Annotated in this window: 48 protein-coding genes (2 of these 48 running past the window's edge); 24 read left to right on the top strand and 24 right to left on the bottom strand. The window is 57.1% G+C overall.

The window, feature by feature from the left end; translation table 11 throughout:
- Positions 1–355 carry the 3' portion of a DUF3461 family protein gene (locus tag HP564_RS17605; protein WP_371245125.1) on the top strand. 38 nt of this gene lie to the left of the window's left edge, so 355 of the gene's 393 nt are visible here — the last part of the coding sequence; its start codon lies off the left edge, out of view; it ends in the stop codon at positions 353–355.
- Positions 356–430: 75 nt separating this feature from the next.
- Here HP564_RS17605 and HP564_RS17600 read toward each other — a convergent pair whose 3' ends face one another.
- The 3 genes from HP564_RS17600 to dgt all read right to left on the bottom strand — a co-directional run bounded on the left by HP564_RS17600 (position 431) and on the right by dgt (position 4,810).
- A complete protein-coding gene (locus HP564_RS17600; protein ID WP_371245124.1) occupies positions 431–1,588 on the bottom strand; it encodes a CdaR family transcriptional regulator in 1,158 nt (385 codons plus the stop codon).
- A 171-nt stretch (positions 1,589–1,759) separates the two neighbouring features.
- Complete coding sequence (gene degP, locus HP564_RS17595; RefSeq protein WP_371245123.1) at positions 1,760–3,184, bottom strand: serine endoprotease DegP; 1,425 nt, start codon at positions 3,182–3,184, stop codon at positions 1,760–1,762.
- 135 nt (positions 3,185–3,319) lie between these two features.
- Complete coding sequence (gene dgt / locus HP564_RS17590) at positions 3,320–4,810, bottom strand: dGTPase (protein WP_371245122.1); 1,491 nt, start codon at positions 4,808–4,810, stop codon at positions 3,320–3,322.
- Positions 4,811–4,909: 99 nt separating this feature from the next.
- Between dgt and mtnN the strand changes: the two genes are divergently transcribed.
- From mtnN to HP564_RS17575, 3 genes are all read left to right on the top strand, one after another.
- Complete coding sequence (gene mtnN / locus HP564_RS17585) at positions 4,910–5,608, top strand: 5'-methylthioadenosine/S-adenosylhomocysteine nucleosidase (RefSeq protein WP_371245121.1); 699 nt, start codon at positions 4,910–4,912, stop codon at positions 5,606–5,608.
- Positions 5,601–6,395, top strand: coding sequence for a vitamin B12 ABC transporter substrate-binding protein BtuF (gene btuF / locus HP564_RS17580; protein WP_371245120.1), 795 nt, complete (start codon positions 5,601–5,603; stop codon positions 6,393–6,395). Before mtnN ends, btuF begins: the two co-directional genes overlap by 8 nt.
- Before the next feature lie 125 nt (positions 6,396–6,520).
- On the top strand, positions 6,521–6,772 hold the full coding sequence (locus HP564_RS17575; RefSeq protein ID WP_371245119.1) for a hypothetical protein: 252 nt from the start codon (positions 6,521–6,523) through the stop codon (positions 6,770–6,772).
- A gap of 32 nt (positions 6,773–6,804) precedes the next feature.
- Here the strand turns inward: HP564_RS17575 and erpA are convergent, their stop codons facing one another.
- Positions 6,805–7,152, bottom strand: a complete 348-nt coding sequence (gene erpA / locus HP564_RS17570; protein ID WP_033749565.1) for an iron-sulfur cluster insertion protein ErpA — start codon at positions 7,150–7,152, stop codon at positions 6,805–6,807.
- Positions 7,153–7,363: 211 nt separating this feature from the next.
- Here erpA and hemL point away from each other — a divergent pair, with 211 nt between their 5' ends.
- Positions 7,364–8,662, top strand: a complete 1,299-nt coding sequence (gene hemL, locus HP564_RS17565) for a glutamate-1-semialdehyde 2,1-aminomutase (protein ID WP_371245118.1) — start codon at positions 7,364–7,366, stop codon at positions 8,660–8,662.
- Positions 8,663–8,730: 68 nt separating this feature from the next.
- Here the strand turns inward: hemL and fhuB are convergent, their stop codons facing one another.
- From fhuB to hrpB, 6 genes are all read right to left on the bottom strand, one after another.
- On the bottom strand, positions 8,731–10,710 hold the full coding sequence (fhuB, locus tag HP564_RS17560) for a Fe(3+)-hydroxamate ABC transporter permease FhuB (protein WP_371245117.1): 1,980 nt from the start codon (positions 10,708–10,710) through the stop codon (positions 8,731–8,733).
- Positions 10,710–11,585, bottom strand: a complete 876-nt coding sequence (gene fhuD, locus HP564_RS17555; protein ID WP_371245116.1) for a Fe(3+)-hydroxamate ABC transporter substrate-binding protein FhuD — start codon at positions 11,583–11,585, stop codon at positions 10,710–10,712. Before fhuD ends, fhuB begins: the two co-directional genes overlap by 1 nt.
- A 10-nt stretch (positions 11,586–11,595) precedes the next feature.
- The gene (gene fhuC / locus HP564_RS17550) at positions 11,596–12,387 is read right to left on the bottom strand and encodes a Fe3+-hydroxamate ABC transporter ATP-binding protein FhuC (protein WP_371245115.1); all 792 of its coding nucleotides are present in this window, start codon (positions 12,385–12,387) and stop codon (positions 11,596–11,598) included.
- Positions 12,388–12,428: 41 nt separating this feature from the next.
- Positions 12,429–14,636: a ferrichrome porin FhuA gene (gene fhuA, locus HP564_RS17545; RefSeq protein WP_371245114.1), complete on the bottom strand. Its 2,208-nt coding sequence runs from the start codon at positions 14,634–14,636 to the stop codon at positions 12,429–12,431.
- A gap of 195 nt (positions 14,637–14,831) precedes the next feature.
- Positions 14,832–17,378 carry a bifunctional glycosyl transferase/transpeptidase gene (gene mrcB, locus HP564_RS17540; protein WP_371245113.1) on the bottom strand — a complete coding sequence of 849 codons (2,547 nt, stop codon included), beginning with the start codon at positions 17,376–17,378 and terminating at the stop codon, positions 14,832–14,834.
- A 103-nt stretch (positions 17,379–17,481) separates the two neighbouring features.
- Positions 17,482–19,959, bottom strand: coding sequence for an ATP-dependent helicase HrpB (gene hrpB / locus HP564_RS17535; protein ID WP_371245112.1), 2,478 nt, complete (start codon positions 19,957–19,959; stop codon positions 17,482–17,484).
- 36 nt (positions 19,960–19,995) lie between these two features.
- Between hrpB and thpR the strand changes: the two genes are divergently transcribed.
- The 9 genes from thpR (at position 19,996) to panD (ending at position 27,097) form a co-directional block, all read left to right on the top strand.
- Positions 19,996–20,520 (top strand): RNA 2',3'-cyclic phosphodiesterase, encoded by a 525-nt coding sequence (gene thpR, locus HP564_RS17530; protein ID WP_371245111.1) that lies wholly within the window; start codon positions 19,996–19,998, stop codon positions 20,518–20,520.
- Positions 20,521–20,532: 12 nt separating this feature from the next.
- Positions 20,533–21,237, top strand: a complete 705-nt coding sequence (sfsA, locus tag HP564_RS17525) for a DNA/RNA nuclease SfsA (RefSeq protein WP_371245110.1) — start codon at positions 20,533–20,535, stop codon at positions 21,235–21,237.
- A gap of 290 nt (positions 21,238–21,527) precedes the next feature.
- Positions 21,528–21,983: an RNA polymerase-binding protein DksA gene (gene dksA, locus HP564_RS17520; protein WP_371245109.1), complete on the top strand. Its 456-nt coding sequence runs from the start codon at positions 21,528–21,530 to the stop codon at positions 21,981–21,983.
- A gap of 70 nt (positions 21,984–22,053) precedes the next feature.
- A complete protein-coding gene (gene gluQRS / locus HP564_RS17515; RefSeq protein ID WP_371245158.1) occupies positions 22,054–22,983 on the top strand; it encodes a tRNA glutamyl-Q(34) synthetase GluQRS in 930 nt (309 codons plus the stop codon).
- A 39-nt stretch (positions 22,984–23,022) separates the two neighbouring features.
- Entirely contained in the window at positions 23,023–24,444 is a 1,422-nt protein-coding gene (gene pcnB, locus HP564_RS17510) for a polynucleotide adenylyltransferase PcnB (protein ID WP_371245157.1), read from the top strand.
- On the top strand, positions 24,441–24,926 hold the full coding sequence (folK, locus tag HP564_RS17505; protein ID WP_371245108.1) for a 2-amino-4-hydroxy-6-hydroxymethyldihydropteridine diphosphokinase: 486 nt from the start codon (positions 24,441–24,443) through the stop codon (positions 24,924–24,926). Before pcnB ends, folK begins: the two co-directional genes overlap by 4 nt.
- Positions 24,927–25,014: 88 nt before the next feature.
- Complete coding sequence (gene panB / locus HP564_RS17500) at positions 25,015–25,809, top strand: 3-methyl-2-oxobutanoate hydroxymethyltransferase (protein WP_371245107.1); 795 nt, start codon at positions 25,015–25,017, stop codon at positions 25,807–25,809.
- 15 nt (positions 25,810–25,824) lie between these two features.
- The gene (panC, locus tag HP564_RS17495; RefSeq protein ID WP_371245106.1) at positions 25,825–26,679 is read left to right on the top strand and encodes a pantoate--beta-alanine ligase; all 855 of its coding nucleotides are present in this window, start codon (positions 25,825–25,827) and stop codon (positions 26,677–26,679) included.
- Positions 26,680–26,716: 37 nt separating this feature from the next.
- Positions 26,717–27,097, top strand: a complete 381-nt coding sequence (gene panD / locus HP564_RS17490; protein ID WP_371245105.1) for an aspartate 1-decarboxylase — start codon at positions 26,717–26,719, stop codon at positions 27,095–27,097.
- An 89-nt stretch (positions 27,098–27,186) separates the two neighbouring features.
- Here panD and HP564_RS17485 read toward each other — a convergent pair whose 3' ends face one another.
- From HP564_RS17485 to hpt, 3 genes are all read right to left on the bottom strand, one after another.
- Positions 27,187–27,957: an ABC transporter permease gene (locus HP564_RS17485; protein WP_371245104.1), complete on the bottom strand. Its 771-nt coding sequence runs from the start codon at positions 27,955–27,957 to the stop codon at positions 27,187–27,189.
- A complete protein-coding gene (locus HP564_RS17480) occupies positions 27,954–28,877 on the bottom strand; it encodes an ABC transporter ATP-binding protein (RefSeq protein ID WP_371245103.1) in 924 nt (307 codons plus the stop codon). Before HP564_RS17480 ends, HP564_RS17485 begins: the two co-directional genes overlap by 4 nt.
- A 223-nt stretch (positions 28,878–29,100) precedes the next feature.
- Positions 29,101–29,637 carry a hypoxanthine phosphoribosyltransferase gene (gene hpt / locus HP564_RS17475; RefSeq protein WP_371245102.1) on the bottom strand — a complete coding sequence of 179 codons (537 nt, stop codon included), beginning with the start codon at positions 29,635–29,637 and terminating at the stop codon, positions 29,101–29,103.
- Positions 29,638–29,896: 259 nt separating this feature from the next.
- Between hpt and HP564_RS17470 the strand changes: the two genes are divergently transcribed.
- The gene (locus HP564_RS17470) at positions 29,897–31,180 is read left to right on the top strand and encodes a cystathionine gamma-synthase family protein (RefSeq protein ID WP_371245101.1); all 1,284 of its coding nucleotides are present in this window, start codon (positions 29,897–29,899) and stop codon (positions 31,178–31,180) included.
- On the opposite strand, the gene cueO is transcribed toward HP564_RS17470, so the two are convergent.
- Positions 31,181–32,794, bottom strand: a complete 1,614-nt coding sequence (gene cueO / locus HP564_RS17465) for a multicopper oxidase CueO (RefSeq protein ID WP_371245100.1) — start codon at positions 32,792–32,794, stop codon at positions 31,181–31,183.
- Between the two features lie 180 nt (positions 32,795–32,974).
- On the opposite strand from cueO, the gene HP564_RS17460 reads away from it, so the two are divergent.
- The 4 genes from HP564_RS17460 to HP564_RS17445 all read left to right on the top strand — a co-directional run bounded on the left by HP564_RS17460 (position 32,975) and on the right by HP564_RS17445 (position 36,560).
- Positions 32,975–33,322 (top strand): YacC family pilotin-like protein, encoded by a 348-nt coding sequence (locus tag HP564_RS17460; protein WP_123797958.1) that lies wholly within the window; start codon positions 32,975–32,977, stop codon positions 33,320–33,322.
- Positions 33,323–33,428: 106 nt separating this feature from the next.
- Positions 33,429–34,310 carry a polyamine aminopropyltransferase gene (gene speE / locus HP564_RS17455; protein WP_371245099.1) on the top strand — a complete coding sequence of 294 codons (882 nt, stop codon included), beginning with the start codon at positions 33,429–33,431 and terminating at the stop codon, positions 34,308–34,310.
- The gene (gene speD / locus HP564_RS17450; RefSeq protein WP_371245098.1) at positions 34,297–35,106 is read left to right on the top strand and encodes an adenosylmethionine decarboxylase; all 810 of its coding nucleotides are present in this window, start codon (positions 34,297–34,299) and stop codon (positions 35,104–35,106) included. The genes speE and speD overlap by 14 nt, the downstream gene beginning before the upstream one ends.
- 161 nt (positions 35,107–35,267) lie before the next feature.
- The gene (locus tag HP564_RS17445; protein ID WP_371245097.1) at positions 35,268–36,560 is read left to right on the top strand and encodes a glycoside hydrolase family 28 protein; all 1,293 of its coding nucleotides are present in this window, start codon (positions 35,268–35,270) and stop codon (positions 36,558–36,560) included.
- Positions 36,561–37,097: 537 nt separating this feature from the next.
- Here HP564_RS17445 and HP564_RS17440 read toward each other — a convergent pair.
- Genes HP564_RS17440 through HP564_RS17430 form a run of 3 tightly spaced genes read right to left on the bottom strand, consistent with a single transcriptional unit; the run spans position 37,098 to position 40,158 of the window.
- Complete coding sequence (locus HP564_RS17440; RefSeq protein WP_371245096.1) at positions 37,098–37,859, bottom strand: DeoR/GlpR family DNA-binding transcription regulator; 762 nt, start codon at positions 37,857–37,859, stop codon at positions 37,098–37,100.
- 6 nt (positions 37,860–37,865) lie between these two features.
- Positions 37,866–38,846, bottom strand: coding sequence for a D-threonate 4-phosphate dehydrogenase (locus tag HP564_RS17435; RefSeq protein WP_371245095.1), 981 nt, complete (start codon positions 38,844–38,846; stop codon positions 37,866–37,868).
- Entirely contained in the window at positions 38,839–40,158 is a 1,320-nt protein-coding gene (locus HP564_RS17430; RefSeq protein WP_371245094.1) for a four-carbon acid sugar kinase family protein, read from the bottom strand. Before HP564_RS17430 ends, HP564_RS17435 begins: the two co-directional genes overlap by 8 nt.
- A 189-nt stretch (positions 40,159–40,347) precedes the next feature.
- Between HP564_RS17430 and HP564_RS17425 the strand changes: the two genes are divergently transcribed.
- Complete coding sequence (locus HP564_RS17425) at positions 40,348–41,496, top strand: iron-containing alcohol dehydrogenase (RefSeq protein ID WP_371245093.1); 1,149 nt, start codon at positions 40,348–40,350, stop codon at positions 41,494–41,496.
- Positions 41,497–41,506: 10 nt separating this feature from the next.
- Positions 41,507–42,391 (top strand): dihydrodipicolinate synthase family protein, encoded by an 885-nt coding sequence (locus tag HP564_RS17420; protein ID WP_371245092.1) that lies wholly within the window; start codon positions 41,507–41,509, stop codon positions 42,389–42,391.
- 459 nt (positions 42,392–42,850) lie between these two features.
- Here HP564_RS17420 and yacL read toward each other — a convergent pair whose 3' ends face one another.
- The 7 genes from yacL to pdhR form a co-directional block, all read right to left on the bottom strand.
- Positions 42,851–43,213, bottom strand: coding sequence for a protein YacL (gene yacL, locus HP564_RS17415; protein ID WP_371245091.1), 363 nt, complete (start codon positions 43,211–43,213; stop codon positions 42,851–42,853).
- 154 nt (positions 43,214–43,367) lie between these two features.
- Positions 43,368–45,965 (bottom strand): bifunctional aconitate hydratase 2/2-methylisocitrate dehydratase, encoded by a 2,598-nt coding sequence (gene acnB, locus HP564_RS17410; RefSeq protein WP_371245090.1) that lies wholly within the window; start codon positions 45,963–45,965, stop codon positions 43,368–43,370.
- Between the two features lie 436 nt (positions 45,966–46,401).
- A complete protein-coding gene (locus tag HP564_RS17405) occupies positions 46,402–46,674 on the bottom strand; it encodes a hypothetical protein (RefSeq protein WP_371245089.1) in 273 nt (90 codons plus the stop codon).
- Between the two features lie 649 nt (positions 46,675–47,323).
- Positions 47,324–48,748 carry a dihydrolipoyl dehydrogenase gene (gene lpdA, locus HP564_RS17400; RefSeq protein ID WP_371245088.1) on the bottom strand — a complete coding sequence of 475 codons (1,425 nt, stop codon included), beginning with the start codon at positions 48,746–48,748 and terminating at the stop codon, positions 47,324–47,326.
- A 298-nt stretch (positions 48,749–49,046) separates the two neighbouring features.
- Positions 49,047–50,939, bottom strand: a complete 1,893-nt coding sequence (aceF, locus tag HP564_RS17395; RefSeq protein ID WP_371245087.1) for a pyruvate dehydrogenase complex dihydrolipoyllysine-residue acetyltransferase — start codon at positions 50,937–50,939, stop codon at positions 49,047–49,049.
- A gap of 14 nt (positions 50,940–50,953) precedes the next feature.
- Positions 50,954–53,620, bottom strand: coding sequence for a pyruvate dehydrogenase (acetyl-transferring), homodimeric type (gene aceE / locus HP564_RS17390; RefSeq protein ID WP_371245086.1), 2,667 nt, complete (start codon positions 53,618–53,620; stop codon positions 50,954–50,956).
- A 122-nt stretch (positions 53,621–53,742) separates the two neighbouring features.
- Positions 53,743–54,507, bottom strand: coding sequence for a pyruvate dehydrogenase complex transcriptional repressor PdhR (gene pdhR / locus HP564_RS17385; protein WP_371245085.1), 765 nt, complete (start codon positions 54,505–54,507; stop codon positions 53,743–53,745).
- A 511-nt stretch (positions 54,508–55,018) separates the two neighbouring features.
- Between pdhR and aroP the strand changes: the two genes are divergently transcribed.
- From aroP to HP564_RS17370, 3 genes are all read left to right on the top strand, one after another.
- Positions 55,019–56,383 (top strand): aromatic amino acid transporter AroP, encoded by a 1,365-nt coding sequence (gene aroP, locus HP564_RS17380; protein WP_371245084.1) that lies wholly within the window; start codon positions 55,019–55,021, stop codon positions 56,381–56,383.
- A gap of 115 nt (positions 56,384–56,498) precedes the next feature.
- Positions 56,499–56,750 (top strand): hypothetical protein, encoded by a 252-nt coding sequence (locus HP564_RS17375; protein WP_371245083.1) that lies wholly within the window; start codon positions 56,499–56,501, stop codon positions 56,748–56,750.
- Positions 56,751–56,902: 152 nt separating this feature from the next.
- Positions 56,903–57,671, top strand: partial view of a glycoside-pentoside-hexuronide (GPH):cation symporter gene (locus HP564_RS17370; protein ID WP_371245082.1) — the 5' portion only. 644 nt of this gene lie beyond the right edge of the window; only the first 769 of its 1,413 coding nucleotides appear in the window; its start codon is at positions 56,903–56,905; its stop codon lies beyond the right edge, outside the window.

The raw sequence follows: 57,671 nt of genomic DNA, 5'->3' as shown, positions 1-57,671 counted from the left end.
GGACGATATCGATCGCTACAGCCTGCGTCAGGAAGCTAACAACGACATCCTGAAAATTTACTTCCGTAAAGACAAAGGCGAATTTTTCGCCAAAAGCGTTAAATTTAAATATCCGCGCCAGCGTAAAACGGTCGTAGCGGATAACATCAATCAGGGCTACAAAGAAGTGCAGGAGATCAGCCCGAACCTGCGCTACGTGATTGATGAGCTCGATCAAATTTGCCAGCGCGATCAGGTGGAAGTGGATCTGAAACGCAAGATCCTGGCGGATCTGCGTCATCTTGAAAGCGTGGTGACCAATAAGATTGCTGAAATTGAAAGCGATCTGGACAAGCTGACACGCAACAACCGCTAACGCACCGGCTGTTGGCTGCACCCGCCTTCAGGCTCATTGATAAAAGGCCAGCTTATTGCTGGCCTTTTTACTCTTTCAGCTCTGCTCATCCAGCTGCAGCGCCACATAGAGCAGCAGCCGATCGTCAAACTGGCTGAGGTTAAGCCCGGTCAGCTCTGATATTCGGTTAAGCCGATATTCCAGCGTGTTACGGTGGATAAAGAGTGCGCGTGCCGTAGCGCCTGGCTGTACGTTATGGGTAAACCAGGCGATCAGGGTGCGCCGCAGCAGCCCGTTATTATCCATACTTTTCAGCTTCGCCAGCGGGCGCGCCAGCTCATTGGCCTGCCAGCCGCCGCGCAGGCTGTCGAGCAGTACAGGCAGAACCAAATTCTGATAAAAATAGCTGCGCAGTTCCGGCATCCGCTGTTTGCCGACCATCATGGTGGTGCGCGCGGTACGGTAGGATCGGGCAATGCTCCCTGGCCCGGAAAAATAGTTGCCAAGCGCGATGCGCATTCTCACCTGACCACTCTCTTTCATGCGCTGCAACAGCTGTTCAACCCGTTTACGGTGATCGTCCTGATCGTAGCGTCCGTGTGCATTAAGCGCAGGCTTCAGCACCACCATTTCCGTCAGCGACACAATAGCAATCAGGTTGTCGCGCTCCGGCGTTGTCAGCAGGGTTTGCAGCTGCTGCAGTTCTGACATCGCACTGTCCACGCCCAGCTGCCCGCTGTCGACCTCTACCACGGCCACCACGCGCGGCTGGTTAAGATCGATACCCAGCCGCTGCGCCCATTCGGTCAGCTGTGGCGTCAGGGTTTCGCTGCGAATCAGGTTCAGTACCAGTTCCTCACGCAAGCGGCTATCCTGCGCCAGCATATGCAGCAGCCTCGCCTGCTCCAGCATCATCTCAGCGGTCATGCATACCAGCTCACCGTAGTGTCGCAGCGCCAGCGGATCGCCAGTGAGGCCAATAACGCCAACGATATTGCCGTCTATCCGCAGCGGCAGGTTAATGCCAGGCCTTACCCCGTGCAGATGCTTTGCCACCGCCTCGTCAATATCTACTATGCGTCCCTGTGACAGCACCAGCAGCGCGCCTTCGTGCAATTCGCCAATGCGCTCGCGGTCGCCGCTGCCGATAATACGACCACGCGCATCCATCACGTTGACATTACTGTCAATAATCTTCATGGTGCGCGCCACGATGTCCTGCGCCAGCCGCGCATCAAGATGATAAGTTGCCATCTGTTAATCCTGACAGAGAGGGGAAGGTACAGCATACGCATGGCAGGGAGAGCAGGCATTGTGCATTTGCACAGAGCCAGCGTGCGATTTGCAGCTTTGCGGCAGCGGTCACACTCTGTACACAGGCAATGAAAAAGGCGGACCGAAGTCCGCCTGACAGGATAAAGTCCCTTACTGCATCAACAGGTAGAGCGTGTTATCGCCGCGCTTAACGTTAAGCGCCAGTACAGCAGGTTTGGTGTCGAGGATTTTGCGCAGCTCGCCCAGGTTAGCGACCCTCTGCTGGTTAACGCCCAGGATCACATCGCCCTTTTTCAGGCCGATACGCGCTGCGGCGCTGTTCGGCTTCACATTGTCCACGCGAACACCTTTATCGCTGCCGCTGTCATTGCTGAGATCGGCGCCTTCAATACCAGTATAGATAGTCGCTGACTGCACTTTGTCCTGTGAACTTTGCAGCAGTTCAACGGTGACGGTGAGCGGCTTGCCATCACGCAGCAGGCCAAGCTGCAGCTTCGTGCCTACCGGCAGTGAGCCAACTTCAGCACGCAGCGCAGCAAAGCTGCTCAGCGGTTTACCGTTCATGGAAACCACGACATCCCCTGCTTTGATACCCGCTTTTGCGGCCGCAGAGTTTGGCAAGACCTGGCTGACGAAGCCGCCGCGCTGCGCATCAACCTTCATCGCTTTCGCCAGCTCGGAATTGAGCTCGGTACCAAGAATACCCAGCTCACCGCGTTTCACCTGGCCAAACTCCACCATCTGGCCGGTGAGGTTTTTCACCATATTGCTTGGGATCGCGAAGCCGATACCGATATTGCCGCCGTCCGGTGCAAGAATAGCGGTGTTGATACCGATCAGCTCACCATTAAGATTGACCAGCGCACCGCCAGAGTTACCACGGTTAATCGCCGCATCGGTCTGGATAAAGTTTTCGTAGTTTTCCACATTCAGCCCGCTGCGGCCCAGGGCGGAGACAATACCGGATGTCACCGTTTCACCCAGGCCGTATGGGTTACCGATAGCGACGGTATAGTCACCAACACGCAGCGTATCAGAATCGGCAATTTTAATTGCCGTCAGATTTTTGGCGTCAATCAACTGCACCAGCGCAATATCGGAACGCGGGTCTTTACCAATCACCTTACCGTCGTAGCGGCGACCGTCGCTGAGCTGTACCTGAATTTTAGTCGCGTTATCCACAACGTGGTTATTGGTCACGACATAGCCTTTTTCAGCGTTAATCACCACGCCCGATCCCAGCGCGCGGAAGGTCTCTTTCTGGGCGTTTCCGCCGTCAGGCCCGCCCTGCTGACACATTGGCGAGCTCTGGAAAGGCGAACCGTCCTGGCAGAAAGGAGAATTGTCGCCAAAGAACTGCTGGAACTGCTGTGGCAGGCGCGGCGTTTTTACCGTGGTGCTGCCTTCTACGCTGATACTGACCACTGAGGGCATCACTTTTTCCAGCATCGGTGCCAGGCTCGGCAATTGCTGACTGGTAGACGATGCAGTTTCAGCGGCGAAAACGGCGGCAGGGCTTAACGCCAGGCCGAGACTGAGCGCCAGCGCGCTTAACATTAAGGTGCTTTTTTTCATTTGTGTTTGTCTCATCTAAAAATTAAGTCAGACCCTTGCTGTGGTCAGCTATCAGATTAATGTTTTAGCGCGAAGTTCCGGCAAAAGTTTAAGGTAAAAGTAAAAATTTATGCACGCTCTTTACAAAAGCCTCCTTTATTCCACGGCCATTAGCCGGCGATACTCATCCCACGCATAGAGATCGGTCATTCCGCTAATATAGTCCTGTATCAGGCGAAAGCGATAATAACGTTCCCATAACAGCCGTTGATATTTGTGCTCGACTGTTAATGTCCGCATCTTTTGCTGATAGGCTTTGCGATGCTTGCCGGAAAGCTTATGAAACAAGCGGGTTTCAATTGGGTGATGGCGCAGAAAATCGTCTTTAATCAGCAGTGTAAAAGATTCATAAGTCAGATCCATCAGGGACTGATAGATTTCTAACAATCCTCTAATCACCCGATAACCCTGTAATTCCAGCTGTTCTACTTCTGCATGATTAAATACGTGTCGCCGCGCTACCGTCTTAAACATCTGCAATAAACGCCCCTCTTCACCATCATCTTCTAATAGCGCATGGTTAAAGTCGCCATTGAAAATAGCGGGCAAATTGTCGACAAAACGCTTTACTGCATGGCTTACCAGCACGCTCTGAACATTCACCCGCAATGACATAAAGAACTGATCGCTTCGGCTGCGACGTTTTTTGTTACAGGCTTCTCGCCATGCTTCGCCAACGGTTCGACTAAAGGCATCATTGTTTTTAACTGGCCCCCAGTTTTTACACAAATAGTCATACAGAGAATCAATGTTAAATATATCTTTTTCGACGGCATCATCAAGGTCGGCAATACAATAGGAGATATCGTCTGCGGCCTCCATAATATAGGTCAATGGAAAGCGATGATGCTCGGCCATATTGGTCGCCTCACGCAGCGCCGCAATATACTCCTGTTCAGAGAGGTAAAAACCGGGTTTTTTCATCAGCGTGCTAAACTGCTCGGGCTTTTCGCCCTGCCACCATGCTGGCGCGGTATACTTCAGGATGCAGGCAACCTGAGAGTAGCTGAGGTTCAGCTGCAACAGCGTATGTACCATGCGGATTGCCTGCGCGTTGCCTTCAAAATGGCACAGGTCCTGGCGGATCATGGCGTTCAGGCGGTCAAAATCTGTGCGCTGTTCATCGCCTTCAACGCCAGCCACCAGCGGATCAACCAGCTCGAGCGGCAGATACTCTCGAAACCAGTCATTAATCGCGGCCTCGCCAAAATGACCGAAAGGCGGATTGCCCACGTCGTGCAGCAGGCAGGCCATTTCGATCAGGCTTTCAAACGCGCCCTCCATCTCGTCGAGGCCATACTGGGCCAGTCCTCCCTGATTTTTCAGGGTTTGCAGGATCTCCTTGGCGATATAGCGCCCCGTCTGCTGCACTTCCAGCGAGTGCGTCAGGCGCGAGCGCACCGCTGCATTGCGCTCCAGCGGAAAGACCTGGGTTTTTTGCTGCAGCCGTCGGATTGCCGCCGAATTAATAATACGGCCGCGATCGCTCTCAAAATGGCGGGTAATATAGTATTCCCCTTCCGGCTCTTTGCGCGTGTTATAAGGGCGGGTAAAACTTATCTTCTTCCTGAAATTGACCGTCGCCATCGTTACCCCTTATTACTTCATGAATCAATCCCCTGCCAGCCATGCTAGACTATGCCTCACTTTTTACGACCACTTCCACCATATTAGTGAGACTCTTTTATGAAAGCAGGCATTATTGGCGCGATGGAGCAGGAAGTTACGCTGCTGCGTGACAAAATCGAAAACCGTCAAACCCTGACGCTGGCCGGATGCGAAATTTACACCGGCACGCTCAACGGCGTTGAGGTTGCCCTGCTGAAATCGGGTATCGGTAAAACGTCCGCGGCGCTGGGTACCACGCTGCTGCTTGAGCTGTGCAAGCCCGATCTGGTGATCAATACCGGTTCAGCGGGCGGCCTGGCCGCAACGCTCTCCGTGGGCGATATCGTGGTTTCTGACGAAGTACGCTATCACGACGCTGACGTAACGGCTTTTGGCTATGAGCCAGGGCAGATGGCGGGCTGTCCGGCAGCCTTTAGCGCTGATGCAAAGCTGATTGCGGCGGCAGAAGCCTGCATCAGTGAGCTGAACCTGAACGCCGTGCGTGGTCTGGTGGTCAGCGGCGACGCCTTTATTAACGGCGCAGAGCCGCTGGCGCGTATTCGCTCCACCTTTCCTCAGGCAATTGCCGTTGAGATGGAAGCGACCGCAATCGGCCACGTCTGCCATCAGTTCAACGTGCCCTTTGTTGTGGTGCGCGCCATTTCTGACGTCGCGGATAAAGCCTCACACCTGAGCTTTGAAGAGTTCCTGACCGTGGCAGCGCAGCAGTCGTCCCTGCTGGTAGAGAAGCTGCTGGCACGTCTGGCGCGTGACTAAACCGTTCTGGTTGATCGGGCTGCTGCTCTGTTGCAGCAGCCTGTTTGCCGCCGCCCCGCGGGTGATTACCCTCGCGCCTCACCTGACTGAAATGGCGTTTGCCGCAGGCATTACTCCCGTGGCCGTCAGCGCCTGGTCCGACTATCCGCCCGCGGCTGCGGCGCTGGAGCAGGTTGCCAACTGGCAAGGGATAAACGTTGAGCGCATTCTGGCGTTAAAACCCGATGTGGTGCTGGCATGGCGCGGCGGCAACCCGCAGCGCCAGATTGATCAACTGCAACAGCTTGGCGTACAGGTTGCGTGGATCGATCCCGCCTCACTGGATGAGATGGCCGACGCCGTCGCCTCGTTACAGCGCTGGAGCCCACAGCCGCAGCAGGCGCTCAAGGCCGCGCAGCGGCTGAAGCAGCAGGAACAGGCGCTTCGCCTGCGCTACGCCGCGCTGCCAGCCATACCCGTTTTCCTGCAGTTTGGTCAGCAACCGCTGTTTACCGCCGCGCACGCAACTTTACAAAACGATATCATCAGGCTCTGTGCAGGCAGGAATATTTTTTCCGACAGCCGGGTCAGCTGGCCGCAGGTGAGTCGGGAGCAGGTATTGATGCGCCACCCTCAGGCTATCATTATCGGCGGCAGCACAACGCAGGCTCAGAACGTCATGCGCTTCTGGCAACCCCAGCTAAAGGTGCCGGTGATTGCCATTAACGACGACTGGCTTAGCCGTCCCGGACCTCGTATGCTGCTGGCAGCAGAGCAGCTCTGTGCCGCACTGCACCCGGCGCAATAAATCAGCAACAAACGATTAAAGATCCAGCTGAATTTGCCGTTAATCAATAAACAAGACGCCGATGCCACGTAAGCTCAGCGTCCTTTTATGCGCCCCGCGCATTTTGACTACACCAGGAATTAAACATGACCAGAGCTTTGCTGCTGGCCTTCGCTCTCGTGACCGTCGCACCTCTGACGGCCGCCTCGACCACGGGGACGATTGGCGTTCAGCTCACCCTCTATTCGCGCTGTGAAATTAACAGCCCGTCGCAGCAGGCACTGCCGCAGATAGATTGCGGCCGCCGCGTTAGCGCGCAGCCGCGCGTAACAGAAAGCGTGTTAAAAAAGGATGGGATACGCAGGGAAACGGCGAAGCTGGTAACGATAGAGTGGTAAAACGAAGGCCGTCGCAGGACGGCCTTTTTTATTCAGATGCTGAAAGAGGAACCACAGCCGCAGGTGGTTTTGGCATTTGGGTTCGTGACGATAAAACGTGACCCCTCCAGTCCTTCGGTGTAATCCACCGATCCCCCGACCAGATATTGCAGGCTCATCGGGTCGACAACCAGCGCCACGCCCTGTTTCTCAATGGTCATATCGCCGTCATTCATTTTGTCGTCGAAAGTAAAGCCATACTGGAAGCCGCTGCAACCACCACCGGTGATATAGACGCGCAGTTTCAGATCGGGATTTTCTTCGTCAGCAATCAGGTTTTTTACCTTGCTGGCCGCCGCATCGGTAAACTGTAACGGCAGTGCTGCAACATCATCACTCATCTTATACTCCGGTAAACGCCCAGGTCAGAAAACGACCTCAATCGCTGTATTATCTGCCAGTGCGATAGCGCAATCAAGTTTTGCCCTTCGCACTGCGTGCCGCCAGCCTTCAGCTAAGGTAAGTATAGTGCGCCGTTTCTGGCCTTTCGTCCTGCCGTTATCTTCCCGTAGAATGGCGCGAGATTTTTTATGAACCGCTGGAGCCGAATAAATGAGTAAGTCCGAAAACCTGTTTGCCGAAGCGCAACGCCTGATCCCCGGCGGCGTTAACTCGCCGGTGCGTGCGTTTACCGGCGTAGGCGGCACGCCGCTGTTCATCGAGCGCGCAGACGGCGCGTACCTCTTTGATGCCGACGGCAAAGCCTACATCGACTATGTCGGTTCATGGGGACCGATGGTGCTGGGTCACAACAACGCCGACATCCGCAACGCGGTTATTGAAGCGGCCGCGCGCGGCCTGAGCTTTGGCGCGCCCACCGAAATGGAAGTGAAAATGGCCCAGCTGGTTTGCGAGCTGGTGCCGAGCATGGATATGGTGCGTATGGTGAACTCCGGTACCGAAGCGACCATGAGCGCTATTCGTCTGGCGCGCGGCTTTACCGGTCGCGACAAAATTATCAAGTTTGAAGGCTGCTATCACGGCCACGCTGACTGCCTGCTGGTGAAAGCGGGGTCTGGCGCGCTGACGCTGGGCCAGCCAAACTCGCCTGGCGTACCGGCCGATTTTGCCCGCCACACCCTGACCTGCACCTATAACGATCTCGATTCCGTGCGCACCGCGTTTGAGCAATATCCAGACGCGATCGCCTGCATTATTGTTGAACCCGTGGCAGGCAACATGAACTGCATCCCTCCGCAGCCGGACTTCCTGCCGGGGCTGCGCGCGCTGTGTGACGAGTTTGGAGCCCTGCTGATCATTGACGAAGTGATGACAGGCTTCCGCGTGGCGCTGGGCGGCGCGCAGGCGTACTACAACGTGAAGCCAGACCTGACCTGCCTGGGCAAGATTATCGGCGGCGGGATGCCGGTCGGTGCCTTTGGCGGACGCCGAGAAGTCATGGACGCGCTGGCACCAACCGGGCCGGTTTATCAGGCGGGAACCCTCTCCGGTAACCCGATCGCCATGGCAGCCGGTTTCGCCTGCCTGTCGCAGATTGCCCAGCCTGGCACCCACCAGACACTGACCGAGCGCACCACGCAGCTGGCGCAGGGGCTGCTGGCGGCAGCAGAAGCGGAGAATATCCCGCTGGTGATTAACCATGTAGGCGGCATGTTCGGTATCTTTTTCACGGACGCCGACAGCGTGACCTGCTATGCAGACGTCACCCGGTGCGACGTTGTGCGCTTTAAGCACTTCTTCCATCTGATGCTGGAAGAAGGCGTTTACCTGGCTCCTTCCGCCTTTGAAGCGGGTTTCATGTCGCTGGCGCACAGCGCTGAAGACATTGAACGCACCATCGACGCTGCACGCCGCTGCTTTGCAAAACTGTCAGCGCGCGGTTTACGCTGACAGCTAAACCTGTCACCGACGTCAGTACCTGAGCGACAACGTCAGACCGGCACTCTGCCGGTCTTTTTTTACCGCGAACGTCTTAGCAGCCAGATAAAATAAGGTGCACCGAGGAAGGTCGCCATCAGCCCGGCCGGGATCTGATCGGGAAACGCCAGCATGCGTCCGCACCAGTCCGCCAGCAACATCAGACCAGCGCCTGCCAGTCCCGCCATCGCCAGCTGTGGCAGTGCGCGGCGAAACCCCAGCATGCGCGCAATATGCGGCGCCATCAGGCCGATAAAGCTCAGCGGCCCAATCGTTAGCGTGGCGGCAGCAGTCAGCGCGGCGGCCAGCAGCAGCAGCGCCAGGCGCGAGGCGTTCAGTGCCATCCCCGCCGAGCGCGCCGTGGCGGCACCCAGTGGCAGCAGCGTCAGCCAGCGGCTGGCGAGCGGAGCCAGCGCCGTCAGCAGCAGCGCAACAATGGCGCTCTGCATCGCAGCTTTTTCACTGATATTGTAAGTTGAACCGGAAATCCAGCTCAGCAGGCTCCCCATACGCGGATCGCCGCTGGCCAGCAGCAGCATCAGCAACGTGACAAAAGCGCTGTTCAGCGCCATACCCGCCAGCAGCATTCGCTCCGGCGAAAAGCCGCCGCGACTCGACACCCGTAAAATAATCAGCAGCGTACCTGCCGCACCCAGCGCACCTGCGGGCAGCAGATAAGCCAGCGCGTCGCCCGGCACAAAAAACAGCATCACCACCACACCACATGCCGCGCCAGAACTGATGCCGAGCACCTCCGGGCTGGCCACAGGATTGCCGGTCAGACGCTGTATTACGCTACCGGCGATGCCAAGCATCAGCCCGACTGCCAGCGCGGCCAGCAGACGCGGTGCGCGCCACGGCATTAGCTGATGCAACATTTCACCGCTCGCCCAGCGCCAGCTGTCCGCATCCCGGCCAAATGCCAGCGCTCCCCATGCCAGCAGCGCCAGCAGCAGCAAGCCGAGCAGCGCCCAGCGCCCCGGCCTGTGCCGTTCGACGGGCACCTGGTCACCTGTATCAAGCGCGGGCGGCACCGAACCGGTGCGCAGGCGGGGCAGAAGCCAGAGCAGCAGCGGTACGCCGGTCAGCGCCGTCACCGTGCCGGTAGAGACGTCGCGCCAGTGTGTGCTCAGCCACAGCACGCAGGCATCGGCGAGCCACAGCAGGAGCGCACCAATGAGGGGGGCCAGCAGCATACGGCTAAGCAGTCGACGCGCACCCAGCAGTTTCGCCAGCAGCGGCGCAAACAGGCCAATAAAACCGATAATGCCCGCTACGCTCACCAGCTGCGCGCTGAGCAGGATCGCCAGCGCCAGCGTACCAACACGCGCCAGCGCCAGCGACAGGCCAAGGTTTTTTGCTACGCCATCATCCAGCCCCATCAGGGTCAGCGGACGCAGCAGCGCCAGTGCCAGCACCAAGGCAAGCAGCAGACGCGGCCACAGCAGGCTGACGTTTTCCCAGCCCATCTGGTTCAGCGTGCCAGTACTCCACAAAAACATGTTTTGTAGCTGGTCGTGATTAAAGATGGCGAAAATCTGGTTTACCGCTCCGCTGTAGAGGCTCAGCACCAGCCCGGAAAGAATCAGCGTGACCGGCGACAGCCGTTTGCCCCAGGCGACGCCGAACACGATGGCCCCCACCGCCAGCGCACCGGTAAGCGCTGCCAGCTGCGTGGTTGCCACGCCACCCGGCAGCTGCCACAGCGTCGCAACGGTGATACCAAGCTGCGCACCGGATGAGACGCCCAGCGTGGTCGGCTCTGCCAGTGGATTACGCAGCGCCTGCTGAAACAGCAGTCCGGCCAGCCCGAGGCCGGCGCCGACCAGCAGCGCCAGCCCAAGCCGCGGCAGCAGGCTATAGTGGAACAGCATCTGATCGATATGATTAACGTCTGGCGCCCACAGCGCCTGCCACCACTGCATTGACGGCAGCGCAGCGCGCAGATTGATTACCGTCAGCAGCAGCGCCAGGATAAACAGCAGGCCGGGCAGCACAGCAGGAAAATAGCGATGGCGCATCAGCGCGTCTCCAGCGCGCGTTCCAGCACGCGAACAAAATGCAGCGCCGACAGGGTCGCGCCGTAGTACCACACCGCCGGTACGCGCTGAAAGCGTCCGGCACGAACAAAGGGCAATGCCTGCCACAGCGGACTGCGGCTAAGCTGCGCCATATCTGCATCGTTATTGTGCTCAAAGCAGATGGCGTCGACATCGCGCAGATGCGCCAGCCGTTCAATCCCGATCACCGCGCTGCCCCAAAAGTTGGTTTCTCCCTGCCATGCGTTAGTCAGGCCAAGAGCCGTCATCACCTCCAGAAACAGGCTGCTTTTGCCAAAGACGATGGCGTGACGACTGTCCATCAGCGACATCAGCAGAATGGGACGCTGCGCGTAAGGCGCAAGACGCTGTCGGGCAGCCGCCAGCTCGCGATCCAGCATCTGTAGATGCGCCTCTGCCTCTGCCTCGCGGCCAGTACGCGTGGCCAGCGCGCGCAGCGATTCACGTGCGGCAGAGAGCGGCTTGCCGTCGCCCCGGTTGAGGTCGAAACCCATAATCGGCGCAATGCGCTGGAGTTTTTCTGGCGGAGGACCGTAGCCGTTGGAGCACAGGATCAGCGACGGCTGTAGCTGTGTCATCAACTCAAGATTAGGCTCAGTGCGCAGCCCAACGTCAATGGTGTGCGGCGGCAGCGGCGGTTCGCCCACCCAGATGTTGTAGTTGCGCGTATCAGCAACGGCCAGCGGCGCGATATCGAGCGCCAGCAGCAGTTCAGCTGGCAGCCACTCTAACGCAATAATGCGGCGCTGCTGCCGTGGAGCGGCGTGCAGCGGCAGAACGTCCAGCAGAGGTGACAGCGCCAGTGCCGCCAGCAGGCGACGACGGGTCATTTCCATCTTATCGTCCTCAGCAGACAAAGCTAACCGGTGCGCCGCCCTGAGGGTGCGGCAGAATGCCCATAGGAATACCGTAAATCGCCTCCAGCACGCTGGCCTGCATAATGGCCTCCGGCGCGCCTTCCGCGATGTTCTCCCCGCCGCGCAGCGCCACCAGACGATCGCAGTAGCGCGCCGCCATATTGATGTCGTGCAGCACCGCGATCACCGTCAGGTCGCGCTCGCGGCTCAGACGCTGAATCAGCGCCAGCACCTCAACCTGATGCGCAATATCCAGCGCCGAGGTTGGCTCATCCAGCAGCAGGCAGCGGCTGTTCTGTGCCACCATCATGGCCAGCCAGGCACGCTGGCGCTCGCCGCCAGAGAGACTGTCTACCAGTCGCCCAGCCAGCGGCTTCAGCCCAACCTGCGCGATCGCCTCTTCGACCCGTATGCGATCTTCCTGACCAAAACGGCCCAGTGCGCCGTGCCAGGGATAGCGGCCGATCGCCACCAGTTCGCGCACCGTCATGCCTTCGGCGGCGGGCAGCTGCTGCGGCAGATAGGCCACTTCGCGCGCGAACGCTTTGCTGTTCCACTCTGTTACCGGCCGGGTGTTGAGCAGCACGCGCCCTTCGCTGGCGGAGTGATGGCGACCCAGCATTTTTAACAGCGTGGATTTACCAGAGCCGTTATGGCCAATAAGCGCGGTGACTTTCCCCGGCGCAAAGGTAAGCGAAAGCGGATGCAGTAGCGTGCGGCCGGGCACATGAAAGCTGACATTATCCAGCGTAAAAGTGGCTGCGTGATGCGGAGGCTGCATGGTCATCCCAGGTTAAACGGGCACCGCAGTGCCCGGATGAATCAAAAACGGAAGGTTGCGGTGCCAATAATCTGGCGATCTGCGCCCCAGTAGCAGGCGTAGTCACGGTAACAGCTGGCGACATATTCACGGTTAAGCAGGTTTTTCACGTTAATCCCGACTGATGAGCCAGGCAGACCCACACTACCAAGGTCATACTTCAGCATCGCATCCACCGTGGTATAACCGGCCACGTCAAAATTCTGGTTGTTTTGCGTGCCGCTGCTGTACAGCCCCTTGCTTTCACCGACGTAGCGCACACCCGCCCCCACCGTAACGCCGGAGAGCGCCGTTTCATGGAAGGTATAATCGGCCCACAGCGACGCCATATGCTTCGGCACCTGAACCGGCGTGCGATTTTCCAGCAGCGTGTCGTGGGTGTACTCCGCATCCGTGTAGGTATAGGAGGCCGTCAGGTTAACGTTGGCATTGACCGCAGCTTTGGCCTCCAGCTCTACGCCGCGCGAGCGGATTTCACCGCTCTGCACGCTGGCATTCGGATGGTTTTTCGTATCCGGATCGGCGGTCAGATTTTTGGTTTTGGTCAGTTGATAAAGCGCGGCGGTCAGGGTGACCGGGCGATCTTTCGGCACATACTTCACGCCCGCTTCGTACTGTCTGGCACGCGACGGGTCGAAGGCCTGGCCCTCATATGTTGACCCTGAGTTGGGAATAAAGGCTTCGCTGTAGCTGAAATAGGGTGCGACGCCGTTATCAAACACGTAGTTTAGCCCACCGCGCCAGGTGAAGGCCTGATCGTTCTGGCGGTTCAGCGTACCGTTGTAGCGGTCATAGACAGAGGTCATGGCATAGTCGTAGCGGCCGCCCAGCGTCAGTACCCAGCGGTTCCACTCCATCTGATCCTGGGCATAGAGCCCTGTCTGACGCTGTTTATTGAGATGCTGATAGGGATCGAATGGCGTAACGCTTTCATCGCCATACTGCGGCGCGACGGCGCTCAGGCTGCTGGCCGTACCAAACTGTGCATCGATATCGTTACGCGTGCGCTGAAAGTCCACGCCCAGCAGCAGCGTATGGTCCACCTCGCCGGTAGCAAACGTAGCCTGCGCCTGGGTATCCAGCGCAAACTGATTTAGCCGCTCATCCGACACCGCTGAGCCGCGCGTGATTGACCGGGTGGTCGCGTCGAAGCCATTGCCGTAGATGCTGCGATAGTGGGTGCGCAGATCGGCGTAGCGCAGATTCTGGCGCACTGTCCAGGTGTCATTGAAACGGTGCTCAACGCTGTAGCCGATCATTTTGGTGTTGCGCGAAATTTTGTTGCTCGCCTCACCTTCGTCAAAGTCGGTCGGCAGCTTGTATTCGCTGCCATCGGCGCGTGCGATCGGCACCTGAGTGCCCTGACGCGGCAGCCAGCCGTAATAGCCGGTCTGCGGCTCGTTCTGGAAATAGGTCAGCAGGTCGAAGCGGGTATTTTCATCCGGACGCCAGCTAAAGGCGGGGGCAATGGTGTAGCGCTTCTCTTTGTTTCTCGCCTGCTGCGCGTCGGCGCTGCTGGCAAGCCCGGTCAGACGGTAGCTGTAAATGCCGCTCTCATCTGTCGCACCGCTAAAGTCGAAGCCGGTGGCAAACAGATTATCGCTGCCCATCTGGAACTGCACTTCGCGCAGGGTCTCCTGCGTGGGACGCTTACTTACCAGCGACACCACGCCGCCGGGATTGCTTTTGCCATAGAGCACCGAAACCGGGCCGCGCAACAGTTCGGCACGCTCAAGGAAATAGGGATCGATAGCAAATTCAGAGTAGTTGTCACCCTGAAGCTTCAGGCCGTCAAGATACTGATTGGTGTTGGTTTCGCTGAAGCCGCGGATAGAAAGCGCATCGATCACCTGCGAGCTGCCGCGGTTGCCGGTGAGCACGCCTGGGGTGTAATTAAACGCCTCTTTTACCGAGGTCACCTGACGCGTCTCCATCTCCTCGCGCGTCACCACCGATACGGACTGCGGGGTTTTCTCAAGTGGGGTATCGGTCTTTGTGCCGGTGGCGCTCTGTTTCGCCGCAATGGTCGGTGCCGGCCCCCAGGCGCTTTCCTGCGGCGCGGCTGAACCGGCATCCGCAGAGACAATCAGCGTTTCATCAGCCAGCGCGGCGGCGCTCACCGACCCCAAAATGACCGCTATGCTCAGCGCCAGCGGGCGGCGGGAAAAAGCGCCGCGCAGAAAACAAGGAAAAGTCGTTCGCGCATTCATAGTGAGTATCTCTTGAATAAAATATGTAGGCAGGCGAATGAAAACGAGAATGATTATTATGCCGAATGGATTTTAGGCGAAACTCTTTGTTTTCTGCAAGGGATAATCCCGCGCACAGCGCCGTCTGGCGGGCATTCGCGCAGTATTGATCGCGCACAAAAAAAGGGCGCCTTAGCGCCCTTTTTAACCGGTGGCTTAGTTGCCACCGAACATATCTTTAATCCAGCCCGCGACGCCGTCACTCTCCTTTTGCTCCTGCTGCGGCGACTGCTGCATCTGCTGCTGGTTTTGTTGCTGATTCTGCTGCTCCTGCAACTGCTGCTGCTCCTGCTGCTGGAACAGCTGCTGCTGTTGCTGGCAGAGCGCATCCGGATCGAGCGCCCAGACCGGCAGCGAACGCCAGGTGCTGCTGCCGGTGCCGCAAACAAAATTGCCTGCCGAGTCGACATTCATCATCGAGACGTTTTCCGGCGGCGTCAGCACCAGCGGCATCGGTGCCTGGTTGTCCAGATAGCGACGATAGATCTGCATCGCGCCGCTGGCACCGTAGAGCTTGCTCGGCTGGTTGTTGTCACGGCCAACCCAGGTGATCGCAACCTCTTTGCCATCTACGCCTGCAAACCAGCTGTCGACCAGATCGTTAGTCGTACCGGTTTTGCCTGCCAGATGCGCTTTCGGATAGCGCGCGCCCAGCGCTCGCGCCGTGCCCTGCTCGGCCACACGCTGCATGGTGTAGAGCGTCAGATACGCGGCCTGCGCCGGTTCCACACGCTGCGCCTGCGGGAAACTCTGATAGAGCACGGTACCGTCTTCCGCAATCACCGAACGTACCGCCGACAGCGATGCGCGGTTACCGCCGCTGGCAATCGACTGGAACGCCTGCGCCACTTCAACTGGCGTCAGGTTAAGTGCGCCAAGCAGCATTGACGGTACAGGATTAAGCTGATCTTTAGGCACGCCCAGCTTCGTCCAGGTCTCTACGACCGCATCCAGCCCCAGCGTCATGCCGAGGTTAACCGTCGGCACGTTCATAGAGTGAGTCAGCGCATCCACCAGCATCACCTTGCCGCTGAAGCGACGATCGTCGTTCATCGGCTTCCAGACGCTGCCATTCGGCTGTTTCAGCGCAATCGGCTCATCGGCGATCCAGCTGTTCAGACGGTAGGTATTCGGCTGGCTGAGTGCGGTCAGATAGGTAGCCGGTTTTGCCAGCGAGCCGATGGAGCGCCGTGCCTGAAGTGCGCGGTTGTAGCCCGCGAACTGTGGATCGGCACCGCCGACCATTGCGCGCACTTCGCCGCTGAAGCGATCCACTACCACCATCGCGGTTTCCAGATCTTTCAGGCCGCGCTGTTTTTTCAGCGTCGGAATGCCATCAATAACCGCTTTTTCTGCCGCGTCCTGCGAGACCGGATCGAGCGTGGTAAAGATCTTCACGCCGGAGAGATCTTTGACCTTGTCGCCCAGCTTCGCCTGGAGTTCGCTGCGTACCATCTGCATAAAGGCAGGCTGCGGCGTAATCACGCCCCCTTTCGGCTGGACGCCGAGCGGACGCGCCGAGAGCATGTCATACAGCTCCTGATCAATGACCTTCTGCTGCTGCAGCAGGCGCAGCACCAGGTTGCGTCGCTCCAGTGCCAGCTTGGGATTGCGCCACGGATTGTAAAGCGAGGCGCCTTTTACCATGCCCACCAGCATCGCCTGCTGATCAAGGCTCAGCTCGTCAACCGGACGGCCAAAGTAGTAGAGGCTCGCCAGCGGAAAGCCGCGGATCTGATCGTTGCCCGCCTGACCGAGATAGACCTCGTTCAGGTAAAGCTCCAGGATACGGTCCTTGCTGTAGCGCGCGTCCATGATGACAGCCATATAGGCTTCACGCGCTTTACGCCACAGCGAACGCTCGTTGGTCAGGAACAGGTTTTTCACCAGCTGCTGCGTCAGCGTACTGCCGCCCTGCACCGCTTTGCCGGCGGTGATGTTGGCAAGGAAGGCGCGGCCAATGGAATAAGGGCTAATGCCGTCATGCTGATAGAAGTGGCGATCTTCAGTAGCGATCAGCGTATCAACCAGCAGATCGGGGAAACCGGTGCGCGGCACAAACAGGCGCTGCTCGCCGTTTGGCGACTGCAGCATGGTGATCAGGCGCGGATCGAGGCGGAAGAAGCCAAAATCGCGGCCGGAATCGACATTTTTAATTTCGCTCAGCTCGTCACCGTCGAACACCATCTGCGCATGCACCTGACCCTCTTTGCTGTCCGGGAAATCAAACGGACGGCGCAGCAGATCGATGGTGTTGCCCTTCACCGAGAATTCGCCGGGACGCGTAATGCGCGACACCTCGCGGTACTGCGTGCCTTCCAGCAGCGCGATCATCTCTTTTTTGTTGTAGGACATGCCCGGTTCCAGGCTGACCATGCGGCCATACACGGTAGCGGGCAGCTGCCACACTTTGCCGTCAATTCGGGCACGGATCTCAGAGTCGAGATAGATCCCCCAGGCCGCCATGATCACCACAAATACGAGGAACAGCTTAATCAGCCAGCCTAACCAGCGACGCTTCCCACGCGGCGGACGTTGTCCTTTACTTTTACGCGGCACAGGCGTTTTCTCCTCAACCTCATCGGTAAAATCATCATTATCAAAATCGTCTTCATCCCTGCGGCGACCCCGGCGCGTAGCGTTACGCGGCGGCTTGGGTTGTTTTCCTTTGCGCCCAATAGGTTCGCGATCGTTCCCAGACATTGCTTTCATTCTCCAGGTATTACGTTAGCAGCGCCGCTACTCTAGCGACTTTTACCTTTTCCGCATGGTAGAACCCTCTGAATTCGATCCAGCGGCCCTCACCTTACGGGGAATATTTTTTGGTGCGCCTTGTGGGCAAGGCACTGGCCGGATCGTCGGGCCAGGCATGTTTGGGATAGCGCCCTTTCATCTCCTTCTGCACCTCCGGCCAGGCACCGCGCCAGAAGGCAGCCAGATCGCGGGTGATCTGCAGGGGACGCTGCGCGGGCGACAACAGCTCCAGCACCAGTGGCACACGTCCTTCCGCCACGGCGGGATTGCTCGCCTCGCCAAACATCTCCTGAATACGCACGGCCAGCACAGGCGGTTTATCCAGATGATAGCGGACAGGCAGTCGACTGCCGGTGGGCACAGTGTAATGAGTTGGCAACACACTATCCAGCCGCTGACGTTGTGACCATGTGAGTAAATGTAATAGTGCGGTAACAAGATTGACCGCCTGTAGGGATTTCAGATCGCGTACCGCGCTCATCTCAGGTAACAGCCAGCTCTCCAGCGTAGCGAGCAGCGTGTCGTCATCTACGGCGGGCCAGTTCTCTTCAGGCAGCCACTGGGCGGCGCACTGGAGCCGCACGCGTAGCTGTTCAGCCTCCGGACTCCAGTTCAACATCGCCAGCCCTTTTTCAGCGATCCAGCGCAGCATCGCCGCATGCAGCACCTCAGGGTCCGGCCGCGCCATCGGCTGCGCCCTGAGCACCAGCGCACCAACCTGCTCGCGCCTCAGCGTGCGCAGCGTGCCTTTCTCTTCGTCCCACTCTACTTCAGTGCGCGTTTCGACCAGCGACGGCAGCGCCTGACGCAGCGCCTCAATCTCTACCGGCAAGGCCAGCAGCATCCGCGCATCTGGCGTGGCGCTGCCCTGAAGTAACGCGGGCGCAATCAGCCACTCATAGCGGTTCAGCCCCTCTTCCCGATCGAGCATCGCGCCCAGCCCGTTGGCAAGCTGGTAGCGGCCCCCGTTGTCGCGCCGTCGCGCCAGCCGATCGTTAAATCCCACCGCCAGCAGCATGGCAAAACAATCTTCATCGACCTTGCCACCGCTGACGCCCAGTCGCGTCTGCCACTGCCTGGCGCGTCGCAGCCACTGCGGCTGCGGGCGATGTAGCGCATCGCGCAGATCCGGACTGCCGCTGCGCGGCGGATCCTCCAGAATTGCCACCAGCAGCGCGGCACTGGCCACCGCATCCGCATCCTGCCCGGCGGCGCAGAGCATCGCGCTGAGGCGCGGATCGCTGCCGAGTTGCGCCATATGGCGTCCCAGTGCGCTCAGCCTGCCGTTTTCATCCAGCGCACCAAGCCGGGTGAGCAGCTGCTGCGCCACGTGCAGGTGCTTTGCGGGTGGCACATCGAGCCAGGTGAGCTGTTCCGGCTGCAGGCAGCCCCACTGCAACAGTTCGATCCAAAGCGCCGCGAGGTCGCTATGCAGGATCTCCGGCTCGCTCTGTGACGCGGCGCGCGACGCCTGCTCCTCGGCGATAAGATGCAGGCAGATGCCCGGCATCAAACGGCCAGCGCGACCGGCGCGCTGCGTCATTGACGCCTGGCTGATGCGCTGGGTCAGTAGCCGCGTGACGCCGCTGCGGGCGTCAAACTGCGCGGTGCGCTCCAGCGCGCTGTCCACCACCAGACGGATGCCTTCGATGGTCAGGCTGGTTTCTGCGATATTGGTAGCAAGCACCACCTTACGCCGTCCAGACGGCGCGGGAAGGATGGCGCGACGCTGCGCCGCCAGCGGCAGTGCGCCATAGAGCGGCGTCAGATCGACATCGTCTGCCACCCGGGACTCCAGCTCACGCTTCACGCGTTCAATCTCGGCAACCCCAGGCAGAAACAGCAGCAGCGACCCGCTCTCTTCGCGCAGTAGCTGAGCCGTTTCACGCGCAACCGCCTCTTCAAAACGCAGCGTCGCGCTGAGCGAGGCAAAGCGGCGCGTGACGGGAAAGGTGCGGCCTTCAGAGACAATCAGCGGCGCGTCAGGCAATAACGCCGACAGGCGCGCGTTATCCAGCGTTGCCGACATCAGCAAAATTTTCAGGTCCTCACGCAGCCCTTGCTGCACATCCAGCAGCAGCGCCAGCGCCAGATCGGCCTGAAGACTGCGCTCGTGGAATTCATCCAGAATCACCAGCGAGACGCCCTCCAGTTCGGGATCGCGCTGCAACAAACGCGTCAGCATGCCCTCTGTCACAACTTCCAGGCGGGTAGCCGGCCCGACACAGCTTTCACCGCGCATGCGGTAACCCACCGTCTCGCCCGGCTGCTCGCCCAGTTGTTCAGCCAGCCGCTGTGCCACATTGCGCGCCGCCAGCCGACGCGGTTCCAGCATGATAATGCGCCCCGGCAGTGCGGCGTGCTGTAACAGCTGCAGCGGCAGCCAGGTTGACTTGCCCGCGCCAGTCGGCGCGGCCAGCAAAATCTGCGGCGCAGTATTGAGCGCCTGAAGCAGGTCAGGCAAGACGGCGCTGACCGGTAAATCACTCACGGCAAACTCCCGTTCAGCCTGTGTTAAGATGGCGCGCATTGTAGCACTCATCCGTGAGGATTGCCGGAGACCGCCATGGAGACACAACGCCTGTTTTTTGGCATCGGCCTGCCCGACGCGCTGCAACAGCAGCTGGTATGCTGGCGCGCCGAACACTTTGCCGAGGATGCCGGTCGCCCTGTGGTATCGGCTAATTTGCACCTGACGCTGGCTTTTCTCGGCGAGGTAAAAAGCGAAACCGCGCAGAAACTGCAGCAGCTGGCAGCGCGCATTCAGCAGCCCGCCTTCGATCTCGATCTGGATGACGCCGGTCACTGGCCGCGTCCTCGCGTGGTGTGGCTTGGCTGCCAGCGTCCGCCGCGCGGCCTGCTACAGCTGGCCGACCTGCTGCGCGCGCAGGCTGCGCGCCACGGCTGCGCCCAGCACGCTCAGCCTTTTCATCCGCACGTGACGCTGCTGCGCGATGCCGCACCGCGCATTGCCCTGCCGCCGCGCGGCTTTCACTGGCGCTTTCGCGTAGACCATTTTTCACTCTTTTCGTCACACTATGCGCGAGGCCGCACGCGCTATCAGGCGCTGGCGAGCTGGCCGCTAAGCTGACTCTGGAGCCCTATGCTGTTTTCACCGCCGTTAAAACCGGCTCGCCTGATTACCCGTTATAAGCGCTTTCTTGCCGACGTGGTGACGCCGGAAGGCGAGATCCTGACGATTCACTGTGCCAACACGGGCGCCATGACCGGCTGCGCGACGCCGGGCGACAGCGTGTGGTACTCCACCTCCGATAGCCTGACGCGCAAATATCCGCACAGCTGGGAACTGACGGAAACGCAGCAAGGAGACTGGATTTGCGTTAACACGCTGCGCGCTAATCAGCTGGTCAGGGAGGCGCTCGCGGCAGAAAATCTCGTGGAGTTAGCCGGTTATGAACGGTGCCAGGCGGAAGTCAAATATGGTGCGGAAAAGAGCCGAATTGATTTCCTGCTTCAGGCAAGGGAGAGACGCAACTGCTATATTGAAGTCAAGTCCGTAACCCTTTTGGAACAAGGAAAAGGCTATTTTCCGGATGCGGTGACGATTCGGGGCCAGAAGCATCTGCGCGAGCTAAGCGCCGTCGCAGCTGCCGGTCATCGGGCCGTCTTATTGTTTGCGGTTCTGCACTCGGGGATTGAGGACGTTTCCCCCGCGCGTCACATTGACACACGTTATGCAGACCAACTGGCCCAGGCGCAGCAGGATGGCGTAGAGATTTTGGCGTACCGTGCAGACTTATCACCAACTGGCCTGTTTCTGAAAAAACGGGTTTCCGTAACCTTGTAATTTCTTTTGCAAATTGTTGGGGTAAGAATGGGCAGAGAGCGAGAGGCCAAATACGCTGTTCCTCACAGGCTTGTCAAGGTGTGTTCATCAATAATTGCCAACCTTGACTGCTTCTGTTATTTATAGCGGCCTGTTTTTCCCCGTAGGGGGATCGATGTACCCGATTGTGGGCACCACGGCGAATCTTGCCGGGCAAAATGGGGCGTAATGACTACACTCAACCGCCTGACACTGTTATCGCCGTCGCTGAACCATAAAAGGTATAGTGCGTGTTATCCAGGAGAAACAACATGCAAGAAGGGCAAAACCGTAAAACATCGTCCCTGAGTATTCTCGCCATCGCTGGGGTGGAGCCATACCAGGAGAAGTCGGGCGAAGAGTATATGAACGAAGCCCAGCTGCAACATTTTCGCAAGATTCTGGAAGCCTGGCGCAATCAGCTGCGTGATGAAGTTGACCGCACCGTTTCGCATATGCAGGACGAAGCGGCTAACTTCCCGGATCCCGTTGACCGTGCTGCGCAGGAAGAGGAATTCAGCCTTGAGCTGCGTAACCGCGATCGCGAGCGTAAGCTGATCAAGAAGATTGAGAAGACGCTGAAGAAAGTCGAAGATGACGACTTTGGCTACTGTGAGTCGTGTGGCGTAGAGATTGGCATCCGTCGTCTTGAAGCGCGTCCGACCGCCGATCTTTGCATTGACTGCAAAACGCTGGCTGAAATCCGCGAGAAACAGATGGCTGGCTAATGCCACGTCGCTTATCACCGCACCGTGGAAAGCATCGTGTTGTTCCACTGTGCGGTGACTTTTAATGCCTATGTCTACACATCCCTGTATTGGGCGCTTCGCCCCCTCCCCTTCTGGTGATCTTCATTTTGGCTCGCTGATTGCTGCCCTGGGCAGTTACCTGAGCGCGCGCGCGCAAAACGGCCGCTGGCTGGTGCGCATTGAGGATATCGATCCGCCGCGTGAAGTCGCCGGTGCCGCCACGCGCATTTTGCATCAGCTGGAGCACTACGGCCTGCACTGGGATGGCGAAGTGCTGTGGCAGTCGCAGCGCCATGCCGCCTATCGTGAGGCGCTGGCGTGGCTCAGGGAGCATCGTCAGAGCTATTTCTGTACCTGCACGCGTCGTCGTATTCAGCAGATCGGCGGCTTCTATGATGGCCACTGCCGCGACCGCCAGCGAGGGCCCGAAAACGCGGCGCTGCGTTTACGTCAGCACACGCCAGTATTTCGCTTTGACGACCGACTGCGCGGCACGCTCAGCGTGGATGCACGTCTGGCGCAGGAAGATTTTATTATCCATCGCCGCGATGGGTTATTCGCCTATAACCTGGCGGTCGTGGTCGATGACCACTTCCAGGGCGTGACAGAGATCGTGCGCGGCGCAGATTTGGTGGAGCCAACGGTACGGCAGATTGCGCTTTATCAACAGTTTGGCTGGCCGGTGCCGGACTATCTGCATTTGCCGCTGGCGGTCAACCCTGACGGCAACAAGCTGTCAAAGCAGAATCATGCGCCCTCTCTGCCTGCGGGCGATGCGCGGCCGCTGCTGGTTCAGGCGCTTCGCTTTCTTGGCCAGCCCGTTTCAGCAGGCTGGCAGGACGAAACGCAGGAGAAACTGCTGGAAAGTGCCATCTCGCAGTGGAATATCGCTTTGATACCCCGCGAGAACGCCCTGAAACCGGCAGAGCCGACAACACCATTCCTAAATGATTCGCAACAGGCTATGATTAGCCGCTGATTTTATTTACACCACTTTACGTCGCTGTCGAGGTGTCCCATTTTTACCCGAGTTGCTAATTTTTGCCGGAAAGTCCTCATGCGTGATGAGGAGTCGCCTACCGAGGTTGAAGTTGAACGTCATCAGATGACCGTTATCCCTCGTGAGAGCCATAACATCTCGCGCAAAGACATTAGCGAAAATGCCCTCAAAGTGCTCTATCGCCTGAATAAAGCAGGTTATGAAGCCTATCTGGTGGGCGGTGGCGTGCGCGACCTGCTGCTGGGTAAAAAACCCAAGGATTTCGACGTTACCACCAACGCCACCCCGGAGCAGATGCGCAAACTTTTCCGCAACTGCCGTCTGGTCGGCCGTCGCTTTCGTCTGGCGCACGTTATGTTTGGCCCCGAAGTGATCGAAGTCGCCACCTTCCGCGGCCATCATCAGGCAGAGGACGATGTTGTTGAAGATCGCAATCTGTCCCAGCGTGCGCAGAGCGGTATGCTGTTGCGTGACAACATCTTCGGCAGTATTGAAGACGATGCGCAGCGCCGCGACCTCACGATTAATAGCCTTTACTACAATGTCGCTGACTTTACGGTGCGCGACTACGTGGGTGGATTACAGGATCTGCAGCAGGGCATCATTCGTCTGATTGGCGACCCTGAGACACGCTACCGTGAAGACCCCGTGCGTATGCTGCGCGTGGTGCGCTTTGCTGCCAAGCTGGAGATGTCGATAGCGCCAGAGACCGCTGAACCTATTCCGCGTCTTGCCACGCTGCTGCGCGATATTCCACCGGCGCGTCTGTTTGAAGAGTCACTGAAGCTGCTCCAGGCGGGCTACGGCTACAGCACTTACGTTAAGCTGCGCGAATTCCAGCTGTTCCAGCCGCTGTTCCCGACCATCACGCGTAACTTTACCGACGATGGCGACAGCTTTATGGAGCGCATGGTGGCGCAGGTGCTAAAGAACACCGATAACCGTATTCATAACGATATGCGCGTGAACCCGGCATTCCTGTTTGCGGCCATGTTCTGGTATCCGCAGCTGGAAGCCGCCCAGCGTATTGCCCAGGAGAGCGGCCTGACCTATTTCGACGCTTTCGCCATGGCGATGAACGATACGCTGGATGAAGCCTGCCGTGCGCTGGCCATTCCAAAACGCATCACCACGCTGATTCGCGATATCTGGCAGCTGCAGCTGCGCATGTCGCGCCGTCACGGTAAACGCGCCTGGAAGCTAATGGAGCATCCCAAGTTCCGCGCCGCCTACGATCTGCTGGCGCTGCGCGCTGAAGTGGAGAACAACCCGGAGCTGGTGCGCCTGAGCCACTGGTGGGGTGAGTTCCAGGCGGCAGCACCGACGCAGCAGAAAACCATGCTGAACACGTTAGGCGACGACCCGGCACCGCGCCGCAAAACCCGTCGTCCTCGCCGCCGCCCAGCCGCACCGCGTCGCGACAGCCAGAACGCATCATGACCCGCGTCTCGCTCGCGCTTGGCAGTAATCTTGCCGATCCGCTGCATCAGGTTGATGCAGCGCTACAGGCGCTGGACGCGCTGCCCGACACCACGCGCGTCGCCACCTCCTCCTTTTACCGTACGCCACCCTACGGCCCGCCCAATCAGCCCGATTATCTTAATGCGGCGGTGATACTGGAAACGGCCCTTACGCCGGAAGCGCTGCTGGACCACACCCAGCGCATTGAGCAGGAGCATGGCCGCGTGCGCAAAGCAGAACGCTGGGGCGCTCGCACGCTGGATATTGATATTATGCTGTTTGGCCAGCTGCGCCTGAATACGCCACGTCTGATTGTGCCGCACTACGATATGCACAACCGCGCCTTTATGCTGGTGCCGCTGCTGGAAATTGCGCCCGATGCGACGCTGCCCGAGGGCCGTCCGCTGCGTGAGCTGCTGACCCTGCTTGACGCCAGTCCCATCCAGCCCTGGCACCGCTGACGCTGCACAGATTCGCACGCCGAATATTCCGCTCTTACCTGCTATCCAGTACACTGCGCCCATCTGAAATACCTGAGTTGAGAGCGCCATGAAACCTACCACGATTTCTCATCTGCGTCAGTGCAAAGCCAGCGGACAGAAGTTCGCGACGCTGACCGCCTATGATTTCAGTTTTGCCCGCCTGTTTGCCGATGAAGGCATCCAGGTGATGCTGATTGGCGATTCGCTCGGCATGACCGTTCAGGGCCATGAGTCCACGCTGCCGGTAACGGTGGCTGACATCGCCTATCACACCGCAGCCGTACGCCGTGGCGCGCCGCAGGCGCTATTGATGGCCGACCTGCCGTTTATGAGCTATGCCACGCCTCAGCAGACGTTCGACAGCGCTGCGCAGCTTATGCGTGCCGGTGCCAATATGGTGAAGCTGGAGGGCGGTGAATGGCTGGCGGAAACGGTGCGTATGCTTACTGAGCGCGCGGTGCCGGTATGTGGCCATCTTGGCCTGACGCCGCAGTCGGTAAATATTTTTGGCGGCTATAAAGTGCAGGGCCGCGACGAAGCGGCGGCCGAGCGACTGCTGGCTGACGCGCTGGCGCTGGAAGCCGCCGGCGCACAGCTGATGGTGCTGGAGTGCGTACCGGTTTCGCTGGCGCAGCGCATTACCCAGGCGCTGACCATTCCGGTCATCGGTATTGGCGCAGGCAATGTGACCGACGGGCAGATTCTGGTGATGCATGACGCCTTCGGCATTACCGGTGGCCACATCCCGAAGTTTGCCAAAAACTTTCTCACCGAGACGGGCGACATGCGCGCGGCTATCCGTCACTATATCGCCGAAGTCGAAGCAGGAACCTACCCTGCGGCTGAACACAGTTTCCAGTAATTCAGGAGCCTTACCGTGCTGATCATTGAAACGCTGCCGATGTTGCGCCGTGAAATTCGTCGCTGGCGGCAGCAAGGAAAACGCATTGCTCTGGTACCTACCATGGGCAATCTGCATGACGGTCATTTGACGCTGGTAGATGAAGCGCGCGAGCGCGGCGATATCGTCGTTGTTTCGGTGTTCGTTAATCCCATGCAGTTCGATCGCGCGGATGACCTGGCGCGCTATCCGCGGACATTGCAGGAGGATTGCGAGAAGCTGAACCGCCGTAATGTCGACGTGGTGTTTGCGCCCACGCCTGACGAAGTCTATCCACAGGGGCTGGCAAACCAGACCTTCGTTGAGGTGCCCGGCCTGTCGTCGCTGCTGGAGGGGGCGAGCCGTCCCGGCCATTTTCGCGGCGTGGCGACCATCGTCAGCAAGCTGTTTAACCTGGTACAGCCTGATATCGCCTGCTTTGGCGAGAAAGATTTTCAGCAGCTGGCCATTATCCGCAAGATGGTCGCGGATATGGGCTTTGATATTGACATTGTCGGCGTGCCAACGGTCCGCGCTAAAGATGGCCTGGCACTCAGCTCACGCAATGGCTATCTCAGCGCTGACGAACGTCAGCTTGCGCCCGTTCTGGCACAGGTGATGCACAGCATGGCGGCACGCCTTGCCAACGGCGAACGCCATATCGAAGAGATTATCGAAACCGCCGAAGCGGCGCTGAGTGAAAAAGGATTGCGACCGGACGGGCTGGCAATCTGCGACGCTGAAACGCTGGAGCCGCTGACGGTTGAAAGCCAGCGCGCGGTGATTTTAATGGCCGCATGGCTGGGCAATGCACGTCTGATCGATAATCAACAGGTCGACCTCACGCAGTAAGCGCAGGTCATTGTCAGTAAGAACCAAAAGGTCTTTTATGATTCGTACCGTTTTACAAGGCAAGCTGCACCGCGTGAAGGTGACTCAGGCAGATTTGAACTACGAAGGCTCCTGCGCCATCGATCAGGATTTTCTCGACGCGTCGGGCATCCTGCAGTATGAAGCCATTGATATCTACAATGTGACTAACGGCCAGCGCTTCTCAACCTACGCCATTGCCGCTGAGCGCGGGTCAAAGATTATCTCAGTGAATGGTGCGGCGGCTCGCTGCGCCTGTGAGGGCGATATCCTGATTATCTGCTCTTACGTGCAGGTCGACGATGCAGAAGCGCGTCAGTGGCAGCCAAAAGTCGCCTATTTTGAGGGTGAGAATGAGATGAAGCGCCTGGCGAAGGCGCTGCCGGTGCAGGTTGCCTAGAAGCGGGTGCGCCGCGCAAAACCTCCGCTCCGCTCCCGCTCTCTGAGTCGCGAGACCATAAAAAAGCAGCCCGCAGGCTGCTTTTTTTATCAGGTGCGCAGGCCGCGTCCGCGCTGGATGAGCGTATAGACCAGGATATAAAACACCAGAATAAAGGCGATCAGTACCGACAGGGTAAACACCAGTGGCACATCGTTAATGCCCAGGAAGCCGAAGCGGAAGCCACTGATCATATAGACGATCGGATTAAGCTTCGAAACCGCCTGCCAGAACGGCGGCAGCAGCGTCAGCGAATAGAATACTCCGCCCAGATAGGTCAGCGGCGTCAGCACAAAGGTCGGGATCAGGCTGATATCATCAAAGGTGCGCGCAAACACCGCGTTCAGCAAACCCGCCAGCGAAAACAGAATTGCCGTCAGCAGCAGCGTGACCGCCACCATGGTCCAGGAGTGAACATGGAACGGCACAAAGAACAGCGATATCGCCGTGACCAGCACGCCAACGCACAGGCCACGCGCCACACCGCCGCCAACGTAGCCGGCAATAATGATATGTGTCGGCACCGGTGCGACCAGCAGCTCTTCAATGTTGCGCTGGAATTTAGCGCTAAAGAAGGATGAGGCGACGTTGGCGTAGGCATTCGTGATCACCGCCATCATAATCAGGCCCGGCACGATAAACTGCATATAGCTAAAACCGTGCATATCGCCGATGCGTGAGCCGATCAGATTGCCGAAAATAATAAAGTAGAGCGTCATCGTGATCACCGGCGGTACCAGCGTCTGAACCCAGATGCGAGCGAAACGGTTGATCTCTTTGGCCCAGATACTTTTCAGCGCCACCCAGTACAAATGTGTCATGCTTTCACTCCTTTGCCCTGCACCAGGCTGACAAACAGCTCTTCCAGGCGGTTCGCTTTATTACGCATACTCAGTACCTGCACGCCCTGCGCGCTGAGCTGGCCGAACACGCTGTTCAGCCCCTGCTCGCGCATCACCTCCACTTCCAGCGTCGAGGCGTCCACCAGACGATACTGGAATCCTTCCAGCGTCGGTAGCGGACTGCCTGACGCGAGATCGAGAATAAAGGTTTCCGACTGTAGCTTAGCCAGCAGCCCTTTCATTGAGGTGTTCTCCACCAGCTCGCCGCTCTGAATGATGCCGATATTGCGGCACAGCATTTCCGCCTCTTCCAGATAGTGCGTCGTTAAAATAATGGTAGTGCCTTTTTCATTCAGCTCTTTGAGGAAGGTCCACATTGAGCGGCGCAGTTCGATATCGACCCCCGCTGTCGGTTCGTCGAGGATCAGCAGCTTTGGCTCGTGCATCAGCGCCCGGGCGATCATCAGACGCCGCTTCATCCCGCCGGAAAGCATGCGCGCGCGCTCGTTGCGCTTGCCCCACAGGTCGAGCTGGGTCAGATACTTTTCTGCCCGCTGCTGCGCCTCGCGGCGCTCCACGCCGTAATAGCCCGCCTGGTTGACGACAATTTGCAGCACGGTCTCAAAGGGGTTGAAGTTAAACTCCTGCGGCACCAGCCCAAGCTGGCGTTTGGCGTTGACCACCTCTTTTTCCAGGTCATAACCGAACACGCGGACGCTGCCGCTCGATTTATTTACCAGCGAACTGATAATTCCGATGGTGGTCGATTTACCCGCGCCGTTTGGTCCCAGCAGCGCATAAAAATCACCGGCTTCAACGGTAAGGTCTATTCCTTTAAGCGCCTGTACGCCGCCGGAATAGGTCTTGGTCAGCCGGGAAAGTTCCAGTGCATAAGTCATTCCAGTTCCCTGTCCTGTTTTAATGTCGGTGTGTCGTAACAGACATAGCGAGCCGCTGGCTGACGCAATGTCGCCGCAACGTTGTTACTTATGATGAGCCACCCTGAGCGTAAAATCCTCCAGGATGAGCATTTTTTTGCGGAGGTACAGGCTGAACTCCTGTATCGGAGCACAGCCTACACCAGGCCGATGTACTCGGCCTTGGAAGATTGTGCGGTCAGACTCAGGCCTCGAGCGGCACCACTTTGCCGATATAGGGCAGATGGCGATAGCGCTGGGCGTAGTCGATGCCGAAACCGACCACGAACTCGTCGGGAATGGTGAAGCCAACATACTCTACCGTCACGTCGACTTCGCGGCGCTCGGGTTTATCCAGCAGCGTGCAGATGGCCAGGGATTTCGGCTCGCGCAGACGCAGGATCTCGCGCACTTTACTCAGCGTGTTGCCGGAGTCGATGATGTCCTCCACGATCAGCACGTCTTTGCCGCGGATATCTTCATCGAGATCCTTGAGGATTTTTACGTCGCGCGAACTCGCCATGCCGCTGCCGTAGCTGGAGGCGGTCATAAAATCGACTTCGTGCGGCACCTCAACGGCACGGCAGAGATCGGCCATAAACATGAAGGAGCCGCGCAGCAGCCCAACCAGCACCATCTCGCTGCCGCTGTCGCGATAGCGCTCGGAAATCTCTTTACCCAGTTCAGCAATACGCGCCGCGATCGCCTCTTGGGAAATCATCACTTCAACAGTATGTTTCAAAAGCTGCACTTCTCGTTGAATTTAAAAGATTTGTTCATCCTCAGCAGCGGATGAACAGGGAGAACCTGCTCAGACCTGAGCAGATAGCGATGCGCAGGAGAGTATCACAGCTTGCCACAGGCGGCGAGACACAGCGCACTTTCTCTGCAACCAGATGCTATTAACTTAGAACATACCGGCCTTTAACAGAACAATCCTCTGCATGCTAGCCTATGCTCAACATATCGTTACCTTACCACTGCGATGAGCAGGAGATCCCATGTCCCACCATTCCAGCAAAAAAACGCATATTGGCGATCGCAAGCTGCACCCTGAAACCCAGATGCTTAACTACGGTTACGATCCGCGCCTGTCGGAAGGCGCGGTCAAACCGCCGGTGTTTCTGACCTCGACCTTTGTCTTTAACAGCGCCGAAGAGGGCCGTGACTTCTTTGATTACGTGGCGGGACGACGTGAACCGCCGGAAGGCAAAAGCGGCGGCCTGGTCTATTCACGCTTTAACCATCCCAACAGTGAAATTGTGGAAGATCGTCTGGCCATCTATGAAGAGGCCGAGAGCTGCGCGCTCTTCTCTTCAGGCATGTCTGCTATCTCAACCACGCTGCTTACCTTTGCCCGGCCTGGCGATGTTATTCTGCATTCGCAGCCGCTGTATGGCGGCACAGAGACGCTGCTGAGTAAAACGCTGCGCAATCTTAATATTGAGCCGGTCGGCTTCAGCGACGGCACCAACGAAGAGAAAGTCCGCGCCGCCGCGCAGAAGGCGCTGGGGATGGGCCGCGTGGCGCTGATCCTGATCGAGACGCCAGCCAACCCGACCAATAGCCTGGTGGACATCGCGCTGATCGCGCGCATCGCCGACGAGATCGCCCGGCAGCAGGGATCGCGTCCGGTGGTGGCCTGCGACAATACGCTGCTGGGTCCACTGTTTCAGCGCCCGCTTCATTTTGGCGCGGATATTTCGCTCTATTCGCTGACCAAATACGTTGGCGGTCACTCCGATTTGATCGCCGGTGCGGCGATGGGCAGCAAGGCGCTGATTACCCAGATCCGTTCACTGCGCAGCGCCATTGGGACGCAGCTTGATCCCCACTCTTGCTGGATGATTGGCCGTTCGCTGGAGACGCTGTCGCTGCGTATGGAGAAAGCCTGGCAGAACGCCGAAGCGGTGGCGGCGTTTTTACGCAATCATGAGAAGGTAGCAAAACTGCACTGGCTGCCCTATCTCGATCAGAACAGCCCGCAAGGTCGTGCCTATAACCAGCAGTGCAGCGGTGCCGGCTCGACCTTCTCATTTGATATTGTAGGTGGAGAGTCAGCCGCGTTCCGTTTTCTCAACGCGCTGGCACTGTTTAAGCTGGCGGTCAGCCTGGGTGGCACCGAATCCCTTGCCAGCCACCCCGGCAGTACCACCCACTCCGGCGTGCCGGAAACGGTGCGTCAGCGCATCGGCATCAGTGACGCCACCATCCGCCTCTCTATCGGTATCGAAAATGCAGGCGATCTGGTTGAGGACATTCGGCTGGCACTGGAAAAAGCCTGATTAGCCCACCGTGAAGCCCAGCATCATGCCGGTATCTTCATGCTCCAGCAGATGGCAGTGCGCCATATAGGCGTGTTCGGCGGCGGCGCGGTGATCGAAGCGTACCAGCACTTCGCTGCGCCAGCCGTCAACATTTACCATGTCCTTCCAGCCCTGACGGTGCGGCACAGGCGGTTTGCCGTTCTCGGAGAGAATGCGAAACTGCGTGCCGTGAATGTGGAATGGATGCAGCATCTTGTCGCCTTCGCCGGAAATCGTCCATTTCTCCAGTTGCCCGGGCGCAACGTTAAATATCGGCTTCGCCATATTAAAGGCCTGACCGTTGATCTTGTTGCCGTTATGGAAATCGACGCCTTTGGCTGTGGCGTCATGCGCGTCGTGCATCGACATAGCGTGATCGTCCATGGCCATCGCCTCGTCACCGCCTGATGGCATAGCGTGATGCCCGCCTGACGGCATGGCATGATGTCCGGCCGCCTTGCCCATCGCCTTATCGCCGTAGCGCTGCATCAGCGCCGCCATGCCTTGCTGATCGAGCTGGGGATCCATCATCAGCTGGAGCCAGCGCGTGTTAAGCCCTTCTGCTGAGGGTAGCGGCGGTAGCGGTATCAGCTGGTCTGGCAGCGTCGCGCTTGCCATGACGCGCAGCGGCAGGATCTGCACCAGCGGCAGCGGCTGATCGAACGGGGGCAGCGTCATGCCCATCTGCTCGACCGGCAGGGTAACCATATCGAAGGGTTTACCGTCAGAGGTATCAACCATCACTTCAAAGCGTTCACCTGGCAGCAAGGGCAGCGATGCCACGCTGACCGGCTCTGACAGCATGCCACCGTCACTGCCAATGACATAGAGCGGTCGGTTATCGCTGGCCGCAATATGTAGCGAGCGGGCATTACAGCCGTTCAGCAGGCGCAGACGCAACCAGCCGCGCGGCACGGCCTGCTGCGGGTACTGCACGCCGTTGGTCAGCATCATGTCACCAAACCAGCCAACCGCCGCGCTCATGATGTCCAGCTCATAGTCGATGCGGTCCCCCGCCTGCGTCAGCCGTTTATCCTGGAAAATCAGTGGTACATCGTCTGAGCCCCACTGCGTGGGCAGGCGCAGCTTATCGGTTTCATCATCCTGAAGCAGGATCAGGCCCGCCAGTCCCTGAGCCACCTGATGCCCGGTTTTACCGTGCAGATGCGGATGAAACCAGCAGGTGGCGGCGGGCTGATCGGGCGTGAAGGTGACCTGCCGTGTGGCACCAGGAGCGATATGCGCCATCGGCCCACCGTCAACATCCCCTGGGATCGCCAGCCCGTGCCAGTGCAGCGTTGTCGCCTCCGGCAGTCGGTTATGGATAGTGACCGTTGCCGTTTTACCACGACGCAGCACCATGGCCGGGCCGAGCAATCCACCGTTGTACCCCCAGGTAGGCACGTCCTTACCCTGCCAGCGGCTGCTGCCCGTCATCGCGGTAATCTGGAACTGGCCACGCGGATCGGCCTCGAGCCGTTGAGGAACCGGTAGCAGCGGGCGGCTGGCCGCCATCAGGGAGCGGCTCCAGAGCGGCAGCGCCCCGGCTGCGCTCAGCGCGGCGGTCAGTTTAAGAAAGTGGCGACGATGCATAGCTTATTCATCCGTGTGATAAGTGAAACCACAGCCTAAACCCTTACCCTGCGGGAGGGTCAAGCCCTGTTAGCGGAAACACCTGAAAAAAGCAGCCGCTGCGGCCTTTGCGGCAAAATAATCGGAATCCTGCCAGCCTCTGTGCTATCGTCACTGAACGACTAATGATTGAGACTGACTATGAAGAAAAGCATCAGGATCCTGTTACTGGCAGGACTCTTTGGCTTCTCCTCCACCAGCTTTGCCCTGAGCGAATCCGAAGCAGAAGATTTGGCCGATCTCACCGCCGTGTTTGTTTACCTGAAAAATGATTGCGGCTATCAGGATCTGCCTGATGCGCAAATCCGCAAAGCGCTGGTGTTTTTTGCCCAGCAGAACCGCTGGGATTTGAGCAACTACGCCAGCTACAACATGAAGGCGCTGGGTGAAGCGAGCTATAAAGATCTCAGCGGCATTGCCATTACCAACGACAAAAAGTGTAAATCGCTGGCGCGTGATTCTCTGAGCCTGCTCGCCTACGTCAAATAATCCCCACCCCGCTCCCCTGCTGAACATTGGACCGTGCATGCACGGTCAGTTCTGGTTATCATGTGCCGCTCTTTTTCATGGCAACGTCATCAGAGAGGAGTGCATCATGGCGCAGCAGGAAATGTGGTATGAAACCCTTCATGCCGGTTTCGGACAATATTTCACGGTCGACAAAGAGCTTTACCGGGAAAAAACGGCGCATCAGGATTTAATCATCTTTGAGAACGCGCAAATGGGCCGCGTAATGGCGCTGGATGGCGTCGTACAGACCACCGAGCGTGACGAATTCATCTACCACGAAATGATGACGCATGTGCCGCTGCTGGCGCACGGCGCGGCAAAGCGCGTGCTGATTATTGGCGGCGGCGACGGCGCAATGCTGCGTGAAGTATCACGTCATCAGCAGCTGGAAAGCATCACGATGGTAGAGATTGACGCGGGCGTCGTGACCTTCTGCCAGCAATATCTGCCTAATCACAGCCAGGGTGCCTATAACGATCCGCGTCTCAATCTGGTCATTGACGATGGCGTAAACTTCGTTAATCAGACGCAGGAGAAATTCGACGTGATCATCTCTGACTGCACCGATCCTGTCGGTCCGGGCGAGAGTCTGTTCACCTCTGAATTCTATGCGGGTTGTAAAAATGCTCTGAATCCTGGCGGCATTTTCGTGGCGCAGAATGGCGTCTGCTTCCTGCAACAGGACGAAGCCATTAACAGCCATCGTAAGCTCAGCCACTATTTTAACGACGTCAGCTTTTACCAGGCGGCGATCCCGACCTATTACGGCGGCATTATGACCTTTGCCTGGGCGAGCGATAACCCGGCTCTGCGTCAGCTCGATCTCGCCACACTTGAGGCGCGATTCCATGAGGCGGGTCTGGCATGCCGCTACTACAATCCTGCTATCCACAGCGGCAGTTTTGCGCTACCGCAATATCTGCTAGAGAGCCTTTATAAGGAGGTGAACCAAATTGCAAAAGCTTAAACTGCATGGCTTCAACAACCTGACCAAAAGCCTGAGTTTTTGTATTTACGACATTTGTTATGCGAATACTGAAGCCGAGCGCGATGGCTATATCGCCTACATTGACGAGCAGTACAACGCGAATCGTCTGACTGAAATCCTGACAGAGACCTGTTCGATTATCGGCGCAAACGTGCTGAATATCGCGCGTCAGGATTATGAGCCGCAGGGTGCCAGCGTCACCATTCTGGTGAGCGAAGAGCCGATCGATCCCAGGGACATCGACAATTCAGAGCATCCCGGCCCGCTGCCGAATTCTGTCGTGGCCCACCTCGATAAGAGCCATATCTGCGTGCACACCTATCCGGAAAGCCATCCGGAAGGCGGCCTGTGCACTTTCCGTGCCGATATTGAAGTCTCAACCTGCGGCGTGATTTCACCGCTGAAGGCGCTGAACTATCTTATCCACCAGCTGGAGTCAGATATCGTCACCATTGATTATCGCGTTCGCGGCTTTACGCGCGATATCAATGGCGTGAAGCACTTTATCGACCATGAGATCAACTCGATTCAGAACTTTATGTCGGAAGACATGAAGGCGATGTATGACATGGTGGATGTAAACGTCTATCAGGAAAATATCTTTCACACCAAAATGCTGCTGAAAGAGTTTGAGCTGAAACACTATCTGTTTAATACCCGTCCGGAAGATCTGACGCCGGAAGAACATAAGCGCATCACAGACCTGCTGTGGAAAGAGATGCGCGAAATTTACTATGGCCGCAATATTCCGGCTGTAGGACTGAAAACCCTGTAATGATTTAGCGTGCGTCACCGGGTGATGCACGCGCTTTCCTGTCTCAGCCTGCCAGCAGAGCGTCGCCCCGCGTTACCTGATCGCAAACAATATACTGCCTGCGTGGCGGTGCTATTTTCAGCACTCTGGCTTTTTTCCCTCTACCACGACAGGCAGAAAATATGGCCACTCTGAAAGTAACCGATTTTGATGCTGTCCCCGACGGTGCCACGCTTTCCACCCGGGCAATTCAGCGCGCAATCGACAGCGCCTCGGCTGGGGATACCGTTCTGATCCCCGCAGGGCGGTTCCTCACCGGATCGCTGTTTTTAAAAAGCAATCTGACGCTGGAACTGGCAGACGATGCCGTGCTGCTTGGCAGCCAGCACCTGGCAGACTATCCCCGAATACCAACGCGCGTCGCAGGCATTGATATGGTCTGGCCTGCGGCGATCCTGAACGTTAATCACTGCCACAATGTCACGGTCTGCGGCAGGGGCACCATTGAAGGTCAGGGCGCGGTCTGGTGGCATAAATTCTGGGGTGATGACGAGAACAGCGGCATGCTGGCTGACTATAGCCAGCGCGGACTGCGCTGGGTGGTAGATTACGACTGCGAACGTCCGCGCAACCTGGTGGTATATGAAAGCGCGTCAGTTACGCTGGATAGCTTTACGTCACGCGAGTCTGGTTTCTGGAACATTCATCTCTGTTATTCGAAACGCGTGGTCTTGCAGGGACTGAGGGTGCAGAACTCAGCCGGCCCCAGTACCGACGGTATAGATATTGACTCCAGCCAGCAGGTCCGGGTGGAAGGCTGCACGGTCTCCTGCAATGACGACAATATCTGTGTGAAAGCCGGACGCGGCGCTGAGGCACAGCGGCTGGCAAAATCGGCACGCAATATCGTTATCCGTCACTGCACCCTGCTGAAGGGATCGGGCATTACGCTGGGCAGTGAGACCTCAGGCGGCATTGAAAATGTACTGATTGAACACAACCGGTTTTCAGGCACCGGCGTTGGGTTTCGCATTAAGTCAGCCCGCAATCGCGGCGGCTGGATCAGGCACATTACCGTGCGGCATCTTACGCTGGAAGATGTCTGCTACCCCTTTATGATGCAGCTGAACTGGTTTCCACAATACAGCTACAGTGAGCAGTCAGTCGGCCGTGAACAGCCGCCCCACTGGCAGAAGCTTGCTGAAGGGGTAGACGGCGAAGCGGGTCTGACGCAGGTGGACAATATTCGCATCAGCCATATCACCAGCAGGCTTACGCAACCCGCTGCTTTCTCACGGGCATTTTTTATCGAAGGCACGGCTGAACGCCCGATTGAAGCACTTTATTTTAATGACGTCAGTGTGCAGGCACAGGAATTTGGCAAAATCGCCGGGGTAAATAAGCTGGTCTTTGAGCGCGTCACGGTGGATGCGCCAGCGGTGACGCTGTCGGAAAATGATATTTACCAGCGTTAAAAGCGCTGGTTTCAGGTGATACTCAGACCTGTTGCTGACAGCGCTGAGCGGGTAAACGGCTTTGATGTCTTGACTATCGGGGATGGGTTTTGATGGCGGGTTCAGGCATATGATCCTGCACAACAGGGGCGTCAGGCTGTTTGCGCAGCGATGAGCGTCAATGCAGGCCACGCTTTTGACTGAGTTTGCAGTGCGGCTTAAGCGATAACCCTTATGCGATGGGACATGACTGCTCGCCTGAGTGTTGGGCGACCTGTAGGGCAATGAACCCTTTCCTTAATAAACTACCCGTCTTATCTTCCCGTGAAAAAAGGGCTCCCGGCGAGCCCACCCTTTTGCAACATCACTGTAAAAACTTATTTTTCAATAAATTACAATAAACACCGGAACAGAGCTCAACGCTGGAAGGCTGGCAACGGCGCATATTCCTCTTTGCGCCACGCGCCAGACACGTCAATCAGGATGGGTTAGGGCGGCTCACGTTACCTGTGCAGCAGAAACAACCGCGCCAGGAGAGACGTTAACTCACACCTGACCTCAATCGGTCAGCGTCAGCGCAATCCCTCGCTCACGCAGCGTATGGCAAACGTCCTCATCCAGCCGACTGTCAGTTACCACGTCAGTGAGCTCATCGACCGGCGCGGCGCAAAACAGTGACCAGGAACCATATTTACTGCTGTCTGCCAGTAAAATACGGCGGCGCGCATTCGCCAGCAGATCCCGCTTCAACCCCGCCTTCTCCTCTGTTGGCGTGGTGATTCCGCGCTCAAGACTCCAGGAGTTACAGCTGACAAAAGCGATATCAGGATTAATGCTGCGCAACAGGCGACGCCCGTGCTCACCGATACAGGACTGACTGGACTCGTCAATTCGGCCACCAATAATGGTGACTTCAATCTGTTTAAATTCACACAAAAACAGCGCGATGTGCAGGTCAGCGGTAATGACGCGCAGCGGCAGATGGGTCAGCTGACGCGCCAGCTCCAGCATAGTGGTTCCGGCATCCAGCACCACCGCATCGCCTGCCTGAACAAAGGTAGCAGCCTGATGGGCGATGGCCTGCTTCTCCAGCAGGTTACGCTGCATCTTCTCCAGCGTCGTGGGCTGCGCCGGAATAAAGCGGTTAAGCGTGACGCCGCCGTGGCTGCGGCTAATCACGCCTTCTTTGTCCAGCTTGATCAAATCACGTCGAATGGTAGCTGGCGAGGCGGAGATGGCACTCACCAGCTGATCAACAGTCACCAGATTATGGCTTTTCAGATAATCCATAATCTGGTCAAGGCGACTTTGTCCCTTCATATTTCCCTATGCTAGCTGCATCGCGAGTTTAATGGAGATCGCCATGCTCTCAGACTTCGCTTTACCTGTCCATGCGATATCAAAAGCGGTGCCATGGTCGGCAGACGTCCGTATAAACGGCAGACCGGCAGTGATATTCACACCGTCATAAAAGCCCAGCAGTTTGAGCGGGATGTGTCCCTGATCGTGGTACATCGCCACCACAATGTCATACTGCCCTTCCTGACATTGCAGGAAAACCGTATCCGGTGGGCACGGCCCGTAAACTTCAATGCCCTGCTCCTTCATCGCTTTCACCGCAGGAGCAACGGTAGTGATCTCCTCATCCCCGAACAGACCGTTCTCGCCGGCATGCGGGTTGACCCCGGCGACCGCAATACGCGGTTTTGCAAAACCAACGCGACGTAAAAAGGTGTCCGCCATGCCAATCACCGTTTTAATACGCGTCTGGTTCAGCGTGTCGAGGAACTTGCGTAGCGCAATGTGCGTCGTGACGTGAATGACCTTCAGCTTATCGGTGTAGAGCACCATGGCGTAGTCTTTGGTGTCGGTGAGATGCGCCAGCAGTTCGGTATGGCCCGGATAGAGATGGCCTGCCGAATGCAGCGCCTCTTTGTTCAGCGGTGCCGTGGCAATCGCGTGCACCTCGCCCGCCAGCGCCAGTTCGGTAGCGCGCTTCACGCAGCGCCAGGCGAGGTCGCCTGCCTGCTTCTGCACCACGCCCGGTTTCAGCGCATCTGCATCGGCCAGCGGCTCATCGATCACGTTGAGAATACCCGGCGCAAAGTGCGCCTCCTCTACCCTGTCGAGCACGCGCAGCTCAACCTGCGGCGTGATATTCAGGGCCAGGATGCGACGCAGCGTCGCCGCACACCCTACGACTACCGCTGGCGCACCGCTCAGTTCGCCTTCCGCCAGCGCTTTAATAATGATCTCCGGGCTGATGCCCGCCGGATCGCCCATGGTCACCGCAATAATTTTACTCACTCGACTTCTCCTCAATAAAACGAATGGCTGCCACCAGGGTGTTTTCGTCGCCAAAACCGCCCGCTTTGGTCATCACCGGCAGGGTAAATTCACCGTTAAGCAGGAAACCGTGGGGCACACAGCCCGCCACGATGCCCTGAATATGGAAACCGCTGGCGCCCAGCGCCTTTGCGACCGCAATCGCCACATCGCCGCCGGAGAGATAGAGTCCGGCAGGGCATGACGTGCGGCACAGCGTCTGGGTCAGCTCGCCTAAGTAGTGGCAGATCGCCTCGCCAAGCTGCTGGCGCGTCATCTGATGCTGCTGACACAGCGCATCGATCTCATGGCGTTGATTGGCGCGCTGGCAGGTACGGATGACCGTATGGTGTCCGCTGCGCAGCGCAGCGGCAGCCTGTTGCGTCCACTCTGCGCTGTCGGGCCAGCGGGGTTGTGCAAACAGCTGGCGGATGTCGACATCCACCAGCGCAATATCGCGCTGCCGGGCCAGCCCGGCAATCTGCTGCTGTGCACTGGCGCTCATCGAGCCGATCACCGCCAGCACCGGCGTAGGAGCGCGCGCTACCTGCTGCATAGCCGGCGTATGACCAAAGACGCCACTCCTCCCCCCGCCACTTCCTGCTGCCAGCAGGCCCCCCAGCGCATCGCTCAGTCCAGCCGCACCCACCAGCAGCGGCGTCTCATCAAGCTGCGCCGCCGCGGCCAGGATGAGCGCAATATCGCTCTCCTGCTCGGCATCGATCACCACCACGCCCTGCTGTTGCGCCAGCCGCGCAGAAAAACGATCGCTGCGCAGCGTAGCAAGATCGATCTCGCTGCCCGCGATCCGCAACTGCGTCAGGACGTGCGCGCTGATTACCGGCGTTTTGGGATCGCTGGCATATTCGGTGTCGATCAGCGGCACGCCGTTGACCTCGACTTTTCCGTGGCGCGTTATGCGTCCCAGACGCGGGACGGCAGGCACAATCAGCGCCCGTTTTTTGCCACTGGTGGCCAGCGCGGCACGTACTTCTGCACCGATATTGCCGCGCAGCGTGGAATCAATCTTTTTAAACAGCCAGCCTTGTCGAATAAAGGCATCATGCTGGCGTATCACGGTCGCCGTGCGCGCCGCGGCCTCTGCCTCACTTATCGCACGGCTGTCGGTACTGATTACCCAGACGTCAGCCACGGCGGCATCAGGCAGCCTTTCGCTGTTGAACAGCACATGCACGCGCGCTCCCGCCTGTGCCAGCCCGCTGCCTGCATCGTTCGCGCCGGTAAAGTCATCGGCAATAACCAGCACCGGGGTTTTCCATGACGTCTGCGTCATCTTCTCTCCTGATTCGGCTCTTTGCCGCCAGATATGATTATATTCAATCATGATTGATTATATGTGAGCAAGATCAAATTAATCGAAATCAATATGACCTATAAAATGGGGCACAGTAAGTGATATACATCGCACTGAAGTGAGCAAAACCAATCATTCAGTCCGGCTTCGCAGTAATAAGGGTATGAAATGAATATCAACAGCACGGTAATTAGCGGCTATCAGGCACTGAACGACATTAGCTATCTGCTGAACGGAAAAACCAGCGCGCTGCTGGTAACGGATAAAAACATTGAAGGCATTCCGGCTGTGCAGGCGCTGATCGCCCAGCTGAAACAGCATGTTGTCAGCGTCAGCGTGGTGAACAGCGTACCGCCAGAGCCGAGCCAGCATGACGTGGCGGCAATCCTGTCGGCCCTGCCCACGCGTGACGTCGATCTGGTCGTGGGGGTCGGTGGCGGCAGCGTGCTGGACGTCGCCAAGTTACTCTCTGTGCTTTGTGTGGCTAACGCACCGACGCTGGACGCGCTGCTGGCCGGTGAAAAACCTGCCACGCGCACGACGTCGCTGTTGATCCCAACGACCGCAGGCACCGGCTCTGAAGCTACGCCAAATGCGATTCTTGCTATTCCTGAGCGTGAAACCAAGGTCGGCATTATCTCACCGGTTATGTTGCCCGACTTTGTGGCGCTGGTGCCGGAGCTCACCACCAGCATGCCTGCGCATATCGCCTCATCGACCGGTATTGATGCACTTTGCCACCTGATTGAGTGCTTTACTGCAACCGTGTCGAATCCGGTCAGTGATAACTACGCCCTCATCGGGATGAAAAAGCTGTTCGCCAGCCTCGAAACTGCCGTGGCCGAGCCGCACAATTTGCAGGCGCGCCTCGATATGCTCTGGGCCTCGTGGTACGGCGGTGCGGCGATTGCCCATTCGGGTACCCATCTGGTGCACGCCATGTCCTATCCGCTGGGAGGGAAATATCATCTGCCACACGGCGTCGCTAACGCGATTCTACTGGCTCCCTGCATGACTTTCGTGCGTCCGGCGGCCGTGAGCAAATTCGCTCAGGCCTACGATTTGCTGCCCGACGCCGATCGCTCGCTGGATGATGAAGCTAAATCGCACGCGCTGGTGGCCTATTTCACCGCGCTGGTTAAACGCCTCAAGCTGCCAGCCAGCCTTGAAGAGCTAGGCATCGGTCCGGATCACCTGCCCTATTTAGTGGAGGCAGCACTCGACGTGCAGCGTCTGATGAAGAACGTGCCTGCTGCCGTCAGCGCGAATGACGTCCGCAACGTCTACCTGACGCTTTTCCCTTCACATCAGGAATAAAGAGGATTGTATGAGACAGAAAATTAGCGGCGTATTAACCGCCATCGTGACCTGTTTCGACAAAGCGGGCGCGTTCAATCCGGCCAGCCAGCGCGAGCAGGTGAAGCGCCAGCTTGAAGCAGGCAATGGCATTTTCTGCGGCGGCACCAACGGCGAGTTCTTTGTGCTGAACGAGCAGGAAAAAATCGCCGTTACAGAAACCTGCGTTGATGAAGTCAACGGCCAAACGCCAGTGGTTGCGCATATCGGTGAAATTTCGACGCGCGAGACCATCCGCCTTGGCAAACAGGTAGCGAAGCTGGGCGTTGATGCGGTATCGGTGATTACCCCTTACTTTGTACCGCTGAAGCAGGATGAGCTGATCTATCACTACCAGACCGTGGCTGACGCGCTGGATGTGCCGCTGTTCCTCTATAACATCCCGGCACGTACCGGCAATACTTTACAGCCGGAAACCGTACGCACGCTGGCGTCGCATCCCAATATTATTGGCATCAAAGATTCGGCGGGAAGCTATGAAAGCCTCAGCGGCTTTATCAAAGCGGCAGAAGGCATAGAGGACTTCGACGTGCTGAATGGCCCGGACTCATTGATCCACCAGGGTTTTGTTGATGGCTGCTCTGCCTGTATCTCCGGCCTGGCGAACGCAGCACCGAAAGAGATCAATGCTATCTGGGCGCGCTTCCGTGCCGGTGACATCGAAGGCTCACGCGCAGCGCAAGAGAGCGTAACCGGCCTGCGCACCGACCTTTACAGCCTCGCCTTTTCACCGGCTGCGGTAAAAAAAGCCGTATCGCTACTAGGCTACGACGTGGGTGACAGTCGGTATGCGGTGCGCTTCAGCGCGGAGGAAGAGCAGAAAATCCGTCAGGTCGTTAATCAATACCTGAAATAATGGCCGTCAGGGCAGCGGTTGCTGCCCGACTTAAGCACCGGGAAAGAGGACGAAAGTCATCTGCATCTCGCCCTTGTTTGCCACATATGACGCCGCGCATTGAGACCCCGAACAGCGCGGCCTGTAGCGGGTAACACTGCCCGCTGATACGCCGCCTGAAGCGCCGGGGCGCACCTGCCCGATGCCGTGGCAATGCACCGTCTGAAGTGCGGGGGCGCACCTGCCCAATACCGTGGCAATGCACCGCCTGAAGTGCGGGAGGCCGTATCGGCCCGATACCGCGACAGTTATTGTCGCTTTCACCATGATCGGTGAAACGCTGCTGCGCCTCTCTTTATGATGTGCCGCCCCTCTGGCTCACAAGGCGATTATCGTCTGGCAGGATGACAGAGTGAAAGCAGCGTCAACGTGAAGGGCTTCAATGCAGAAACGATAAATCGGGGAGGTATCAGCGCTGATTCAGCGCCCCTGCAGGAACAGGCGATAGGCGTTCATAACGGCCAAAAAATCTTCTACGCCGCAAAACGACAGGCTCTCTTCGTCGTAGTAATTCATACCCTCTTCAAGACCGTCATCTTCCAGCGCAAGATGATTGGCGCGGATCATCACCTCTTCGTCATCCATCCACAGCGTATATTCATGACCAATACGCTGCCAGCTGCGCTCACTTCCCTTAACACCGCGCATGGCGGCTTCAACCTCATCCAGCAGCGCCAGATTTTCTTTCACCTCGTCGTTGAACCAGTGGCCCACCGCTTCGTGATCCATCGACATGCGTACTTTCACCTGACCGGTGAGATCGCGTAAAAATTCATATTCCATGGGCTAACTCATTAGTTAATGACGCGTGTAAATCCGCACAGCAACATCTTGTGCGCATCATCAACGCTAAAGTGGGATCGGGCCGACATTATTACGGGGAACAAGCAAAAGAAAAAGGGGCGATTAATCGCCCCTGATGATTTCAGTGGTGACCTCAGACGGCTGTCTGGAAAATCACATTGTCTGCTTTGTCAGTGTACTGAGTCAGCTGATCGAAGTTGAGGTAACGGTAGGTGTCGCTGGCGGTTTTATCCACCTGCACCATAAACTGCTGATACTCGTCCGGCGTTGGCAGCTTACCTAACAGCGAAGCGACCGCAGCCAGCTCCGCTGATGCCAGATAGACGTTCGCACCGGTGCCGAGACGGTTCGGGAAGTTACGGGTTGAGGTGGAGACCACCGTCGCACCATCCTGTACGCGTGCCTGGTTACCCATGCAGAGCGAACAGCCCGGGATCTCAATACGCGCACCGCTCTTGCCAAAGACGCTGTAGTAGCCCTCTTCGGTCAACTGAGCCGCATCCATTTTGGTCGGCGGCGCAACCCACAGGCGGGTCGGCAGCTGGCCTTTGTGGCTGTCGAGCAGTTTACCTGCCGCACGGAAGTGACCGATATTGGTCATGCACGAACCGATAAACACTTCATCGATCTTCTCACCCTGCACGTCAGAGAGCAGGCGCGCATCGTCCGGATCGTTCGGTGCGCAGAGGATCGGCTCTTTGATCTCAGCCAGATCGATCTCGATCACGGCAGCGTATTCCGCGTCAGCGTCCGCTTCCAGCAGCTGTGGATCCGCCAGCCATTTTTCCATGCCCTGGATACGACGCTCCAGCGTACGGGGATCGCCGTAGCCTTCCGCGATCATCCACTTCAGCAGCACGATGTTGGAGTTGAGATATTCGATAATCGGCGCTTTATCCAGCTTGATGGTGCAGCCCGCCGCCGAGCGCTCAGCAGACGCATCGGTCAGTTCAAATGCCTGCTCGACTTTCAGATCCGGCAGACCTTCGATCTCCAGGATGCGGCCAGAGAAGATGTTCTTTTTGCCTTTCTTCTCAACGGTCAGCAGGCCCTGTTTGATGGCGTACAGCGGGATGGCGTGCACCAGATCGCGCAGGGTGATGCCCGGCTGCATTTTGCCCTTAAAGCGCACCAGCACGGATTCCGGCATGTCGAGCGGCATGACGCCGGTCGCTGCCGCAAACGCAACCAGGCCAGAACCGGCCGGGAATGAGATGCCGATCGGGAAACGGGTGTGCGAGTCACCGCCGGTGCCGACGGTGTCCGGCAGCAGCATGCGGTTCAGCCAGGAGTGGATAACGCCGTCGCCCGGACGCAGCGAAACGCCGCCGCGGTTCATAATGAAGTCCGGCAGCGTGTGGTGCGTGTTAACGTCGACCGGCTTCGGATAGGCGGCGGTGTGGCAGAATGACTGCATCACCAGATCGGCGGAGAAGCCGAGGCACGCCAGATCTTTCAGCTCATCACGCGTCATCGGACCGGTGGTGTCCTGCGACCCCACAGAGGTCATTTTCGGTTCGCAGTAAGCCCCTGGACGGATACCGTCAACGCCACAGGCGCGACCGACCATCTTCTGCGCCAGCGAGTAGCCGCGCGTGCTTTCTTCGGCATCCTTCGCCTGGCGGAACACGTTGCTGTGCGGCAGGCCTAAAGATTCACGCGCTTTGCTGGTCAGGCCGCGGCCGATGATCAGCGGGATACGGCCACCGGCGCGGACTTCATCAATCAGCACGTCGGTTTTCAGTGCGAAGCTGGCCAGCAGCTCGCCGGTTTCATGGTTGCGGACTTCGCCTTTATAAGGGTAGACGTCGATAACGTCGCCCATGTTCAGCTCACCTACGTCCACTTCAATCGGCAGTGCGCCCGCATCTTCCATGGTGTTAAAGAAGATCGGTGCGATTTTGCTGCCCAGTACCAGGCCACCGCCTTTTTTGTTCGGCACGTTCGGGATGTCATCACCCATAAACCACAGAACGGAGTTGGTTGCCGACTTACGAGAAGAGCCGGTGCCGACGACGTCACCCACATAGGCCAGCGGATAGCCTTTCGCCTGTAACGCTTCAATCTGTTTGATCGGGCCAACGTTGCCCGGCTCATCAGGATCGATGCCCTCACGGGCGTTCTTCAGCATGGCCAGCGCGTGCAGTGGGATATCCGGGCGTGACCAGGCATCCGGTGCCGGAGAGAGATCATCGGTGTTGGTCTCGCCGGTCACTTTGAACACGGTAACGGTAATTTTTTCAGCCAGCTCGGGACGCGACAGATACCACTCTGCATCCGCCCAGGACTGCATTACCTGCTGCGCATGAGGATTACCTGCTTTCGCTTTTTCTTCAACGTCGTAGAAGCTGTCAAACATCAGCAGCGTGTGCGACAGCGCTTTAGCGGCAACAGGAGCCAGCTTTGCGTCGTCCAGCGCATCGATCAACGGATGAATGTTGTAACCGCCCTGCATCGTGCCCAGCAGTTCAATCGCTTTTTCAGGGGATACCAGAGGAGAGGTCGTTTCGCCTTTGGCGACCGCGGCAAGAAAACCCGCTTTTACGTAGGCGGCTTCATCAACGCCGGGTGGGACACGGTTGACCAACAGATCGGTCAGGAATTCTTCTTCACCCGCTGGCGGGTTTTTCAGCAGTTCAACCAGCGCGGCCATCTGGGAAGCATCTAACGGCTTAGGTACGATCCCCTGGGCAGCACGCTCGGCAACGTGCTTACGGTATTCTACTAGCACGACGTTCTCCTCGCTCTCATTGTATGGGTTTCCGGTGCACCCCGATGCTAAGCATTCCATGAGTAGGGTAAGGTGCCCGGTTCCGCGTGGGGCAGCATATCAGGGTTCGGGCTGTTTGTTAATCTGTTTACAAAAACACAACATAATTAACAGGGGAAAATGAGGTGGTTTGCGCGCAGTTTTTAGACGGCCGCAAGGTGGACAATCTATAGTTAAAACCAGCGTTCCTTCATGACAAGACATAACTTTCAGCCGTACCGTCAGCGGGCTATCAACAGGTTTGGTTATGGTTTCTGCTTCAGATAACCCACAGGTAAATACTCTCACGTCCGCAGCAACCCTTAACGGATAACGAACCGGGCAGGCTGGATAAGCATTTACTAAAGATGAAAGATACGCTTTCTCCACTTAGTGCTAATCGCTTGTCGCCTCCCTCTTACCAGTAACGAATAATAAATAAAAGAGCCATGGCAACGACAATTAACGTACAAAAAAGCCAATTATCAGAAAAATCTTTTAGAACGTTAAGCGAGTCACGGCTGAAATCATTAAATTTGACCCTTGCCTCTTTTTCACTTTCTGCTTCAACCTCAACAGGATGCTTTTTATACCCTCGCCTTCTCATACCTTTAATGAGTTCACGATTGATCAAATCTTTTTTTATTATCTGACACGTCGTATCTTTGAAAAAAATGACATATTTATTCATCTCTGTCTCTCCTTAGATATGCAGATGATTAACGTTGTTCTGACTGCATTATTTTTCCTCTTTACGCTGATGAGGAAATAATAATTATCTGAGCTGCAGCGCGCCAGTCGCTGCCCTGCGCCAATGGCTACCGTCTGCCCTCTCTTGTCTGTGAGATTCGGTATGAGAGCATTTATCCCCGCAAACAGGTGGGATGCATGTTTGCAAACGCCTTTGCCAGCTGCCGCCGTAGTTAATCCCCGTACATGCAAGAAACACCGGCGTGGTTTCATGAAAGAACTGAGCGCGAGCAGTACAGCCTCGCTCGCGCGGGGAACACTTTTTCTTCACTACGCGCCTCGGCAACACTCGCGGTTGCCCCCCTGCTTGCGCGGGGAACACTCGTTCTGTGCGGACAACTCATCTGCCATCTACGGTTCATCCCCGCTCGCGCGGGGAACACTTGCGGAATTTAGCAAAGCCGTCATTAGCGGCCGGTTTATCCCCGCTCGCGCGGGGAACACTCTAAAAACATATCACTGATTAATAACACCTTTTCCAGCATCATTAATTCTACCAGCCTGATAGCCCAAACTTTACCCAAGCGAACCAGCAATCACAAGGCGAAAAAAAAGCCCCCATGTCGGGAGCTTTTCTTCAGCAAAGACGCTTACTTTTTCTTCGCTTTCGGGTTCGGCAGGTCGGTAATGCTACCTTCGAAGATTTCAGCCGCCAGGCCAACCGACTCATGCAGGGTCGGGTGCGCGTGAATGGTCAGCGCGATATCTTCTGCATCACAGCCCATCTCGATTGCCAGACCGATTTCGCCCAGCAGCTCACCGCCGTTGGTACCAACAACCGCGCCGCCGATAACGCGATGCGTCTCTTTGTCGAAAATCAGTTTGGTCATACCGTCTGCGCAGTCAGAAGCGATAGCGCGGCCTGAAGCCGCCCACGGGAAGGTAGACACCTCGTAGCTGATGCCTTTCTCTTTCGCTTCTTTCTCGGTCAGACCCACCCATGCCACTTCTGGCTCGGTATAGGCAATTGACGGGATCACTTTCGGGTCGAAGTAGTGCTTCATACCCGCGATGACTTCAGCGGCAACGTGGCCTTCATGCACGCCTTTATGCGCCAGCATCGGCTGACCGACGATATCGCCGATAGCGTAGATGTGCGGCACGTTTGTGCGCATTTGCTTGTCGACACGGATAAAGCCGCGATCGTCCACTTCCACGCCCGCTTTGCCCGCGTCCAGACCTTTACCATTCGGCACGCGACCGATCGCCACCAGTACGGCGTCGTAACGCTGCGGTTCAGCAGGGGCTTTTTTGCCTTCCATCGTGACATAGATACCATCTTCTTTGGCTTCTACGGCTGTCACTTTGGTTTCCAGCATCAGATTGAACTGCTTCGCAATGCGCTTGGTGAAAACTTTCACCACATCTTTATCGGCTGCCGGGATAACCTGGTCAAACATCTCAACCACGTCAATCTGCGAACCCAGCGCGTGGTAAACGGTGCCCATTTCCAGACCGATAATGCCGCCGCCCATAACCAGCATACGCTCTGGCACTTCTTTCAGCTCCAGCGCATCGGTAGAGTCCCAGACGCGCGGGTCGTCGTGTGGGATAAACGGTAGCGTAATCGGACGAGAACCGGCCGCGATAATAGCGTTATCGAAGTTGATGGTGGTCGCGCCGCCTTCCCCTTCCACAACCAGAGTATTTGCACCGGTGAATTTGCCCAGGCCGTTAACCACTTTAACTTTACGACCTTTCGCCATACCTGCGAGACCGCCGGTCAGCTGGTTGATGACTTTCTCTTTCCAGGTGCGAACTTTGTTGATGTCGGTGGACGGCTTGCCAAACACGATGCCGTGCTCTTCCAGGGCTTTCGCCTCTTCGATGACCTTGGCAACGTGCAGCAGCGCTTTTGACGGGATACAGCCCACGTTCAGACAGACACCACCCAGGGTGCTGTAACGCTCTACCAGTACGGTTTCCAGACCTAAATCAGCGCAACGGAAGGCTGCAGAGTAACCTGCAGGACCAGCCCCAAGTACCACGACCTGGGTTTTAATCTCTGTACTCATCATGACCTCTTAGTTGTGATCCGGCGGGTCAGACGTAGAGCGCTTCTCATCAGGCTGGTCGGCCACTTGCATCCGGGCAGTGCGCGACGCCTCGCGTATCTTCAGTACGCTGCGGGTATTGCGCGCTGGGCGTCAACAACTGACTGCGCCAGTTACGCCTGACGAAACAGGCTCACGATGTCCTTTGCTCCACCGGGACATTTTTCACCGCAAGAGTTTACAGAATTGTTAAAAAACTGCAAACCACGGTGCCACGAATCTTTACAACAAGGCCGGCAAATGCCGGCCCCGATTGCGCTTACATCACCAGACGGCGAATGTCAGACAGCATATTACCGATAATGGTAATGAAACGTGCACCGTCCGCACCGTCGATCACGCGGTGGTCGAAGGAAAGAGAAATAGGCATCATCAGACGCGGGACAAACTCTTTACCGTTCCAGACCGGCTCCATCGCAGATTTAGAAACGCCAAGAATAGCCACTTCCGGCGCGTTGACGATCGGCGCAAAATGCGTGGTGCCGAGGCCGCCAAGGCTGGAGATGGTAAAGCAGCCGCCCTGCATATCGCTGGCGGTCAGCTTACCGTCACGGGCTTTCTTCGAGGTCGCCATCAGCTCACGAGAGAGCTCAGTGATGCCTTTCTTGTTCACGTCCTTAAAGACCGGAACCACCAGACCATTTGGCGTATCAACCGCCACACCGATGTTGATGTATTTCTTCAGCGTCAGGCGCTGCGCATCTTCCGACAGCGAGCTGTTGAAGCGTGGCATCTGCTCCAGCGCGGCAGCAACAGCTTTCATGATGAACACTACCGGGGTGTACTTCACATCCAGCTTGCGCTTCTCAGCTTCAGCATTCTGCTGCTTACGGAACGCTTCCAGATCGGTGATATCGGTTTTGTCGAAATGGGTAACGTGCGGGATAACCACCCAGTTACGACTCAGGTTCGCGCCTGAGATCTTCTGGATGCGGCCCAGTTCCACTTCTTCCACTTCACCGAACTTACTGAAGTCAACTTTTGGCCATGGCAGCAGGCCTGGCAGGCTTCCGCCGCTGGCCGCAGCAGCCGGAGCCGCTTCAGCACGTTTCACCGCGTCTTTCACGTAGCTCTGGACGTCTTCTTTCAGGATGCGGCCTTTACGGCCCGTGCCCTTCACCTTCGCCAGGTTAACGCCAAATTCGCGCGCCAGACGACGGATAACCGGCGTGGCGTGCACGTAAGCATCATTCTCAGCAAAGTCGCTTTTTGCGTCCGCTTTCGGCGCTGACGGTGCAGCAGGTGCTTCAGCTTTTGCCGGAGCCTGCGCGGGTGCCGCTTCCTGCTTCGGCGCTTCGGCTTTCGCCGCGCCTTCCACTTCGAACACCATGATCAGCGAGCCAGTGCTTACTTTGTCACCGGTAGCGACTTTCAGCTCTTTGACGGTACCCGCGAACGGTGCAGGAACTTCCATAGACGCTTTATCGCCTTCAACCACAATAAGTGACTGCTCAGCTTCAACTTTATCGCCAACCTTCACCAGCACTTCGGTCACTTCAACCTCGTCGCCGCCGATATCCGGGACGTTGACCTCTTTCGCGCCTGCGGCCGCAGCCGGTGCAGAGGTTGCTTCCTCTTTCATCGCTGGCTTCGGAGCGGCAGCAGGTGCTGCACCTTCTGCGTCAAAGACCATAATCAGCGAGCCGGTGCTGACTTTCGCGCCGGTCTCAATTTTGATCTCTTTTACGGTGCCCGCAAACGGCGCAGGCACTTCCATAGACGCCTTGTCACCTTCCACCACGATCAGTGACTGCTCGGCTTCGATTTTGTCGCCAACCTTCACCAGAATCTCAGTGACTTCAACTTCGTCGCCGCCGATGTCCGGCACGTTAACGTCTTTTGCTGCGGTTGCCGTGGTGGCCGGCGCCGGAGCGGCTTCGGCTTTCTTCTCTTCCGCCGCGGGCGCAGCGTCTGCTGCACCTTCTGCGTCAAACATCATGATCAGCGAGCCGGTTTCGACTTTGTCGCCGGTCGCAATTTTGATCTCTTTCACCACGCCTGCCTGCGGCGAAGGAACTTCCATAGAGGCTTTATCACCTTCTACAGTGATCAGCGACTGTTCAGCTTCTACCTTGTCGCCAACCTTCACCAGGATCTCGGTGACTTCAACCTCATCAGACCCGATATCCGGTACCTTAATTTCAGTAGCCATTACTCTTTTACCTCTTAAGCCAGACGCGGGTTAACTTTATCGGCATCGATGTCGAACTTAGCGATAGCATCCGCTACGACTTTCTTGTCGATTTCGCCACGTTTAGCCAGTTCGCCCAGCGCCGCAACCACCACATAGGAAGAGTCAACTTCAAAGTGGTGACGCAGGTTTTCGCGGCTGTCAGAGCGGCCGAAGCCGTCAGTGCCCAGCACGCGGTAGTCGCTGGCCGGAACGTAGCTGCGAACCTGTTCAGCGAACAGCTTCATGTAGTCAGTTGATGCCACCGCTGGCGCATCGTTCATCACCTGAGCAATGTACGGCACGCGTGCTTCTTCCGTCGGATGCAGCATGTTCCAGCGCTCGCAGTCCTGGCCATCGCGAGCCAGTTCAGTGAACGAGGTAACGCTGTAGACGTCAGAACCGATACCGTAATCTTTTGCCAGGATCTGCGCCGCTTCACGCACGTGACGCAGGATTGAACCTGAGCCCAGCAGCTGCACTTTACCTTTGCTGCCTTCCACGGTTTCCAGCTTGTAGATACCTTTACGGATACCCTCTTCGGCACCTTCCGGCATCGCTGGCATGTGGTAGTTTTCGTTCAGCGTAGTGATGTAGTAGTAAATATTTTCCTGCGCTTCGCCGTACATGCGCACCAGGCCGTCATGCATGATGACCGCGACTTCGTAGGCGTATGCCGGATCGTAAGAAATGCAGTTCGGAATGGTCAGTGACTGAATATGGCTATGGCCATCTTCATGCTGCAAACCTTCGCCGTTCAGTGTGGTACGGCCAGACGTACCACCGACCAGGAAGCCGCGTGCCTGCTGATCGCCTGCCAGCCACATCAGGTCGCCGATACGCTGGAAACCGAACATAGAGTAGTAGATATAGAACGGAATCATCGGCAGGTTGTTGGTGCTGTAAGAGGTCGCCGCCGCCAGCCAGGAGGAACCTGCGCCCAGCTCGTTGATCCCTTCCTGCAGAATCTGGCCTTTCTCATCTTCTTTATAGTAAGCAACCTGCTCACGGTCCTGCGGGGTGTACTGCTGGCCGTTCGGGCTGTAGATACCAATCTGACGGAACAGACCTTCCATACCAAAGGTACGGGCTTCGTCCGCAAGGATCGGCACCAGACGATCTTTGATCGACTTGTTTTTCAGCATCACGTTCAGGGCACGCACGAAGGCGATGGTGGTTGAGATCTCTTTGCTCTGCTCTTCCAGCAGCGCTTTGAACTCTTCCAGCTTCGGCATTTCCAGTTTTTCAGTAAATTCCGCCTGACGCGTCGGCAGGTATCCGCCCAGCTTCTCGCGCTGGCCGTGCAGGTAGTTGTACTCTTCGGAACCTTTCTCGAAGGTCACATACGGCAGCTCTTCGATCTTGTCGTCAGCCACCGGCACGTTGAAGCGATCGCGGATGTAGCGAACGCCATCCATGTTCATCTTCTTGACCTGGTGCGCGATGTTTTTGCCTTCCGCGGTGTCGCCCATACCATAACCTTTGATGGTATGTGCCAGAATCAGCGTCGGCTGACCTTTGGTTTCCTGCGCTTTCTTCAGTGCCGCGTAGATTTTCTTCGGATCGTGACCGCCACGGTTCAGTGCGAAAATCTCTTCGTCGGACCACTCTTTCACCAGCTCTGCCGTCTCCGGATATTTACCGAAGAAGTGCTCGCGCACGTAAGCGCCATCGCGGGATTTAAAGGTCTGATAGTCGCCGTCGACGGTTTCATTCATCAGCTGGATCAGCTTGCCGCTGGTATCTTTCTTCAGCAGCTCGTCCCAGCGTCCGCCCCAGATCACTTTGATCACGTTCCAGCCAGCACCCGCAAAGATGCCTTCCAGTTCGTTGATGATCTTGCCGTTGCCGGTTACCGGGCCGTCCAGACGCTGGAGGTTACAGTTGATGATGAAGACCAGGTTATCCAGCTTCTCACGGGTTGCGATAGTGATCGCTCCTTTGGATTCCGGCTCGTCCATCTCGCCATCGCCGAGGAAGGCGTAAACGGTCTGGTTAGACGTATCTTTCAGGCCGCGGTGTTCCAGATACTTCAGGAATTTCGCCTGATAAATGGCGTTCAACGGTCCCAGGCCCATCGAAACGGTCGGGAACTGCCAGAAGTCCGGCATCAGTTTCGGGTGCGGGTAAGATGACAGGCCGTTGCCGTGTACTTCCTGACGGAAGTTATTCATCTGCTCTTCAGTCAGACGACCTTCGAGGAACGCACGGGAATAAATGCCAGGAGAGATATGTCCCTGGAAGTAGACCAGATCGCCGCCGTCTTTGTCGCTACGCGCGCGGAAGAAGTGGTTAAAGCACACTTCATAAATGGTCGCAGAAGACTGGAAGGAAGAGAGATGGCCGCCCAGCTCCAGATCTTTTTTCGACGCGCGCAGTACCGATACGATGGCATTCCAGCGGATTGCGGAACGGATACGACGCTCCAGAGACGTGTTGCCCGGATATTCCGGCTCGTCTTCAACGGCAATAGAGTTGATGTAGTTGCTAACAGCGTTGCCGCCTGCCGCTACTTTTACGCCGCCTTTGCGGGCTGCGCTCAGCACCTGGTCAATCAGATACTGTGCACGCTCAACACCTTCTTCACGGATGACCGATTCGATCGCCTGTAGCCAGTCACGAGTTTCGATCGGATCCACGTCATTCTGTAAACGTTCTGACATGGGGGGTATTCCTTATCTGTGTCTAATACGTTGAATTGTCTGGAGCCTGTCTCCCTGTACTCTGTTGCCAACGCACAAGGAGACAGGCCCATCGTTGATGTCCGCACGTTCTTTGCCGCGCGTTATTCCTTACGTTGCTGTAAACGACGCAGGGAGCGTTCACGACGAGTCTGCTCCCGATTTCTGTCCAGCAAGATTTCCTCTATGAACGCCAGGTGACGATGCGAAGCCTCGCGCGCCTGTTCAGGCTCACGCGCCACAATCGCCTCGAAAATACTGGCGCGGTGACCGCTCACTTTCGCCAGCATTTCCCGGCGTGAGTAAAGCAATTCAAAATTCTGTCGAACGTTTTGTTTCAATACCGGTCCCATCGAACGCAGCAAATGCAGCAGTACCACATTATGCGCCGCCTCTGTGACAGCGATCTGATACTGCATCACTGCATCGGCTTCCGCATCGAGATCGCCGCTGTCCTGTGCCTGCTGTATCTGCACATGGCAGTGGCGGATACGCTCGATGTCCTCTTCGGTGCCGCGCAGCGCCGCATAATAGGCTGCAATGCCCTCTAGCGCATGACGCGTTTCCAGCAGATCGAACTGGGATTCCGGGTGCCTGGTGAGCAGATTGACGAGCGGATCGCTCAGGCTTTGCCAGAGATGCTGCTGGACGAAAGTGCCCCCGCCCTGACGGCGCAGCAGCAGACCTTTCGCTTCAAGGCGCTGGATGGCTTCGCGAAGGGATGGACGTGAGACATCAAACTGTTTGGCGAGTTCGCGCTCGGGCAGCAGTTTCTCACCAGGACGTAGCGTCCCTTCCATGATCAGAGATTCCAGCTGCTGCTCAATGGCATCAGAGAGCTTGGGTTGGCGAATCTTACTGTAAGCCATCTTCCCTTCTTATCAAGCGGCTGTCCGAAGTAAATTGGTAATACCAATTGAAAAAAGTTGGCCGTAAAGTAACAAAGTATTCACCTTGTGTCTATACGACCCCGGTCACAAACCTGGGCTGACTGGGGGTAAAGAAGGGATAAGTGTGCGCTGAAAAAAGAAATTTTGAGGTAAATGAGATGTTAAATACCGACGCTTTTACCAAACCTTACACTGAATTAACCGGAAACCCGCCCCCAGCTATAAGGCAATGTTATTCGTCATCCATGGAGATTCATGGCAAAAAAGCCCAGGCGGCAGTGTGACGATGACGAGGATTTTTCAGTCATCTCCCAGCACATAAAGAGAAAGCAGGTGCAAAGCGCATCGCATATCACTATTCTTGTCGCCAGGGTAGCATCCGCCTGCATACAGTGCGCCTGATACCGTAAATAATTCAATACGTTATTGTAACCACTTCCTGCCAGCCAACGGTGCTGCAAAAGAAGAATTAAAACAACATGAGGTTTGTATGGAACAACAGCACGGCGATACGCTGAAGCGCGGGCTTAAAAACCGCCATATTCAGCTAATCGCGCTGGGTGGTGCGGTGGGCACCGGCCTGTTTCTGGGCAGCGCATCCGTCATTAAAGCCGCTGGCCCAGCCGTTATTCTGGGATATGCTATCGCGGGTTTTATTGCCTTCCTGATCATGCGTCAGCTGGGTGAAATGGTGGTTGAAGAGCCGGTCGCGGGCAGCTTTAGCCACTTCGCCTATAAGTACTGGGGCAATTTTGCTGGCTTTGCGTCAGGCTGGAACTACTGGGTACTCTATGTACTGGTTGCCATGGCCGAACTGACCGCCGTGGGCAAATATGTTCAGTTCTGGTGGCCAGATATTCCTACCTGGGCCACCGCTGCCGTGTTCTTCGTCTTAATCAACGCCATCAACCTGACCAATGTCAAAGTCTATGGTGAGATGGAGTTCTGGTTTTCAATTGTAAAAGTGGTTGCGGTTATTGGCATGATCCTGTTCGGCGGCTGGTTGCTGTTCAGCGGCACCGGCGGCCCACAGGCGACCGTGACCAACCTCTGGGCACAGGGAGGCTTTTTGCCGAACGGCTTCAGCGGCCTGATCATGATGATGGCGATCATTATGTTCTCTTTTGGTGGCCTTGAGCTGGTAGGCATTACCGCTGCGGAAGCCGATAATCCAGAGCAGAGCATCCCGAAAGCTACTAACCAGGTTATCTACCGTATTCTGATTTTCTATATCGGTTCGCTGGCAGTGCTACTGTCGCTGATGCCCTGGACGCGCGTTACCGAAGAAACCAGCCCGTTCGTACTGATTTTTCATGAGCTGGGCGATGCGCTGGTTGCGAATGCGCTCAATGTTGTGATCCTGACTGCTGCGCTCTCTGTTTATAACAGCTGCGTCTACTGTAACAGCCGCATGCTCTTCGGCCTGGCACAGCAGGGCAACGCGCCGAAAGCTTTGCTGAAGGTAGACCGTCGCGGCGTGCCCGTCGCCACAATTCTGGTCTCTGCCGTCGCAACCGCCTTCTGCGTACTGATTAACTACCTGATGCCAGGGGAAGCTTTTGGCCTGCTGATGTCGCTGGTGGTCTCGGCCCTGGTGATCAACTGGGCGATGATTAGCCTGGCGCACCTGAAGTTCCGCCGTAAGAAAGATCAGCAGGGCGTCACCACGCGCTTTAAAGCCCTGCTCTACCCGTTCGGCAACTGGCTCTGCCTGGCTTTCCTTGCGGGAATTCTGGTCATCATGGCGATGACGCCAGGTATGGCGATTTCCGTCTGGCTGATCCCGGTCTGGCTGATCGTTCTGGCTATCGGCTATGCCGTTTTACGCAAAAGTAAAAATACGGCAAAAAATTAATGTCTTCTGGTGCGCGTCATCTTTCGCGCACCCCCTTAAATGGCCGCATTGCTATTTTTCTCCTTTATTTCGCAGATAAGATTGGTTTTCGCTTATTAACAAAGGAGAAATTGTCATGCGTGAACTCAACCTGGATGAAGTTCTGGCGGTTAGCGGTTGCGGCGTGATTAAAGATATCACTACGGGTTTGGGCCAAATGGCTGGATCTTTCGTTGGCACAGCCATTGGTGGGCTGGTGCCTCTACCCCTCCTGTCAGGGTTTATTTCAAAAGCCACAAGCAGCCTGCTGGGTTATTTAGGCAGTTTACTCGGTAGCTGGGTAGGCGATCTGGTGGAAGGTAATAATACAGGCTCACTGTCCAGCTAATTCTGTTTTCCCTCTGGCACGCATGCAGACACGTGCCAGCTCACACTTTTTCCCCCCCGCGCGTTTTGTCCATCTCTTTCACTGTTTGTTGCTGCATCGCTTCTGCACTCTGCGCCAATAATCACTGGCGTCATGATTGGCAGGAGACGTCTATGAAGCCCACAGCGCTTACGTTCAGAGAGAAGCTCGGCTACGGCATGGGCGATGCCGGCTGTAACATGATTGGCGGGGCCATCATGTTGTTTCTTAACTATTTCTACACAGATGTGTTTGGCCTTACCCCCGCACTGGTCGGCACGCTGCTGCTGTCAGTACGCGTGCTGGATGCGGTGACCGATCCGATTATGGGCGCGATTGCCGATCGCACGCAAAGCCGCTGGGGACGCTTTCGTCCCTGGCTGCTCTGGGTATCCGTGCCCTATGTCCTGTTCAGCGTGCTGATGTTTACCACGCCGGACTGGAGCTATGGCAACAAGGTTATCTGGGCGTTTGGCACCTATTTTCTGATGTCGCTGACCTATACCGCTATCAACATTCCCTACTGCTCACTCGGCGGCGTCATCACCAGCGATCCCGGCGAGCGCGTCTCCTGTCAGTCTTACCGCTTTGTGATGGTCGGTATCGCCACGCTGATCCTCTCGCTGTCGCTGCTTCCGATGGCCGAATGGTTCGGCGGCGAAGATAAGGCACGCGGCTACCAGCTGGCGATGAGCGTGCTGGCGCTGACTGGCCTGCTTATGTTTCTGTTCTGCTTCGCCACGGTACGTGAGCGCATCCGCCCGGCCATACCAACCCATGGTGATGTAAAAAACGACCTGCGCGACGTGTGGAAGAACGATCAGTGGGTGCGCATTCTGCTACTGACCTTCTGCAACGTCTGTCCCGGCTTTATTCGTATGGCCGCCACCCTGTATTACGTCA

The sequence above is a fragment of the Pantoea sp. KPR_PJ genome (assembly GCF_041386365.1).
Taxonomy (GTDB): Bacteria; Pseudomonadota; Gammaproteobacteria; order Enterobacterales; family Enterobacteriaceae; genus Pantoea.
Note: the sequence above shows the minus strand (reverse complement) of the source record. Positions and strands in the feature narration are given on the sequence as shown.

Coding starts and splice junctions, on each gene's coding strand:
- HP564_RS17460 (WP_123797958.1), top strand. CDS start 32,975: ATGAAGAAAAGCATCAGGATCCTGTTACTGGCAGGACTCTTTGGCTTC.
- hemL (WP_371245118.1), top strand. CDS start 7,364: ATGAGTAAGTCCGAAAACCTGTTTGCCGAAGCGCAACGCCTGATCCCC.
- HP564_RS17425 (WP_371245093.1), top strand. CDS start 40,348: ATGAATATCAACAGCACGGTAATTAGCGGCTATCAGGCACTGAACGAC.
- panD (WP_371245105.1), top strand. CDS start 26,717: ATGATTCGTACCGTTTTACAAGGCAAGCTGCACCGCGTGAAGGTGACT.
- aceF (WP_371245087.1), bottom strand. CDS start 50,939: ATGGCTACTGAAATTAAGGTACCGGATATCGGGTCTGATGAGGTTGAA.
- HP564_RS17445 (WP_371245097.1), top strand. CDS start 35,268: ATGGCCACTCTGAAAGTAACCGATTTTGATGCTGTCCCCGACGGTGCC.
- sfsA (WP_371245110.1), top strand. CDS start 20,533: ATGCTGTTTTCACCGCCGTTAAAACCGGCTCGCCTGATTACCCGTTAT.
- folK (WP_371245108.1), top strand. CDS start 24,441: ATGACCCGCGTCTCGCTCGCGCTTGGCAGTAATCTTGCCGATCCGCTG.
- HP564_RS17485 (WP_371245104.1), bottom strand. CDS start 27,957: ATGACACATTTGTACTGGGTGGCGCTGAAAAGTATCTGGGCCAAAGAG.
- fhuD (WP_371245116.1), bottom strand. CDS start 11,585: ATGGAAATGACCCGTCGTCGCCTGCTGGCGGCACTGGCGCTGTCACCT.
- dgt (WP_371245122.1), bottom strand. CDS start 4,810: ATGGCGACGGTCAATTTCAGGAAGAAGATAAGTTTTACCCGCCCTTAT.
- HP564_RS17575 (WP_371245119.1), top strand. CDS start 6,521: ATGACCAGAGCTTTGCTGCTGGCCTTCGCTCTCGTGACCGTCGCACCT.
- fhuC (WP_371245115.1), bottom strand. CDS start 12,387: ATGCAGCCTCCGCATCACGCAGCCACTTTTACGCTGGATAATGTCAGC.
- mrcB (WP_371245113.1), bottom strand. CDS start 17,378: ATGTCTGGGAACGATCGCGAACCTATTGGGCGCAAAGGAAAACAACCC.
- fhuA (WP_371245114.1), bottom strand. CDS start 14,636: ATGAATGCGCGAACGACTTTTCCTTGTTTTCTGCGCGGCGCTTTTTCC.
- yacL (WP_371245091.1), bottom strand. CDS start 43,213: ATGGAATATGAATTTTTACGCGATCTCACCGGTCAGGTGAAAGTACGC.
- HP564_RS17600 (WP_371245124.1), bottom strand. CDS start 1,588: ATGGCAACTTATCATCTTGATGCGCGGCTGGCGCAGGACATCGTGGCG.
- HP564_RS17430 (WP_371245094.1), bottom strand. CDS start 40,158: ATGACGCAGACGTCATGGAAAACCCCGGTGCTGGTTATTGCCGATGAC.
- cueO (WP_371245100.1), bottom strand. CDS start 32,794: ATGCATCGTCGCCACTTTCTTAAACTGACCGCCGCGCTGAGCGCAGCC.
- lpdA (WP_371245088.1), bottom strand. CDS start 48,748: ATGAGTACAGAGATTAAAACCCAGGTCGTGGTACTTGGGGCTGGTCCT.
- gluQRS (WP_371245158.1), top strand. CDS start 22,054: ATGTCTACACATCCCTGTATTGGGCGCTTCGCCCCCTCCCCTTCTGGT.
- speE (WP_371245099.1), top strand. CDS start 33,429: ATGGCGCAGCAGGAAATGTGGTATGAAACCCTTCATGCCGGTTTCGGA.
- thpR (WP_371245111.1), top strand. CDS start 19,996: ATGGAGACACAACGCCTGTTTTTTGGCATCGGCCTGCCCGACGCGCTG.
- HP564_RS17470 (WP_371245101.1), top strand. CDS start 29,897: ATGTCCCACCATTCCAGCAAAAAAACGCATATTGGCGATCGCAAGCTG.
- mtnN (WP_371245121.1), top strand. CDS start 4,910: ATGAAAGCAGGCATTATTGGCGCGATGGAGCAGGAAGTTACGCTGCTG.
- HP564_RS17375 (WP_371245083.1), top strand. CDS start 56,499: ATGCGTGAACTCAACCTGGATGAAGTTCTGGCGGTTAGCGGTTGCGGC.
- aroP (WP_371245084.1), top strand. CDS start 55,019: ATGGAACAACAGCACGGCGATACGCTGAAGCGCGGGCTTAAAAACCGC.
- HP564_RS17440 (WP_371245096.1), bottom strand. CDS start 37,859: ATGAAGGGACAAAGTCGCCTTGACCAGATTATGGATTATCTGAAAAGC.
- dksA (WP_371245109.1), top strand. CDS start 21,528: ATGCAAGAAGGGCAAAACCGTAAAACATCGTCCCTGAGTATTCTCGCC.
- fhuB (WP_371245117.1), bottom strand. CDS start 10,710: ATGCGCCATCGCTATTTTCCTGCTGTGCTGCCCGGCCTGCTGTTTATC.
- HP564_RS17405 (WP_371245089.1), bottom strand. CDS start 46,674: ATGAATAAATATGTCATTTTTTTCAAAGATACGACGTGTCAGATAATA.
- HP564_RS17420 (WP_371245092.1), top strand. CDS start 41,507: ATGAGACAGAAAATTAGCGGCGTATTAACCGCCATCGTGACCTGTTTC.
- hrpB (WP_371245112.1), bottom strand. CDS start 19,959: ATGCGCGCCATCTTAACACAGGCTGAACGGGAGTTTGCCGTGAGTGAT.
- aceE (WP_371245086.1), bottom strand. CDS start 53,620: ATGTCAGAACGTTTACAGAATGACGTGGATCCGATCGAAACTCGTGAC.
- pdhR (WP_371245085.1), bottom strand. CDS start 54,507: ATGGCTTACAGTAAGATTCGCCAACCCAAGCTCTCTGATGCCATTGAG.
- panB (WP_371245107.1), top strand. CDS start 25,015: ATGAAACCTACCACGATTTCTCATCTGCGTCAGTGCAAAGCCAGCGGA.
- erpA (WP_033749565.1), bottom strand. CDS start 7,152: ATGAGTGATGATGTTGCAGCACTGCCGTTACAGTTTACCGATGCGGCG.
- HP564_RS17480 (WP_371245103.1), bottom strand. CDS start 28,877: ATGACTTATGCACTGGAACTTTCCCGGCTGACCAAGACCTATTCCGGC.
- degP (WP_371245123.1), bottom strand. CDS start 3,184: ATGAAAAAAAGCACCTTAATGTTAAGCGCGCTGGCGCTCAGTCTCGGC.